This is a genomic window from Lactobacillus iners DSM 13335 (genome assembly GCF_000160875.1).
GTDB lineage: Bacteria > Bacillota > Bacilli > Lactobacillales > Lactobacillaceae > Lactobacillus > Lactobacillus iners.
Window position 1 is genome coordinate 1 of record NZ_GG700801.1, and the last position, 57,671, is coordinate 57,671.

Sequence of the window (57,671 nt, forward strand, 5' to 3'; positions counted from 1 at the left end):
TTATTAGCAAAATACACTAATATCATGTTAAAGTTGATATTATAGTAATAACAAAGAAAGGAAAATGATAATGGAATACTATGATTTAGCGATTGTTGGTGCTGGACCTGTAGGACTTTTTGCTACCAAATTTGCTAATTTACACGGATTGAAAACGATAACTTTTGAAGCACTGGCTGATTGTGGAGGTCAAATCAACAGACTTTTTCCTAATAAAAAAATCAAAGATATTCCTGGTTATAATTCTATAATCGGCCATCAATTAGTAGATAAATTAAAAGAAGGCATCAATTCAAAAATAATCACTAATTATAAGGTTCAAGAAATAATCCAAAAAGACGGTAAAATTATTATCGATAACAATTATCAAGTAAAAACGCTATTGATTACTTCAGGAATGGGGGCTTTTACTCCAAAAAAATTGCCGCTACCTATTGATAGCTCTTGCGAAAAACATATACATTACTTTGTTAAAAACGCTGATCATTTTCAAGACAAGAATGTAGCTATTTTCGGTGGAGGTGACTCCGCACTGGATTGGGCAATGCAAATGGCTGATAAATGCAAAATTGTCATCATTCATCGTCGTGATCAATTTCGTGGTATGGAATCAACCTTAAAATTCTTACATCAACACAATAATGTACGTTTTTTGACACCTTATCTGCCTCAAAAAATAATATGGCAAAATAATCAACTGAATATTTTACTTAAAAAAATGGGGACCAAGGAAAGGCAAGAAATCAAATGTGATGAAGCAGTGATAGCATTTGGTTTCAAATCTGACAATCTCTTATTAAAAAAATGGGGATTAAATCTCGAAACAGGACATGTAAAAGTCAATAGTCAAATGCAAAGCAATATCGAAAATATATATGCTGCTGGTGATGCCTGTATTTACGATGGTAGAGTACCTATGATGGCATTGGGGTTTGGTGAAGCACAAATTGCTATCATGAGCATAATGAATCATCTATTTCCTGAAAAAAAATTAACTATCCATTTATCAAGTCATTAATAAATGATTTAGAAGAAAGGAAACAAAATGAATTTACTAGATTTTATTCTAAATATAGACAAACATTTAATAACTATTGTTAATAGTTGCGGAGATTGGACATACTTAATCTTATTTTTAATCGTATTCGTGGAAACCGGATTAGTAGTTTTCCCTTTTTTACCAGGAGACTCATTAATTTTTGCAACTATTGCTATGGCCGCTTCTCCTAAATATCACTTAGACCTTATCATATGCTATATTATCTTTATCATAGCAGCAATTTGTGGTGATAGTATCAACTACGAATTAGGTAAATGGTCGGAACTACAGAGTAACAAATTTAAGTGGTTCAATAAGTTAATTAATCCACAAAAGAAAAAAGCAGCTGAGGATTTTTTTGAAAAACATGGCGGGATTACCATTGTAATTGGTCGTTTTATTCCAATTATCCGAACATTCGTTCCCTTTGTATCAGGAGCCAGCAAAATGCACTATCGAACTTTCGTTATATACAACATTGTTGGAGCCTTTTTGTGGGTATCATTATTTTCAATCTGTGGCTTTTTATTCGGTAATATTCCTGCTGTACAGCATCATTTTTCCTTGCTGATCATTGCTATCATTGCTATTTCAATTTTGCCTATCATCATATTATCTATCAAAAATAAATTAACTAAAAATTCTAAATAAAAAATTTCAAATCACAAAAAAAGCACTGATTTCGATATGTATTCTATAACACGCATACATATTAAAATTAGTGCTTTTATTTTTCATGATAACAATACTCGATAAAAATAGAGAGTACTTGGCAAAAATTATTTTACCCCATAAAATTTTTTCTCTTCTTCTGTCAAAGGGGCTTGACCATGTTCCTTCAAACTATCATTAATTTTTTCAACTGTAACTTGATCGTTAAAATATTTGGCAGCTACTATAGTAAAATTGATAATCGCTTTGCGATCATCATCACAACTAGCCAACCCCATAAGCTCTCTTCCCATTATATATGTTACCTTTCTTCTTTTAATTATAAAAAAATAACTTTATTATCCACAGTATGTACGGAAAGTACAATATTAAGAAAAAAGCAAGCCAAAACTAAAAACAACATGCTTACTCCTAAATTAAACATATTATGATATATTGCCTAAATTTTGTAAAGAAAAATATGGAAGTGTTTTTAAATCGTCACCCGCATGTGTGGGAAATACGAAGACAGCTTATTGATTCTATACTACCTACCCTTCTTAATTAACAATCTCACAAAATATAATTCATAGATAAGCAAAAAAGTAGCAGAACATGCAGCAAAGAATTCTTCAGTCAATATCAAAATAATTGGATCAGTATCAGGATTAAATAGCCAATTGTTATTGGTAAAAATTGCTCTATGAAATAGAATAAATAAATTAGTAAAATTACCCATCGAAAACGGTACTACTATCAATGGTAAAAGTAATAAGCAAATAGTATAGCTATGTGGTAATGATACTATTTTTTTCTTTTTCCAAATTTCAAAATACAAAAAAATGAACAGCCAGATGCAGCCCAACATCAAAGCTATACTAAAAAGATTTTTACAATCTTTAAAATGGATCAATCCATTTAATGATGATTGTAAATCAGACATCTGTAATTTATCAGACACTGGATTAATCAGATATGACATCAATTGACTGTAATTCTTTAAAGCACCAAAGAGGCTTAAATGGATTAATTTATTCGTTCTTTGAGCAATCATCATTACTAGCAAAATAGGCCAGCTCAGCAATATCGTCCCCCACAAGCTGAGTAAAATTGCAGCTACAAAGTTATAAATTACAATACTAAGTTTATTTTTCATTATAGCTGCCACTCATCCAAGTTATTTAAAACATATGTAGGTTGTATCTTTTCTTCTGCTAATTGCTTTTTGGTAGTTACACCAGTTAGTGTTAATAGCGAATCCATCCGGCAATTGATGCCAGCCATAATATCAGTTTCATAATTGTCACCGACAATCAAGCTCTCTTCGATGTTCTTTTTTATTTTTTTCAAAGCATAATTAACAATTACAGCTGAAGGTTTGCCAATGAAAAAGGGCTTTTGATCACTAGCTACTGCAATCATTGCACATTGAGAACCATTACCAGGTAATAACTTATCACCTGAAGGCAGAACATGATCAGAATTAGTACCAATAAATTCTGCTCCTTTTCTAATGGCATTAGTAGCTATACAAATTTTTTTATAAGTTAAATCAGTATCCATACCAACAATGACATATTTTGGATTGTTATTATCTAAAACAATGCGGTCCTCAGCTAGCAAGCCTTTCCACAAACCAATTTGACCAATAATATAAACAGGAATTGCGTCCGTTCCTGGATTGTGCTCTAGTAAATATGATACTGTTGCCATAATCGGCGTATAAACATGATCTACATCAGTTATAACTCCGTGACTAGCTAGCTTAGCTACAATCATTTCTGGCGTTCTAGTAGTATTATTAGTTAAAAATAAATATGGTATTTTTTTCTCATTAAGGCGGTTAACAAAATCCACCCCACTTTGAATGGTTTTTTCTCCACGATAGATTGTTCCATCTAAATCTATTAAGTAGCAACCGTACTGTTTATTCACAATTAGCCCTTCCTTTTTCTAATAACAAATTTCTTTTGGCGATTATGCTTATAACTGATTTTGACACTATAGTTTTTATGTGACTTAAACTTAATTTTTTTGACTTTTTTCTCTTTAAAGTAATTATTTTGATTACCAAAATATTTATAATAGTGCTTATATTTACGACCCAGTACAATTTCCTTGATAGTATTATCGCCCATTAATTGCAGAATAAAATATGGGCTGTTGGGATTACAATATTCCTCAAGATAATCTACTATGGTAGATGCTCTTTTATCAATAGACACTCTTTCATCATCACTATAAAAGCCCTTTAGTCTTAAATGTTCGCTGGAAATATCACCAACGATAAAATCATATTGATCTAAAAAAGGATCATATTTTTTCTGCATTAAATCGAGATCTAAGGCATTTTTTTCATTAGCAATAATCTGATAAGTTCGTCCATTAATCAATAATTGTTTATCTTTCAAACGTACATCTGCTTTGGCGTGATAAGTTTTTGCAGGTACATTATTACAACTATTTGTATAGTCCATCATCATCTAACCTACTTTGTTTGCTTTTAAAATTGCTAAATATGCATCTTTTATTTTACCATCTGGTTTTTCCCATTCAATCCACTTCGGATTACGCCAATCTGATTCTAGTAGTAAAGTTTGTAAATCATATGTTTCATTGATATATTTTTCGTAAATTTGTAACTGTTTAGTTCTTGCTATATTTAATTTTAAAATTCTAACTTCTTTTATCTTACCATTATCAGCAGCCATCTCTGCAATACCATTTTGATTGATATTGGAAATTTCATAATATTTGCTACCATCATTTCTAGTAACTTCTTCAATTAAATTAAATTGTTGATATTTAGCCGACATATCATTTTCCTTGCCTTTATTTTTTTCTCCATAATACTTATAATATACTAAACTTAGAGTAAATATTGTAAATTAATCTCACAGAAAGAACCGGAGGTATCTAGTTAATGAGCAAATGCAAACATCTATATTTTACCATTGTCTTTTTGGGTATCTTTTTGCTCGAATCCGGGTTTTTAGTCATAGGCCACCGCGGAAACCCTAACAAATTTCCCGAAGAAACCATCCAAAGCGACAATTCTGCCTTTAATGACGGGGCTGATTTTGTCGAATTAGATTTGCATCTATCAAAAGATAATATTTTAGTTATCTCGCATGATAGAAATTTGTCACGGATAACTGGTTCCTCGGTTATTGTATCACAAAATAATTTTTCTTATTTGCACACCTTAAAATGCAAAAATGGCGAGCCTATAATGTCACTCAACGAATTGTTTGAATATTATCAGCATAAGCCTCGGACAAAATTTTTGATTGAAACTAAAAAAACTAGTCATAATACACCTAAGAACATGGAACAAATTTTAGCTAATGTTATTAAAAAATATCATATGGAAAATAGAGTTATGTTCCATTCATTTTCTGCTCCAAGTCTAGAAACTCTAAGCAAATTGTTACCAAAAATTCCACGTATTTTTATTGTCGGTTCACTTAAAAGAATTAATTTTGAAGTGCTCAGCTATGTCAATGGGATAAATATCTCTGCTGATTTAATTACACAAAATCCTGATTTAATTCAACAATTGCACAAGCTCCATAAAAAAGTCTATGTTTGGGCCGAAATGGATGAATCTCCTAAACTTTGGAATTGGTTAATTAATAACGATATTGACGCTGTAGTAACTAATTTCCCAGCAACGGCTTATCGCTATAATATGGCTAAAAAAAAGACTCATAAATTTAGTATTAACAAAGATGCAATTTTTTATAGTCGGGCTTCAGAAAGAGTTTTTGAAAATCCATATTTTAAGACTAAAACTAATAAAAAAATACATTTTTCACAAAATATTCACGTCAGCAATGCCGTTGAAACCAGTTCGGGAACTTATTATCAAATCGGAGCAAAACAATTTATTGATGCCGACTTTGTTAATTTTAATTTACCAGTAAATTGTATATATCCTTATTGGAATTTGCCAATAATTACCAAATACAATCAAATGACTACTACATATGTACATCCCAAATACACAGCCAATGTGGTAAAATTTTTAAAACCAAATACCAAATATAAAATTTATGGTATCAGCCAAAATCAAAAGTGGCTATTAACCACCTCAGGCTGGGTACCTGCTAAAGAAATCCTCTATTATGGTATTTTTCCTAATACTGCAGAATTTAATTATTACCGAAAACTACCACACAATTATCAACAAATCAATCTTGCTTTAGTTCCTGATGTAGCGTTCAATAGGCAATATGTGGTAAACTTTTGGAAACAATGTAAAATATTAAATAATATTAAAGATTTTTAAAGGAGACAGTAATTATGGATTTAGATTATAAAAAACTGGCTTTAGAAAAGAAAGATGCAATTTTAGCTGATTTAAAAGAATTAATAGCAATTGATTCATCCGAAGATTTAACCAATACATCTGAAGAATATCCTGTAGGACCTGGTCCTGTAACTGCATTGAAAAAGTTTTTATCATTTGCACAAAGAGATGGCTTTGATACACAAAATTTTGCCAATTATGCAGGTCGTATTAATTATGGAAATGGTGATAGCCGTGTAGGCATCATTGGTCATATGGATGTTGTTCCTGCCGGCGATGGTTGGAAAACTAATCCTTTCGAAATGGTTATCAAAGATGGAAAAATCTTTGGCCGTGGTAGTGCTGATGATAAGGGACCTTCTTTAGCATGTTATTATGGTTTACTAATTTTAAAAGAACATGGATTTGTACCATCAAAAAAAATTGATTTTGTTTTAGGCACTAATGAAGAAACAAACTGGGTAGGTATTGACTACTATTTAAAGCATGAACCAAAGCCAGATATGGTATTTTCACCTGATGCTGAATTTCCAATTATCAATGGCGAACAAGGAATTGTTACTTTAAAATTAACTTTCAAAGAAGAAAATAGAAAAGGTACCAACTTCTTAATTAGTTTCGAATCAGGTATTGCTGCTAATGTTATTCCTCAAACAGCAAAAGCTACAATTAAAGATAATAGTTCTATTGATTTTGAGACTGAGTATCAGCAATTCTTAACAGAAAACGAATTAACTGGTGAAATTGAACATCAAAATGGTGTGATTAATTTCACATTAACTGGTCACGGAGCTCATGCTTCAGCTCCTGAAACTGGACGTAATGCTGCAACCTACTTAGCTAAATTTTTAGTAAAATATGATTTTGCTGGTAAAGCAGATAACTATTTAAGTTTCTTAGCTTCTGTAGAACATAATGATTTTCATGGAGAAAAATTAGGTATCTATCACCAAGACGATTTGATGGGTGAATTAGCAAGCTCTCCAAGTATTTTCAAATATAATGAAAATGAAGCATACTTATTAAACAATGTTCGATACCCACAAGGTACCAATCCAGAGATAATGGTTAATAATATTAATGAACGTTATGGCAACTTTATCTCTACTACAGTAAAGGGCAAGGCTGAAGAACCACATTATGTTCCAGGAGACGATCCAATTGTTCAAACTTTATTGAAAGTCTATGAAAAGCAAACTGGCTTAAAGGGACATGAAGTTGTAATTGGTGGCGGAACGTACGGCCGTTTATTTGAGCATGGTGTAGCCTTTGGAGCACAACCTGAAGGAGCTCCATTAGTTATGCACCAACCAAATGAATATATGAAAGTTGAAGATTTAATCAACTCAATTGCTATCTACGCTGAAGCTATTTATGAACTATGTAAATAATTAAGTTATCACCCACAGATGACTTAATATTGAATATAATCAAAAAATAAAAGGTCTGAGAAATTTCTCAGGCCTTTTGTCATTTATTCAAAGTAGTATTATGTTTCAAAATCTGATATGGTAATACGATATTCTTTTCAGCCACATCTTCATTTTTCATCAACTTAGTTAACATTCTCATAGCAACTGCACCTATGTCATATAGTGGCTGCTGAATTGATGTTAACTGAGGTCGAACAATTTTAGCAATATTAGTTGAAGTAGCAGATATAATCTCAAATTGTTCTGGAATAGATACTTGACTATCTAATGCTGCATTAACAATTCCTGCCGCTGTAATATCTTTGGTAGTAACTACTGCATCTATGCCATCACTATACAACTTAGCAAATAAATTATATCCATCTTCAAAAGTCAAAATATTATCATAAATATATTCCGACTTAATTCCATGATCAGCTAAAAATTGACGATATGATTTAATTCTAAATCCTCTATTTATATAAGCTTCTTTATCATCAACTATTAAGGCAATATTTTTTTTGCCATCTTTCCATAATAATTCTAAGGCTTTGCGATCCGCTTCTTTATAATCAATTGCTACACTGCCAAAATGGTCATTATCAATGATTGTACCTGCTAAAACAACTGGAATATTAGCTCGGCTAAAAGCCTCAGTTGCTTTAGGTGACATAGTATTACACATATAAATAACACCATCTACTTGTTTATTTAAGATGCTCTGGATAACATTACCATTATCAATTACATTGTTTTCAATGCTAGTTAAAATAATATTGTATTTATACATTGTCGCAATATCATCAATTCCTTTAGCTAATTCTGCAAAATGAAGATTAGTTAATCCAGGAACAACTACGCCAACAGTAGTAGTTTTTTTCGAGGCCAATCCTTGTGCTACAGCATTAGGCTGATAATGTAAACGATCTATTACTGCTAAAACCTTATCTCTGGTTTCTTTACGAACATTAGTATTGCCATTAACAACTCTAGAAACTGTTGCCATCGAAACATTCGCTTCTCTAGCAACATCATATATAGTTACATCTTGTTTCTGCATTTTAAAAACCTCAATTCCTAAATTAAAGTTAGCAAGAAAACAATATATTTGCAAGTGATTATTAATATTTTGCATTAAATCAAGTAAAAATATGCTATACTCACATTATCTATGTTTAAATACAAATTTAAAACTAAGGAGATTTAAAATGAATTTAGATAAATTAAATGAATGGTTAATTAAAAACAATTGTGATGTAGCATACATTTCTGATCCATTGAGCATTAACTACTTTACTGGATTTAATATGGATCCTAACGAAAGAATATTTGCCTTAGTTGCATTCAAAGACAAGCCTGCTTTCATTTTTGCACCAGAATTAAATGTAGAAGAAGCAAAACACTCAGCTTGGAATGGTGATGTTTATGGCTATCTTGATGAACAAAATCCATGGCAAAAGATTGCCAATTTAGTATCAGAAAGAATTGGACGTCCTCAAAAGATAGCTATTGAAAAGAGTTTTGTATCAATCGCTCGTTTGGAAGCACTCAAGTCTGTATTTACTGATGCAGATTTTAGTACTGATGTGTCAAAATTAATTGGTGAGTTAAGAATTATTAAAACAGAAGAAGAAGTTAAGCAATTGCAAGCTGCAGGAGCTGAAGCTGATTACGCATTCGAAGTTGGATTTAATGCCTTAAGAAATGGTGTCACAGAACGCTATGTTGCAGGTCAAATTGAATATCGCCTTAAATTAGACAAAGGCGTAATGCATACGAGTTTTGAAACTATTTGTCAAGCTGGAACCAATGCAGCAAATCCCCACCTAGGTCCAACTTTGAATACAATCAAACCTAATCAATTAGTTCTCTTTGATTTGGGTACTATGCACAATGGATATGCTTCAGATTCAAGTAGAACTGTCGCATATGGTGAACCTTCTGCCAAAGAAAAAGAAATTTACGAAATTGATCGTGAAGCACAACAAGCAGCAATCGATGCAGCTCGTCCTGGAATGACAGCTGGTGAATTAGATGCTGTTGCTAGAGACATTATTACCAAAGCTGGCTATGGTGAATACTTCATCCACCGTTTAGGTCATGGTATTGGTATGAGTGTACATGAATTACCACAAATAATGTCAGGCAATGACTTTATTTTACAAGAAGGTATGTGTTTCTCTATTGAACCAGGTATCTATATTCCTAACGTTGGTGGTGTACGTATTGAAGACTGCGGTGTTTTGACTAATGAAGGTTTCAAGACATTCACTAAGACCGATAAACAATTAAAATATATTCCAGTTAAAGAATAAGTAATTTCAAACTAAAAAGAACAGTTACAGCAACACTGCAACCGTTCTTTTTTTATTCCTCATTTTTTAAATCTAAAATATCGTCTGATATATGTTGATTATCATCAACTTTTTCAGAAGAAGACTGTGTATTATCAATAATAATATCATCAAAATCTTTTAATTCAGAATCGTCATTAATATTACTAGGAATCTCCGTCATCTGCTCTTTCAAATCTTCAGTACGTTGATCATATTTTTCTTTCAATGTCTTAAACATATCATTATCAGTAATTTTGCCCTTGATATTAGAACTAACATCATCAGGTAAAAAGGCACTAGCCAAAATTCCTAAGCCAAATCCTAAAATACCACCAACTAAAAAACTACCTTTCTTTCCCATTTTACAGCCCCCCTTTAAAAATGTTTCTTATTATTCTTCTCATGCTTTTTTACAATTATATGACTTAAGATTGATGATACAATACCTAAGCCGACTTTTTTAGCACTGAATTTAGAAATATTACTCATCGCTTTTTTGGATGAATTATTAATATCAGATATACTTTCACTAACATCATCAATTGCTTGAACCAATGGATCAAGTCGCTTAACTTTATCATTGATATCTGCCATTAATTCATTGCTTGTTTTTAACAAATCTTCTGTTTGATTTAATAACAGGGATGTTTTACTATTTAAATCTGAAATAGTGGTATTGAGATTGTCACTAACTTGTATTAGACTTTTCATAAGCTTATACAACTTAACTAAGCATGGAATCATAAATACAACCAGAACTATAATCGCTACCGCAATAAGCAAAATAGCAATTTCGCTATAAGACATAACCATAATATATCCTCCGTCTTTCTTTACCGCTTATAAAAAGTCTAGCATTAAATTAATAGTCAATCAATGAATGAAAGTATGGTTTTTGTTATACTACAATTGGAATAATAAATAGGAGCATACTACTATGTACATACTTAACAACTTATTAACACCTTTTAAAATTCAACCAACACAAGCACATTTACTAGATTGGTCCCAACTAGCACACGAAAGTGTGGGCAAATTTCTAACAATTGCTTTTACTTCTCTTATCTACCTTGCTATTTGGACCATAGGTAAAAAATTTATCAATAAATATTTAATTCAAAATCCTCATTTTCAACAAAAAGTTTCTAGCCGAAAAAAAACTTTTTCACAACTACTTGTGAATATTTTCCAATATACGCTATTATTTTTCTACATTTATGGCATCCTCAATATCCTTGGCCTACCTGTAGGTACTTTGATTGCCAGTGCTGGTGTAGTTTCCCTAGCCTTAGGTATGGGAGCTCAGGGCTTTGTCAGTGATTTAGTAAATGGAATCACTATCCTTAGTGAATCACAATATGACGTAGGTGATTTAGTAAAAATAAGCGGTTTTACAGGAACTGTTATTTCACTTGGAATCAGAATTACTAAATTAAGAGCGTCAGACGGAACCATTATCTACATCCCCAACCGCAGTATTTCTATTGTGGAAAATTTAACCCGAGGTGGTATCGGAGTTGATATATCCTTGCATCTGGATGCTAATAATGACTTTGCAATTATAACTAAATCTATTAATGATGCCAATGAGATATTACGTCCCAAATTTTCTCGCAAATTAAAAAAAGATCCTTCGATTTTGGGTATTGTAAGTCAATATAAAAATGGTTTTACATACAATATCCACTTTCAAGTTGTACCAGGATATCAAGTAGAAATTAAAAATGCCTATTTTTCAGAATATATTAAGCAATTACAAGCTAACAAGGTCATCTTCAATTAAAAACTTGGCTTTAAGTCTAGCTATATTACTTAGACATTTTTTTCCACCACATTGGCAATTCAGCTAATAATTTGCGTAATGCGATTCCTCGATGGGATATTGTATTTTTTTCCTCAACTGTCATTTCTGCGAAAGTTTTGCCTTTTTCTGCTACATAAAATAGAGGGTCGTAACCAAAATTGCCTTCACCTTTAGGCATTGTTAAAATGCGACCCAAAATTTCGCCTTGACTTACTAAATCACAGTCATATCTGTCAGGCCATGACAGCACCATGGTAGTATGAAAAACGGCTGTTCGTTGTTGCTCAGGTACGCCACCTAGTTCAGCCAATAATTTAGCATTATTGCGGGCATCATTGTGATCTTCTCCTGAATACCTAGCTGAATAAACACCAGGAGCTCCATTTAATTTATCAACCATCAACCCTGAATCATCCGCTAAAGTAGGCAATTGACTAAACTGAGCTAACTTATGAGCCTTTAAAGTAGCATTTTGTAAAAAAGTAGTACCTGTTTCTATAACTTCAGGAACATTTTCTAAATCCCGATTAGTTATAACTTTTAGTGGAAAATTAGCTAATTTTAGAGCTTTTTCTACCTCTTTGGCCTTATTTAAATTAGTAGTTGCAAATAATAATGTATCCAAAATTTATACTTCCTTTTTTATTCTACATGCTGTGCTTTTAATGTTGGATCATGCATCCATTTTTGAGCAATTTTCATAAATTTAATTGGATCGCCTGTCGTATAATATTCATGCTTTCCACCTTTTGCTGCTAATAAATTATCTCGTTTAAGGACATTAAAAGTGTATTGTGCGACTTGATCAGCGGGATCAACAATTTTTTTGTCTTTGCCAATAAATTCAGCTATTTCTTTAATTAATAAGGGATAATGTGTACATCCTAAAATCAATGTATCATATTGCACATGCTTTAATGGTGCTAGACACTGGGCAACAACGGCCTTTTTTATTTTGTCAGAAGGATTAGCCTCTACTAGTGGTGCTAATTTAGGTTCACCTAATTCGGTAACTTGTATTTGTGCATTTCTAAAAGCTATTTCTTTAACATAAGAATGGCTATTTACAGTAGCATTAGTAGCAATAACAGCTACTTGATTGGTTTGCGTAATTTTGGACGCAGCTAAAGCACCAGATTGAATCACACCAATAATTTGCATTGGAATCTCCTGCTGAATAACCGACATAGCTGCCGCTGTGGCCGTATTACAACCAAAAATAATTACTTTGACATTTTTGGTTAGTAAAAATTTTACACTAGCCCTTGTTAAATTAATAATATCTTCTACTGTGCGATCACCATATGGCATATGAGCTTGATCGCCAATAAAAATAGTAGATTCATTAGGTAATCTTTGAATAACTTTTTTTAAAACGGTTAGACCACCTAATCCTGAATCCAATATTCCAATAGGACGATTATCCATTAAATAATTTTCCTCCAATTTTTTAAAAATTACTTTTTACATTCTACCCCTTTTTAGTTTACAATAATTTAAGATAAAAAAGGAAATGAAAAAATATGCAAGATAATTCGGAACAACTTTATTTTATAAATAGTTTATATAGAGATTGTATTCTAAGTGAAATTTTAGGCAAAGATGCCAGCGATATCCTTTATTGGGCAGGTAAACGAGTATCTCGTCGATATGACCTTTCTGATATCGATGATCTACCAGAATTTTTCAGAATAGCTCAATTTGGTCAATTAAAATTAATCAGTAATCGCAGAAAAACAGTAGTTTTTGAGTTATCTGGTCAAAATGTGACTGATCGAATAGAAAGTAGCATCACTGAATTTACCATTGAAAGTGGTATTATCGCTGAATGCATTGCTCGAGAAAATAAAACTAACGCAGAAGCAGTCGCCAATATTGATTCCAAAAGAAAAGTAGTGGAAATCGTTGTTCAATACGACTAATTCAAAATTATTCCACACTATAATTATTAGCTTAGGCTTGTTCATATAAAAATAAGAGGCAACCTCTAGATTTTAGAAGTAACCTCTTATTTTTTTGCTCAGAGCATCAAATTTTATATTGGTACTTTAATCAATATATTCTTCAATAGCAGCTTTTAACTTTTCTTTCGGGGTAAAGCCTGTAAAGCGGTTAACTAATTTTCCATCTTTTTTAATTAAAATAGTTGGAATAGCCATTATTCCTAATGCTTTAGGTGTATCAGGATTTTGATCAATATCAACTTTAGCAAATTTAACATCTTGCATTTCTTCTGACAATTCATCAATTACAGGCGATTGCATCCTACATGGTCCACACCAAGGAGCCCAAAAATCAATTACAACTAAGCCTTCACTAGTTTCTACTTCATACGTCTTATCCGTCAGTTCTTCAAACATCTTTTTTCCTCTTTCTCTATCAAGCTTTGATCTATGATTTAATTAGCTAGTTTTCAATATATACAATCATGTATCTTTTTGCAAATATTTAATTTATTATTTCAAATGAACAATCGTAGCACCCGTTCCACCTTCATTAGCGGGAGCATAGGCAAATGACTGCACATGTTTACTTTGACGAAGATACTTTCCTACACCTAATCTAATAGCACCAGTTCCTACTCCATGAATTATTGTCACTACTGTCAACCCATTTAAGAGAGCTGAATCAATATATCTATCCAATTCAACCATTGCATCTTCGTATCTTTTGCCTCGCAAATCCAACTCTGCTTTGGCTTGAGTAGTTCTGATACCTCGACCAGATCTAACTACCATTTCTTTAGTTTTTGCCTTTTTGCTAACTATTTTATCTAAATCAGTTCCACTTACTTTTACTTTGATAATTCCAATTTGTACTTCAAATTGATTATCGGAGATTTTTTTGGTTACTACACCTGTTTGACCATAAGAACTAACTTTAACTGCATCGCCAGGTTGGATATCATGTTTTTTCTTAGCCTTTTTTAAAATCTTGTTATGAGCTAGTTGCTGAGTTTCATTTTCAATCGCATTAAAGGCATTTTTAGCTTCAATAACCTTATTTATTTTAAATTGACCATTATCATGTTGTTGCTGCTTCAACTGCTTAATTATTTTTTCAGCCTCATTGCGTTTATCACTAACAATTTTATCGACTTTTGCCATCGTTAATTGCATTTGATGATCAACTTGCTGATTATACCAGTCTAACCCAGCCTGTAATTTATTTTTCAAAGCTATACATAATTTTAATTTTTTATGCACCTGATTAGTTAGTTCTTCTGCGTCTTTAGTTTGCTGATTAAGCCTTAAAATCATCTTGTTAATATCGTTATTTTGCTCTGACATTAATGACCGTCCAGCTATAATGACTGTATTATCCATCCCTAACTGTTCAGCAATAGCAAATGCATTACTCTGCCCAGGTATACCTATTCTTAATTTATAAGTTGGATGCATCTTTTTAACATCAAACTCCATTGACGCATTACTAGTTCTAAGGCGATTATAGCCATATAATTTCAATTCAGGGTAATGAGTAGTAATCATTATTTTAGGCAATCTAGCTTGCATATAATCCAAAATTGCAATAGCTAAGCATGCGCCTTCTTCTGGATCAGTTCCAGCTCCCAGCTCATCAAGTAAAACTAAATCATCTTGATTAACATTAGCCATAATTTTGATGATTTGATCCATGTGTGATGAAAAAGTACTCAAAGATTGATCGATTGATTGTTCATCACCAATATCGGCATAAATCTCACGGAATATTCCAACTTTACTACCTTCATGAGCTGTAATATATAAACCTGACTGAGCCATTAATTGTAAAATTCCAACTGTTTTTAATATGATTGTCTTACCACCAGTATTAGGCCCAGTAATAAGCATCGTATCAAAATTTTTTCCTAATTCAATATCATTAGTCACCACTTTGTTAGGATCTAGCAATGGATGACGAGCACCATGTAAATCCACTTCATTATTTTCAGTAAAAATTGGTTCAGTAGCTTTTAACTTCTTAGCTAATAAACTTTTAGCACTCAAAAAATCAAGCGAAATTAACGTATGAGCATCTGCTGCAATTTCATCAATATATTCTTGAGCCATAAGCGACAATTGCTTCAAAATTTTATGTATTTCACGTTTTTCTTCATAAACAAGCTGTTGTTGGCGATTATTAATTGATAAAACTGCTTCAGGCTCAATAAACATCGTTTGCCCACTAGCACTTTGGTCATGAACAACACCACCAAATTTATTTTTATAAGTTTGCTTTACTGGAATAACATAACGTCCATCTCGAATCGTAATAATCGATTCCGTAAGATATTCAGATGAATTCTTAAGATATGCTTCCATTTTAGTTTTGATATCGAGCTCATTAGCCTTTAAATTGTGTCTGATGCGATTTAATTCGGCAGATGCTGTATCTAAAACAGTTCCATCACTCTCCAATGAGCGATTTAAAGCATTAAATAAATCATCTAATGGCAATAATGAATCGATTAAATCATCGATAGCATGCAAATCGAGTTCACGATCTTGTATTGCTGACAAAAAATTTTTACAATCTCGCACTATAGATAAAATCAATAAAATATTACCTAATTCTTGTGCATTTAAATCTGCATTAATATGTAAGCGTTTAATGCTAGCATTAACATCAACAAAATCCGTCAAAGGTAAGGGACCCTTAACTCGCTGTATATTTACTAAGGCTGTAGTTTGAGCCATATTATTAAGTACAGTTTTGTAATCTGAAACTGGTAATAATTCTTGAGCTAATTTTTTAGCAGGTTCAGTTACAGCTAAATCACTCAGCATTTGAGTAATTCGTTTAAATTCCAATTTTTCAATAATTTTTGAGTTCATAAATAATTAATTCTCCATAAAAATAATCCCTAAATAGGGACTATCTTAAAATGAAAGCCATGCTATCACCAATGAAAAAAGACCAGCATTACTGATCCTTTTCCCGTTTATTCACCACTTAATCGTTCATCTGAAAGAAAGGTGTTTAAAACTCCTTGTACCATATCCCATTCTTCATCGCTAGTAATTTCATGCAAGTTAGAACCAAGAACAGCACCGTCCTCATCAGCATCATATGAAAATGCCTGAACTTCTACTTCTTCATCTTCACCTACAGCAGCAGGATAAAGTAATACATATGATTTATTATAATCATCAGAAGTAAATGTAAATAAAATCTCGAATAATTCTTCATTACCCTTATCATCAATTAATGTTATTTGATTTTCAGTATTTTTGTTACTAATCTTTTCGCCCATGGTTATCTAGTTATCCTTTCGCTTAGCTTCAAGAAAATTCTGTAAAATTAAAACTGCTGCCATCTGATCAATAATCTTTTTACGAGCAACACGATCACTAATTCCAGCTTCTTCAACTAAAATCCTTTTAGCCTGAATGGTAGTAAGTCGCTCATCACTATAATAAACGGGTATTTTAAATTTGGCTTTTAAACGTTCTCCATAATCAAGGCACCTTTGAGCTGACTCACCACAAGTTCCATCCATATTCTTAGGTAAGCCCACCACAAAGCCTGATACTTCGTACTCACGCACTAATTGCTTGACACGTCTCATACCAAAATTATATTTACTCTCATCAATCGGTATTGTTTCAACCTCTTGTGCAGTAATTCCCAAAGCATCGCTAACTGCAACACCTACAGTTTTACTACCTACATCCAATCCTAATAGCCGCATTATTTATCCTTGCCTAAATATGACTTGACTAATTCTTCAATTATCTCATCACGTTCATGTTTTAAAATAAGATTACGTGCATCATTATGTCGAGGAATATATGCCGGATCGCCTGAAAGAAGATAACCAACTATTTGATTAATCGGACTATATCCCTTTTCCTCTAAAGCAACATAAACATCTTGTAATGTATCATAAACATTTTTTCCTTTATTTTGATTAAAGTCAAAATGCATAGTTTTATCTAGCGAACTCATATTAATTCCTCCCATCAATTTAATTTTACTTAAAAATAACCTATAACTCAATCATATTATCAAAAATATTAACACAAAATTAAAGTTCATTCAAAACAGTTTCTAATGCTTTGGCTAATCCAGCTGGGTTCTTTCCACCTGCTTGTGCCATATTAGGGCGACCACCACCGCCACCTCCAAAAATAGGTGCAGCAATTTTAATCAAATCTCCAGCCTTATGTCCGGCTTTAATAGCTTTATCATTTAAACTAATTAGCATGTTAGCTTTGCCAGCAACAGTAGTACCTAAAATTAAGACATCTGACAGATTTTGAGTTTTCCAATTATCAGACAATTCACGTAAATCATTCATACCGTCTACATCAACAATTTTCGCAATAACTTTCAAGCCATTAATATCTTTAATATCATCAGTTAAATCACTAGCTTTTGCTTGATTAATTTGTGATTTTAATTGTTCTACAGTCTTTTGTTCTTCACGTAAAGCATCTTCTAAAGCAACAACTTTATTTTGAATATCATCAACTTTTGTAGCCTTAACTTCATCTTGAATTTCTTTTAGAATCTCATCGTGCTTAACTGCATATTCATATGCCTGTTGACCAGTTACAGCCACAATTCTACGCATTCCAGCACCAATAGCTGATTCAGAAACAATCTTTAACATACCTATTTGATCTGTATTCTCACAGTGTGTACCACCACAAAATTCAATAGAAAAATCGTTAATTTGAACCACACGAACTTTTTCGTGATATTTTTCGCCAAATAATGCTAAAGCACCCATCTTAAGTCCTGTTTCTTGATCAGTAATGGTTGTTTTTACAGGAATTTCAGCCCAAATTTTTTCATTAACTAATCTTTCTACAGTAGCAATTTCTCGCTTAGTCATTGGCTCTAAACTAGTAAAGTCAAATCTCAAATAATCAGGCTCGACCAATGATCCAGCTTGATGAGTATGCGTACCTAAAACTTGACGTAAAGCAGCATGTAACAAATGAGTAGCAGTATGATTATGTTTTAAGCCACGGCGGCGTTGTTCATCAACTTTTAGAACGTATTCTTCACCCTTTTGCATTGGCAAAACCAACTCAACAAAGTGCAAATTCTGATCATTAGGTGCATGTTGTACATCAATCACATGAGCTACTAATTCTCCAGCTTGGTTAAAAATTTCTCCATGGTCTGCTACTTGACCACCACGTTCAGCATAAAATGGTGTCTTATCAAAAATTAATGTTGCTTGTTCACCATTAACTTGATCAACTAATTTATCGTCAACTACAATATCAAGTAATTTTGCATGATCTTCTTGTAATTGGTGATACTCAAAGACACTTTCGTCCTTAATGTTCATCAAAGTTATATCTTGTGAACCCATTGATTGTAAATTACCACGTGCTTTTCTTGCACGTTCTTTTTGAGCCCTCATTTCAGCATCAAATTCTTCTTTATCAACAGCTAGGCCAGCATCTTGAGCAGCTTCAAAAGTTAATTCATATGGAAAACCATATGTATCAAACAATTTGAAAGCATCTTTACCTGATAATTTTGTAGCTTTAGCACTTTTAGCGTCAGAAATTAAACTATCTAATAAATTTAATCCTGATGATAATGTCTCTTGGAAACGGTCTTCCTCATTCTTAATAACTTTTTCAACAAAAGCTTGCTGATCAACTACTTCAGGGTAATGAGACTTCATAATCTCACCAACAACACCTACTAATTTATACAGGAAAGCACCTTTTATTCCTAAACGCTTACCATTTAAGTCAGCACGTCTAATCAAACGACGCAAAACATAACCACGTCCTGAATTAGATGGCAATGCTCCATCAGCAATAGCAAAAGAAACAGCACGAACATGATCAGCAATAATCTTAAATGCCACATCATCTTCAGCAACCTTATTATATTGTTTACCATCACTTAATTTTTCAGTTTGCTTAATAATTGGCATGAACAAGTCAGTTTCAAAGTTAGTTGGAGCATCCTGAATAACCGAAACCACACGTTCCAAACCCATACCAGTATCGATATTTTTATGCGGTTGATCAACATATTTACCATTTGCTAAATGATTATATTGTGAAAATACGATATTCCAAATCTCCAAATAACGAGCATTTTCACCACCAGGGAAATTCTCAGGATCATCTTCAGCTACATCGTTATTTTCTTGACCACGATCATAGAATATTTCTGAGTCAGGACCACATGGACCTTCACCGATATCCCAAAAGTTATCTTCCAATTGAACAATATGGCTTTCAGGCAATCCTACGACTTCATGCCATAATCTATAAGCATCAGTATCTTTAGGATAAACAGTTACATATAATTTGTCAGGATCTAAGCCTAACCATTTATCACTAGTTAAAAATTCCCATGCCCATGGAATAACTTCTTCTTTGAAATAATCACCAACTGAGAAATTACCAAGCATTTCAAAAAAAGTTTGGTGTCTAGCAGTTTTTCCGACATTTTCAATATCATTAGTTCTGATTGATTTTTGTGATGAAGTAATACGATGATTTTTTGGAACTACAGAACCATCAAAATATTTCTTCATAGTTGCTACACCAGAGTTAATCCATAATAATGTAGGATCATCTTGTGGTATTAATGATGCACTTTTAAGCACCATATGACCATGCTCTTTAAAAAAGTCTAAGAACATTTGACGAACTTGTGAACTGGTCAATTTTTTCATACTTTTTCCTCCAAAAAAAATACTATTGCAGATATGAGGACGCTCAGTGCGCGGTACCACCTCGATTGCAACAGTATTTGTTACCACTTTATTTGCTTATAAAAAATAATACTAGGGAGCATTAATAGCCAAATATTAGATCTTTCTCACCATTTGATCTTCTCTGTGAAATATCAAACTAAAAACATATCCTAAACCTACTATATCTTACTACAATTTTTTTACTTTTCCAAGTCTTCACGTAATCTATCTCGCTCGCGTTTACGCTGACGTTTTTGCTTTCTGGCTTTGATTCGTTCTTCGATTTTTTTCTTTTGCTGTCTATCAGCTTGAATTGCTACTTTTATTTTTTTCTTATAACCTGGTTTTTTCTTGACTTTGGCTTTTTTAACCATACCAACTAGTCGATTATCTAATTTTTGTGCTCTAGTCCGGCGATTATCTCTTCGATGATAATGAGTTCTTTCAACTAATTCATTATTCTTGAGATCCTTAAATTCAAAATGAATACCTAATTTTTCCAATTGTGCTATCTGCTGCATTTCTTCCTCGTGGATAAGTGTAATTGCATGCCCATATAGGTTATTACGTCCTGTACGCCCAATACGATGAATTACAAACTCCAAATCAGTCGGTATTTCATAATTAATGACTAAACTAATTCCTGGTATATCTATCCCACGGGCTGCCAAATCACTAGCGATCACATATTGATATTGACCTTCTCTAACCTGCCTGATAGTTCTTTTACGTTCACGTTCAGTTATCCCACCATGAATTTTGGCCACTTTCAATCCCTTTTGATCTAAATATGTTGCTAATTCATCAACTGTTTTTTTAGTATTAGCAAAAACAAAAGCAAGGTAAGGTTGTCCCATAGTTAAAAGCGTATAAAGAATATCTTTTTTATTCTTAGAACCTACATCAATTAAATCATTAGCAACAGTTGGGGAAATAACACTTGGATTATCGATGACTACGAATTCTGGATGCTCCATATATTTATTTAAAAATTGCTCTAATTTAACAGGAATCGTTGCAGAAAAAGCACCTATTGTTACATTAGTTCCCAATCGCACCATAATGTCATCCATTTGATTTAAAAAGCCCATATCTAAAGTCATATCAGCTTCATCAATAATAAAAGTACTTACCTGATCTAATTTGATGATTTTTTTGATAGCAAAATCATGCAATCTTCCCGGTGTAGCAATAATCAATTGAGGAGCACTATTTGATGCTTTTTCTAATTGGCGAGTACGATCATTACCTCCGCCTAAATATTCAATCGATATATTTAATTCTGCAGCATCCCTCAATTGACGAGCAACTTTATAAAGTTGACTAGCTAATTCTCGACTAGGAGCAGTAATGACTGCTTGAGTACATAAAAGTTCAGGATCTAGGTCATTAATAATTGGAATTAAATATGCATGCGTTTTGCCAGACCCTGTCACCGCCTGCACTACAACATTTTGATGAGCCAACAATAATGGCAATACCTGTTGTTGCACAGGTGTTGGCTTTAAAAAATTAATTTTTTCCAAGCCTTTTTTGATATTTGGTTTTAACTGATCAGTTTGAAAAATATTATTCATTTGCATTTTCATTATATTTCTTTGTTACTTCAACAACTTCCGCAAAAATTTGCTCAACTTCTTTCATATCAACTGCATTAGCTCCACTAGCAAGTGCATGTCCACCACCATTGTGTTGTTCTGCTAATTGATTAATGATTGGCCCTTTGGAACGATAATGAACACGATACGTCCCATCAGCTTTTTCGACAAAAATATTCCAAGCAATAATCCCCTTAATACGACCAGGGGTACCAATAGTAGCTGAAGCTTGATCTTCATTAATCCCCAACTTATGCAATTGTTGTTGAGTAACTACAGCATAAGCAGCTCCACAAGGATCGACATGCAATAAATCTATTACTGAATTTTGCAATTTGGCTTGTTCTAATGTAACTGTTGAAATATTCATAGCAATTTCGGTAATGTCAATTCCTGTAGCAGCTAATTCATAGGCGGCTTTTAATGTTGCAGGAGTAGTTTCTGCATACATAAAACGACCAGTATCTCCTACCATACCAGCGTAAATTGGATAAGCAACTTCCTTAGTTAAAGGTAATTTTTCTGCTTTAATAAAATCAAAGATGATTTCAGCAGCCGCAGGCTTTTCTGGTTCTACATAACGTAAATCACCATAAGGATCCACATCAGGGTGATGATCCATTTTGATTAAAAAGTCGCCCATCCTAAAACGATCATCTGAGATTCTCGGAGTATTAGCCGTATCGACAGTAATAACTAATGCACCTTGATAATCTTCATCTTTAACCTCATCCATTTTATTAATCCATACCAAATCACCTTCTGGTCCACCAGCACAGAGAATCTTTTTTTCAGGAAAGGCCAACTTAAGGCTACGTGCTAATCCAGCTTGTGATCCTAAAGCATCTGGATCTGGATGCTGATGCCGATGAATTATTATAGTTGAATAATCATTTATTTTTTTGAAAATTTCGTCAAATGTATTCATAAAAAAACTCCTTCATTAATATCTTATATTGTACATTAATCTCTTATACATTGGTGTTAAAACAAATCTAAACTCAAGGTTTCATAACTCTTCTGTTCAAAATCTGTAGCAGATAATCCTAATAACCGCACACCACCACTAACACAATCAATTTCATCTTCTAAAGAAGATTTAGCATGTTGATAAATGGTCATCGCATCAGTAGTTGCTACAGCTAACGCTGAGCGTCTGGTTATCGTTATAAAATCAGCAGTGCGTAATTTAATAACGACTGTCCTAGTCTGTAAATTTAAAGTACGTAATTTTTGAGCTAATTCACAGCTATAATTACGTAGCCATGTAAGTAACTTATCATAATCATATATATTAACATCAAATGTATGTTCTAACCCCAATGATTTTCGGGGTCTTTTGCTAATAACTGGTCGCAAATCAATTCCTTTGGCTTGTTGAGCAATGATGTAACCCGCTTTATTAAAACGATCCAGCAAGAACTTAATATTTTGTTTCTGCAAATCAGCTCCAGTATAAATCTGTAATTCATGCAATTGCTCTTGCATCTTAACACCGATCCCCGGGAACTTCTCAATTTTTTGACTAGCAATAAATTCTAGAGCATCATCTGGTAAAATGACTGTTCTGCCAAAGGGTTTAGCATATTCTGAACCCATTTTAGCTAAATATTTATTATATGAAACGCCAAAAGAAGAAGTCAGACCCGTTTCCCGATATATATTTTTTTGCAAATTAGTCGCCAACTCCAATGCAGAAAAATTCCCCATTTTATTGGTAGTTACATCCATATAAGCCTCATCTAGTGCGACCGACTCTATAGCATCTGTAATTTCATACATCAATTGATGAATTTTATCAGATACACGTCGATACTTTTCAAAATTTGGCTTAATAAAAACCAATTTTTCAGCTGGAACTAATCTTAATGCTTGCATCGTTGTCATAGCAGAACGAACTCCATATTTGCGAGCTAGATAATTAGCTGTTGCAACTACTCCATGTCCATTACTTTGTCGAGGATCTTGTCCAATAATCACAGCTTTATTTGCTATAGTTGGGTCATCATGGATTTCTACTGAAGCATAAAAAGCGTCCATATCTAAATGGATTATTTTACGATTAAAATTATTGCAAGGTAATAACTCATCCATTTAACGATATATCCAATATGAATCCGCATTTTCAAAAATGTTATCTGCTGCATTTGGACCAAAGGCATTAGGTAAATATTGATCTGGTTTAATTGCCATTGAATTTTGTTTACGCCAAGCTGCCTCAATTGCATCAATATACCGCCAATATTGGGCTAATTCCATCCAATGAGTAAAATTAGTTCGATCAGCCATAAACACATCATTCAAAAGTCTTTCATAGCCATCAGGAACTTGATGCATTTCTTCAGCATTAAATGCATATGATAAATCTTCAATACGTAATCCTGTACCCACAATTTCCTTGCCATTTAAGCGTAAAACAATTTTGCTTACTGGATCAATCTCAATAGTTATTACATTTTCATTGGCTTTTTCATATAAATCACTGCCTGCTTTTAACACAATATCTATCCGTGATTTCTTTTCTAGCATCTTTTTACCTGTTCTAAAGTAAATAGGAACGCCAGCCAATGGTCCAGTGGTAAATTTAACTTTACCAGCAACATAGGTTTCAGTGCATGAATCGGGAGCAACTTGATCAACATTAATATAAGCAGGTTCATGTTCAGAAGCTAAATATTGACCTCTAACTACACTTTTACTTACTTCATCGTAAGAAGGAATTTGCAAACCTTGCAACAATCTTTGTTTAGCTTCATGGATAGCGTCTGATGTTAAATTTTTGGGTGCTGGCATAGCTAAAAGCGTAATAATTTGGAAAATATGATTTTGGACCATATCCCGTAACGCACCAGAATTATCATAATATCCGCCACGCGTACCTACACCAATTTTTTCTGCTAAGGTAACTTGAATATTTTTAATATATTCAGCATTCCAGATATTTTTTAATAATGGATTAGCAAAACGTAAAGGGAGAATATTCTGAATCATTTCTTTACCCAAATAATGATCGATCCGATAAACGGATTTTTCGTCAAAACTTGCTCCAATCTCTTGGTTCAACTTTTCAGCAGTCTCATAATCACGTCCAAAAGGCTTTTCAACAATAAGGCGATTAAAACCAGTACCCAGCAATTTTTGATCATTAATATGCGTAGCAATTGTACCAAAAAAGCTGGGAGCCATTGCCATATAAAAAATTCTATTGCCATGACAGTCATATTTTTCATCTAGCTTCTGAGCTAATTGCTTCAAGGCAATATAATGATCAACATGTGTTACATCATGTGATTGATAATAAAAATGAGTAGCGAATCGATCTAAATCAGCTGCATCAATTTGTTCACATGTTTCATTAACTGCATTTTTTACTTGACCACGCAAGAAATCATGCGACCATGGCCTACGAGCTGTAGCAATAACTGCAAAATTATCTGCAATTAGACCTTTACGATATAAATTAAACAAGGCAGGATAAAGCTTACGATGAGCCAAATCACCTGAACCACCAAAAATTATCATTACATTAGGGATATTTTTCATCCACGTAGCTCCCTTTCATCAACTTCAATTTCTATTTTATAATATATTCAAAGCAAACCAAAATAAAAAACGCCGTCCTGGCGTTTTTTTAGTAAAAACAGATGTTATTTTTCTTCATCCTTAGTTTCTACATTTTCATTTGTAGCGACTGGCTTATTAGCTTCTACATCATCTGGCAAAATTTGACGAATAGCACTACGACTAAAAGTCAAAAATATTCCGTCAGCATCAACTACAATTGTGTCATCACCATTAATAGTATCAATCTTACAATGCATCCCATCAAGCAAAATAACTTTATCGCCCTTTTTTAATTCAGAAAGCATCTTCATCCGCACTTGTTGTTGCTTTTTTTGTGGACGGATCATTGCAAAATACATAAATCCGAACATAATAACAACCATAAAGATAGTAACCAACATACTATTGCTTGAATTAGCAGCTAAAAAGAATGTATTCAAAGTATTCACCTCATAAACTCAATTTATTTATACACTTAATTATACAGAAAATATGTTAATTCATCTAGTATCTAACGATATTCCTAATTGCACATATGCTTTAGCATTCGCTACACGACCACGGGGAGTTCTAGAAATAAAACCTTTTTGTAATAAATAAGGTTCATAAACTTCGCTAATAGTCTCTACATCTTCACCTATATTAGCAGCCAAAGTTTTAATTCCAACAGGTCCTCCATGATAACAATTAATCATTATCTTTAAAATTTTTCGATCTATTTGATCTAATCCTTCATCATCAACTTCAAGTTTAGCTAAGGCATGCTTAGTCGTTAATAAAGATATCGATGTCTCACCATTAACTTCAGCAAAATCACGAATTCTTTTTAATAATCTATTGGCAACACGAGGTGTACCTCTAGATCGCCGTGCTAATTCATGAGCAGCTTCAATATTAATTCCTGTCTCTAATACTCGACTAGAACGTTCTATAATTTGTTGTAATTCATCTTCAGAATAATATTGCATATGTTCAACAATACCAAAACGATCCCGCAACGGAGCAGACAACTGCCCTGCTCGTGTAGTAGCACCAATTAAGGTAAATGGCGATAATGGAACATGAACGGCATGAGCAGCAGAACCTTCTCCAACCATAATATCAACATAAAAATCTTCCATAGCCGAGTATAAGATTTCTTCCACAGTTTTGGCTAAGCGATGAATTTCGTCAATAAATAACACATCGCCTGGCTTTAATTCAGATAATAAGGCCACCAAATCGCCCGCTTTATCAATTGCTGGTCCTGAGGTACTTTTTAAAGTTACCCCCAATTCGTTAGCAATTACAAAGGCCATAGTGGTTTTTCCTAATCCTGGTGGTCCATATAAGAGCACATGATCTAATGATTCGTCTCTTTGTTTAGCAGCTTTAATATAAATTGCCATTTCCGATTTTACTTTTTCTTGACCAATATATTGACTTAAATTGCTAGGTCTTAATGATAATTCAGTTGCTTGTTCCATAGGCGTAGATTCACTGCTAAACAAGTTATCTTTCGTCAAATTGATATCCTCCTCACTATTGCTTTAAAAGTAATTTCAGTGCTTCTTTAATATAAAGATCAGCACTCTGATTTGGAAGTTTTTCCAATTTAGGTTTTATTTTTTCGACTTCTTTATTGCTATATCCTAATGCTGATAAAGCTAGAATTGCATCTTTTAACGCTGGGTTATCCTGATCTAATATTAATTCTAGCTGTGGTTGATCACTAACATCTAATTTACCTTTTAAATCGAGAATAATTTGTGATGCAACTTTTTTACCAACGCCAGGAAATTTAGTCAAATATTTAATTTCACCTTGCTCAATTGCTGCCATCAAAGACTGACTATTTTCAGCAGCCATAATAGCTAAAGCTGATTTAGGTCCAATCCCTGAAACAGAAATCAACTTCAAAAATAACTGCTTATCTTCATTGGTAGCAAAGCCATACAGAGTAATAGCATTTTCACGTACTACCTGTTCTACAAAAATACAATATTGTTTATTTTCAATAAATTGGTATGGATTAGGAGTATATAATTTATATCCTACACCTACAACATCTAAAACTATATAAGCTGGATTGACAATAGTCACTTTGCCTTGTAAATATTCAAACATAGATTTTTTCCTTACATTGAGTTATTTTTGAAATAATTTCCGTAAATCATTTTCACTGATTTTAGCAATAATAATTTTACCAAATGGATCATGATAAGGATTAGAACTATTGGATAAACTAGTTAACATTTCTACCATTTCTAGCGAATTAAGCGACTTACGTCTAATATGTTTAGTAGCTACAATTTTTTTAGCAAGTTCTATTCTGATTTTATCAAGTGGTGCATTAATATGAGCCAAAATCAAATCTATCACTGCTTTTATTTGTATTTGATCACAATTTTCTAACCAAAGAGGATATTCCTGCAATACAAAACTTCGGCCACCAAATTCTTCTAAATTAAGTCCTAACTTTTTAAAATCAGCTAATTTATCTTGCACTTTCAAAAAATCAATCATTGAAAAGTCCAAAATAATATTATCTAATAAAGTTTGCTCATAATTATTTTCGGCTTGCATTTGCAATAGCAACTTATCAAAAGCAAGGCGATTATCAGCTGCCACTTGATCAACAATATATAAATCATTATCGGCTGTTGCTAATAGATATTCATGCATCTGCCCTAAACATTGCAACTGTGGCAATTTATTGACTAAAATTTGTTCACTACTTGTTGTAACTTCACTAGACAATGACGAAGCACTAAATGGTGACAAGGCTGTTTGGGCTTGAACATTTGCATCCCATGTTGTTGTTACTAAATAATGTTCATCTTGTCGTGGGTGCTTCAAGCTAACAAAAGTTGTGTCATCTTCTTTAACTTTTGAACTATCATCTGTTAAATCATTTGGTATCGAAAATTCGACTGGAATTCGGCTTGTATCTACAACCGCCTCATTTAAATTGAATTCTAACTGATCTAACTTAGTTTGCTTACTTTCATTTGCATCATCAAAACTAGCTATTTCATGTTCAGTTGCACCTAACGCCTGATCAATTGTTCTGACAATTAAGCGAGCTAATTCTGATTCTTTAGATAAGCGAACTTCTTGCTTAGTCGGATGTACATTAACATCAACTAATAATGGATCCAAATCTATTTTAACAATTGCAAATGGATAACGTCCTTTGAGAAGTCTAGTACCATATCCATCAACAATTGCTTGTACTAAACGATAATTTTTAACATAACGAGTATTCAATAACAATGTAATAAAATTGCGAGTAGAACGAGTATCATCTGCACGTGATATTAAACCAGCGATTTTGAAATCTGGACTTTGAGCATAGATAGCAAGCATCTTTTCGGCAACCTTAATTCCATATATATTAGCAGCAGTTTGTCGCAAGTCATCATGTCCTGTAGTTTTCAATAATTGCTTCTGTTGATTAGTTAATTCAAAAGACACTTGGGGATATCCTAATGCCAATCGATTGACAATATCAACAATTTTCATAATTTCTGTCCGTTCAGATTTTAGATATTTTAATCTTGCTGGTGTATTATAAAATAAATCCTTCACCACAATTTTGGTACCTTGAGGACTAGCTATTGCTTCTTGCTTAACCTTATTACTATCTTCAAAAATTGCATGAATTCCATTAACGTCGCCTGTATTAGTTACAATATCGACTTTAGCAACTGCTGCAATCGAAGCCAAGGCCTCTCCTCTAAATCCTAAAGTTGCTATGTTAAACAAATCATGATTAGTATTGATTTTACTAGTTGCATGACGCATAAATGCTAAATCAATCTCATCAGCTGCAATACCACTACCATTATCTTGTACTACTATTTGCTTTAATCCAGCATCAATAAAGTCAATCTTAATTCTAGTACTACCAGCATCCAATGCATTTTCACACAATTCTTTAATCACACTTGCTGGACGTTCAATAACCTCTCCAGCAGCGATTTGATTAGTTAATTCGGAAGATAGTTTATGTATTTTGGTCATAATTATTATTCCTTATTTTTCAACTCATCCTGCCAATTAGCTACTAATTGCATAACTTGTAACGGTGTTATTTCATTTAAATAAAGATTCTTTATTTGTGTTAAAACATCTTGTTCTTCATCCGACATTTTGTGCTGATCAGAGCTGCCAAATAAATCTAATTGTTCATCACTAAAAGCTGCCTGATTGTCAGAATGTTTTTCTAACTGTTTTAACATATGCGTAGCTTCTCTTAAAACTTTAGTTGGCAACCCTGCTAATTGAGCAACATGAATTCCATATGATTGGTCTGCTGCACCAGGTAAAATTTTGTGTAAAAAAATTAAATGTCCATTCTCCTGTGTTGCACCAACATGTATATTTTTGAAATGTGCCAATTCTTGATCCAAATCAGTTAATTCATGGTAATGCGTAGCAAATAATGTTTTGGCTCCCACTTTATCGTGTAAATACTTAATAATAGCACCAGCTAGTGCCATTCCATCATACGTAGCAGTCCCTCGACCTATCTCATCAAACAAAATCAATGATCTCTTGGTAGCATTCTTTAAAGCAATATTAGCTTCACTCATTTCCACCATAAAGGTACTTTTGCCAGAAATCAAGTCATCTCCAGCACCAATCCTAGTAAAAATCTTATCAAAAATAGGTAAAACAGCACTATCTGCAGGAATAAAGCAACCCATTTGAGCCATAATGATAATCAAAGCCAACTGCCGCATATATGTAGATTTACCAGACATATTCGGACCAGTAATCAAAAAAATGTTAGTTTGCTCATCCATTTTTACATCATTAGGAATATATTCTTCATCAGACATAACTTTTTCTACTACTGGATGACGTCCATTAACTATATTAATTGCTGATGAATCTTGACTAAATTGCGGGCAAACATAATTATTCTGCTCACTAAGTAAACTAAAAGTAGACAAAACATCTAATGAAGACAATTGCTTAGCTAATTTTTGCAAAGCTGGAATATACTTTTTAATATCTTCTCGCAAATTAGTAAACAATTCATATTCCAAATCAGTTGAATAATCCTGGGCTTCTAAAATTAATGCCTCATGTTCCTTTAGTTCGACTGTAATATATCGTTCTGCATTAGTTAATGTTTGCTTTCTCATATAACGATCTAATGGAACTTTATCTTTATAAGAATTAGTGACTTCAATATAATATCCAAAAACTTTATTATAACCAACTCGTAAATTGTTGATTCCAGTTTTTTCTCGCTCACTATTAGCCATATCTGCTAGCCATTTTTTACCATTCATCATCGCATCTCGATAACGATCTAATTGACTAGAAACACCCGCTTTAATAATGCCACCTTCCTTAGTTGATAAAGGAGGATTTTCTACAATGGTTTTGACAATTAAATCATGAATACCCTTCAGTGGATCTATTTTTTGAGCAAAATCATTTAAAACTTCATTTTTACTATTGGCTAAAATATTGATAATTTCTGGGACAACAGCTAGTGAATCAGCCAATTGCAAAAGTTCTCGTGCATTAGCGGATCCCAAAGCAACTCTTCCCGTCAATCGTTCCAAATCATAAACACCTTGTAGCTGCTTAATTATTTTTTCACGACTAAAATAATCATCAAAAAGTGCTGTAACAACTAATTGGCGTGACTTGATTTCTGATAAAGAAATTAAAGGGCGTTCAATCCATGATTTAAGTAATCGACCACCCATTGCTGTGGATGTCTTATCTAATAACCAAAATAACGATCCCATTTTCTTGCCAGTTTTAGCAGATTTAATCAACTCCAAATTAGTTTGCACAATATGTGACATTTGCAAATATTGATTAGGCTCATAACTTTGTGTTACTTGCAAATGTGCTAAACTTCTTTTTTGTGTAGCGAGCAAATATGCCAATAATTGCTTAGTTGCCGCAATTTCCAACTGATTATGCAATTGCTGAGTTACATAAGATACTTCGGCATGTTCTTTGGAAAGCTTAACTGGCTGAGATAAAGTAATTCCAGCTTTTTTGAGAAAAATTTGTTTATCAGAAGTTAATGTTTCGCCATAAACTAATTCTCTGGTTTGTAAAGACAACAACTCGTTAACAATCATTTCCCAACTAGTTAAATGAGTTGCATAAGATTCACCAGTAGATAAGTCGCAATAAGTTAATCCCCAACCCTGACTGTTTGAGCAAAGCGATGTTAAATAATTACTTTCTTTAGCCTGATCAGGATTATCATTAATTACCGTACCTGGAGTTACTAGCTGAATAATACCTCGTTTAACCATTCCTTGGGCTTTTTTAGGATCTTCTAGTTGCTCACAAATAGCTACCTTATATCCTTTATCAACTAAAGTATTAATATAACTATCAACTGCTAGATGTGGTACACCGGCCATGGGGATCGGTTTAGCTGATTTATTGGATCTATGTGTTAGCGTTAGTTCAAGTAACTTAGCTCCTTTTACTGCATCGTCTTCGAACAATTCATAAAAATCGCCAACACGATAAAATAAAAAAGCATCTGGATATTGTTGCTTTATTTTATAATATTGTTCCATCATCGGTGTTATCTTCTCAGCCATCTAATTACTTCCTTTATCACTATCATAACTGCTAAATATTATACACTAAAGCAAAAAGAGTGATTCTGAATTAATATCAAAATCACTCTTATTTTTACTTCAATAATAATTTAATCGGGGGGGTTAACTTATTAATTGATTAATTACATTCCCATTCCTGGAACACCTGGATTTGTAGGGCAAGGGCATTGTGCTTTGCTTTCTTCAGGCTCATCAGCAACTACAGCTTCTGTTGTTAATAATAATGCAGCAATAGAAGCAGCATTTTGCAATGCAGAACGAGTAACCTTAGTTGGGTCAATAATTCCAGCAGTAACCATATTCTCCCACTTATCTGTAGCTGCATTGTAACCAATTTCAAGATCTGCATGAAGCAAGTGATCTAAAATAACTGAACCATCTTTACCAGCATTTTCTGCAATTTGACGAACTGGTGCAGACAATGCTGCTAAAACAATCTTAACACCGGTCTTAGCATCATCAGTATCAGCTTTTACATTGTTATCAATTGCTTTCATAACGTCAACCAAAGCAGTACCACCACCAGCAACATAACCTTCCTCAACAGCAGCACGAGTTGAATTCAAGGCATCTTCAATACGATATTTCTTTTCTTTTAATTCTGTTTCTGTAGCAGCACCAACTTTAATGACAGCAACACCACCAGAAAGCTTAGCTAGACGTTCTTGTAATTTTTCACGATCAAAGTCAGAAGTGGTATCAGCAATTTGTTTCTTAATTTGTTCAGTACGTTCACTGATTGCCTCTTTAGAACCCGCACCTTCTACAATTGTAGTGGAGTCTTTAGTAATTGTAATTCTGCCAGCAGTACCTAATTGCTCAATCTTAGTATCCTTTAGTTCTAATCCTAAATCAGATGAAATTACAGTACCACCTGTTAAAATAGCAATATCTTCAAGCATTGCTTTTCGACGATCACCAAAACCTGGAGCTTTAACAGCTACAACATTGAATGTGCCACGAATCTTGTTCAAAACAAGAGTTGGTAAAGCTTCACCATCAACGTCATCAGCAATGATTAATAAAGACTTACCTTGCTGTACAATTTCTTGTAATAATGGCAAAATATCTTGAATATTAGAAATCTTCTTATCAGTAATTAAGATATATGGATTTTCTAAATCGGCTTCCATCTTGTCGTTGTCAGTAACCATGTATTGAGATAAATAACCACGATCAAATTGCATACCTTCTACAACTGATAATTCGGTATCGATACCTTTAGATTCTTCAATTGTAATTACACCATCGTGTCCTACTCGTTCCATTGCATCAGCAATCAATTCACCAACTTCTGTTGATGCTGAAGAAACAGAAGCAACTTGTGCTATTTCAGCTTTAGAACTTACTTCATGACTAATTTTATGCAATTCTGCTACTGCAGCCTTAGTAGCTATTTCAATACCACGGCGAATACCAACTGGGTTAGCTCCAGCAGTAACATTCTTCATACCTTCACGAACAATTGCTTGTGCTAAAACAGTTGCAGTAGTCGTTCCGTCACCAGCAATATCATTGGTCTTTTGTGCCACTTCAGCTACTAATTTAGCACCCAAATTTTCGAAATGATCTTTCAATTCAATATTTTTAGCGATAGTCACACCATCATTAGTAATATCAGGAGCACCATAGCTTTTCTCTAAAACTACATTTCTACCTTTAGGTCCCAATGTTGTTTTAACAGTATTAGCTAATTTATCTACACCCCTCAACAAGGAGCTTCTTGCATCTTCAGAGAACTTTATATCTTTTGCCATTTAATCTAACCACCTTTTTACTAAATTATTTTATATATGCTAAAATATCTTTTTCATGCAAAACAAGATATTCTTGACCTTCGTATTTTAAATTAGTGCCTGAATATTTATCAAAAAATACTTCTGTACCTTTGGCTACAGTCATCGGTATTAAATTGCCATTTGCATCACGAGCTCCTTGGCCAACAGCAACAACTTCACCTGTTTGAGGCTTTTCCTTTGCGTTAGAAGCTAAGACAATGCCTCCAACATTTTTTTCTTCTTCATCCTTAACTTTAACGATCACGCGATCACCCATTGGTTGTAACACGTTATATACCTCCCATAATGATTTTTAGCACTCTTAAATATTAAGTGCTAACTTACATCTATGATGATACATTGATTTTGAAATTTATGCAAGTTTTTAACACAAAAAAATGAGATTATTACATCTCATTTTCGTGAATTCAAAAAATAATTCAAAGTTTGCAACTCTGTAGCCAAATCAACATTCTGCACACGAACACCGTGAGGCACGATTAATCTAATCGGGGTAAAATTCATAATGCCTTTTATACCTGCTGTTATCATTTCATCAGCCGTTTTTTGAGCTACATCTTGAGGCACACATAAAATAGCGATATTAATCTGTTGATCTTGCAATTGTTGATGCATTTCATTAATATCGTAAACTGGAACACCACAAAGGATGCGACCCGTAATTTTCTTATTGATATCAAAAGCCGCTGAAATCCTAATATTATTCGTTCTTTTAAAATTATAATTTAATAAAGCGTGTCCCATATGACCTACACCAACTAAGGCTACATTAGTCAGAATATCTTGATTCAAAATCTTTTTCAAAAAAGATAACAATCCTTTTACTTCATAGCCATAGCCAGGTTTACCTAAGGCACCAAAATATGAAAAATCTCTTCTAATAGAGACACTATCAACTTGTACTGCTTCGGCTAATTCCGCCGATGATACGCGTTTTTTACCTGCATCATCCAAAAAAATCAAATAACGGTAATATAAAGGTAGCCTTTTAGCTGTAGCTCCAGGAATATTACTTTCATCCATTAAAAAAATGCCTCTTTCTTTTAAAATTCGCAACTAAACTAGCAAATTTTAATATAACTACAACTATCATAATTATAATTGCTAGATAAAATCAAGCAATATTACATATTAATTTATTTTGATATCATAGATTTTATAATTATAGATAATAATTAGCTATGTTACAATAACCTAAGGTGAAAAGATATGATAATAGCACAAGCAAAAAATTTAGAACAACATTTTGGGATAAATCAAATCTTTAACGATGTTGATTTTTCTATCTCAGACAATGCCAGAATTGGATTAGTTGGCCCTAATGGTGCGGGAAAAACTACACTATTAAAGATCATGACAGGACAACAAGAACCATCTGGCGGCAATTTTACAATCAACAAGGATATAATAGTAGGATACATTGCTCAGGAAAATGGATTGAATGAAAACAATAGCATTTGGGAAGAAATGTTAACTGTTTTTGCATCTTTAGTTGACAAAAGTCATAAAATTGAACAATTGCAAATTGATATTTCAAATGACCCCGAAAATCAAGATTTACTAAAACAATATGATCAATTATCCTATTCCTTTGAACAAGCAGGTGGTTTTACGTATCCCGCAGAAATCAAATCTGTTTTAAATGGCTTTAAATTTTTCAAAGATAGCTGGCATAAAAAAATCAGCACTTTATCTGGTGGTGAAAAAACAAGATTAGCTTTCGTTAAGTTACTACTCAAAAAACCACCCCTCCTCTTATTGGATGAACCAACTAACCACTTGGATCTTGACACATTGGAATGGTTAGAAGGCTTTTTAAAAAATTACAAAGGAGCAATTTTAACAGTATCTCACGACCAATATTTTTTAGATAATCTGACAAATGAGATCTTTGAATTGAATTTTGGTAAATTAACGACATTTAAAGGAAATTATACTCAATATGTTCAAGAGCGTGAACTAATCAATCGTCAGCAAGAAGCAGCTTTTGAAAAGCAACAAGAACAAATTAAACGTGATGAAGAATTTATCCAAAAGAATATTGTTAGAGCAAGTACTACTAAGCGAGCCCAAAGTCGCCAAAAACGTTTAGACAAAATCGAAAGAATTACACTACCACAACACAAGCAAAAAGTTCGTATTAACTTTAATGCCGAACGTCAATCAGGTAAAGAAGTATTGATTCTAAAAGATGTCACAATTGGTTATCCTGATAAAATAATGGTTAAAAATATCAATTTTCAAGTGAATAAAGGTGACCGGATAGCAATTATCGGGCCAAATGGAATTGGTAAATCGACCTTATTGAAAACCTTAATGCATAAATTAGAACCAAAAACAGGTACCATCAAGTATGGTGCTGGCTTAGACATTGGTTACTATGATCAAGAATTACAATCTCTTGATTTTAAACAGACTGTGTTAGATACCATCTGGAATAGGCACAAAACAATGCCTGAAAGTGAAGTTCGATCAATCCTTGCAAGTTTCTTATTCAACGCCAAAGACATTGAAAAAACTGTTGCTCAATTATCTGGTGGTCAGCGTGCACGTTTAACGCTTACAGTTTTATCCATGGAAAAAGATAACTTCCTTTTGATGGACGAACCAACCAACCACTTGGATATTGAAGCAAAGGAAGTATTAGAACAAGCTCTTGATAATTACGATGGTACTTTACTTTTTGTTTCCCACGACCGTTACTTTATCAACGAATTAGCTAACAAAATTATTGTTATTAACAATGGTACAGCTAAGTTATACAACGGTAACTACCACTATTATTTAGATGAATTAACTAAGCAAAATGCAATAGAAACATCCAAGCAAGAAGAAATTATTGCTAATGAAGATAACAGTGGCAAGCTATCATATGCTGAACAAAAAGAACGCAATTCTCAAAAAAGAAAACTTGAGAGGGATGTACAAAATGCCGAAAAGAAAATTGCTGAATTAGAAGAAAAGGAAAAAGATATTCAATTAAAAATGGCAGATCCTATTATTTCAGCTTCTTTTGAAAAATTAGGGCCATTGCAAGAAGAGTTATCACGAATTCAAAGTGAATTAGAAAAAGCAAATGAGACATGGGAAGAAGCTATGTTGAATTTGGATGAATTTGAATAGAAAAAGAAGGTTTAAATCGTAATGATTCAGACCTTCTTTTTATCTGGCAATTATTTTACAAATCGTGTTTAATAACGTTTGCTAAAAATAAATAACTAAAATATGTATTTCCATACTTCCATATTGGATATATATCATCAGAAATCGTATTTCGTAGTGGATTTATGATTCCCACAGATCCATCAAAATCAGTATTCAATATTAAAAACTGGATAAATTGTGTCAATAATTTGGATATTCCATACTTTTCCAATAAAACATAAGCTACAATCGTTGCCAATTTTATTTCATAACGTTTTCCTAAAAAAAGCAAATATCCTTCTAATACAAATTGGTTGATACCTTCTACATTATCTTTAAGAGCAACTATATAACTAACTTTATCTTCATCTGATAAACTATTATCAATAATAATATCTTCTAACTTTCGGTGATTTAACTTATATCCTAAATTATCTTGAAATTCACTAAAGCTTGTCTTATTCAAAATATTTAGTATTTGTAAATCTTCCTTATCAAGTACATTTTCATGTTTATTAAGCCAATTTTTTATATGTACTACTTCCACAGTTACATCTTTATTTTTGTTCATTTAATAACCAAACCCCTAAAATTTGCTCTATATTACAATCTTTTAAATTAATTTTTTGTTTTAACTTACACTTTAAAGATAAAGACAAATATAATACATTGGACCAATCTGATATGCAGTAATAGTAATACAATAAAATTTTTTTATCACTATCACTGAGCTTTAAATTATGAATATTATAATTACCTTCATACAATAAAGGTCCAAAATTTATCAACGATATATCTTTTTTAGAAATAGTTATTCTATTTTCATCATTTGTACTTATACAATTTTCCTTAACTTTTTCCAAAAAATCATCTGATAATTCAAATTCAGATATAAAATTCTGCTTTTTTAATGCCTGTACCTCTTTATAAAAAATCTGACTAAAATCTTGATCATGAAAAAAAGTAACTAAAAAATTAGCCCACATAATAAATTTGTCTAATTTAAACGGATTAGTATTTATTACAGCCCTGATATTATCCTGCCCTCCGACTATTGAATAAATGATATTAAATATCAATTTTTCAATACTGGAATTTGCGACCTTACTTACAAAATAAAAATCGATCATATTAGTAATAGAATTGAGTAACTCTTCATCTATTTCAGATTCATTTAACTTCTTGATTATTATATGTTCATACCTATTCATATAAATACAACGCTCCTAAAGACACCATTGTAGTATGATAATTTAATCTAAATATTCGTTCTCTAGTATCTCTTTTCGATAAACTAACTCCTGGTCCCAACATAAGACCATCTTGTTTTTGATGTTTTTTCAAAACCGCAACTGCTTCATCAAGTATAAATTTTATATTTTCTTTTGATAGATCATAGTGTAAAAACTTTATACAAATTAGCAATTCCGATAATATATCCATATTGTCTTCTAATATATACAATTGAATTAATCGAAGTAAAAGATTTAAATTATCTAAAGTAGAGATTTCAGGCGTAGCTTTTCTGCCCATATCTGTCATATAAAAAATAGTATGAGTAATAGAGTACACATCTATATCTGCGTAATAAAAATTATTACCGTTCTTGCCTAACGTAGTTAATGGATAAATAGCGTTTAATGAATCAAATTTATTCTTTAACCCTGCTTTTTTAAATGAATATGCTAAATCCAATCTTCTAAATGCAGTTTTTTTAATTGATAAGCCATGACTATATTCAATTAATTGTTCAATTTTTTCAATATTATAAACCTGTTGGTTTTGATTAAGTAAAAATTCAATTATCGTAGGTAACACCGATATCATGTCTGGATCTCTAACAGCATAATTATAAAAAGACATATTATTTATTAGATTAATAATAAAATTATTAATAATATGTTGCTCGCTACTAGAAAATAGTTTTTGTGGATAAAACATATTTTGTACAAATAAAAGTTCCATAAAAGCCTTGATCTTATACTTATTATCAGCTATTTTGCTCTCATTTCTGGGGTCAAAATATTCTAGATTATCAAATAACCATTTTGCACTTTTTTTATATAACTTTATACTTTCCATTTTTTCTTTCCTGTAGTATGATAATAACATGAAAACATTCATATTGATGGTATTTTATTTTTTATTATAACACGGAGGATTATTATGAATGATATTTTAAAGAACAACATTAATGTTTTATCATGTCTTGATGATTCTAAATACATATTCATCTGGGAAAACTTCATTTTTACACAACCTATAGATCCTATAGATAATGGACATAGCCTAAAAAAGAAAAAGTTTTCTTTTAAACAGATTATTTAACATTTTTTATTATTAATGAATTTGAATAGAAAAAGAAGGTTTAAATCGTAATGATTCAGACCTTCTTTTTATCTGGCAATATTTTTATAAATCATGTTTTATAGCTTTTGAGCTACATAAATTATGACAAAGGTTTTGTTGTCAAAGTATCGTTAGAGATAGCTAGCAAAATGGCATCGACTGTATCTAAAGCTGTTATCAAACTAATATTTTGTGAAATAGCCATTTGTCTTAACTTAAAGCCGAAGGATTCTGGTTCACTATCCCGTGACATGTTATTGATTACTAAGTTAAACTTCTTCTCCTTTAGCATTTGCATCAAGGTTGCTTCAGATTCGACTAAATTGAAACGTACACCTATGTCTTGCAATATCTCAGCTACTTCTGGTAAGACAAACACTCTGGCTCCAGTTTGATTAAATTTCTTAGCAATCGCTACTATCCGATCTTTTTCTTTTAAATCAGTAGCTAGCAAAATACTCATATTAGCAGTCAGATTAATTTTTGCACCAGCAAATGCTTTATATAATGCTTTAGCATAAGTATAATCGCTACCCATAACTTCACCAGTAGATTTCATTTCTGGTCCTAAGTATGGGTCAACACCTGGTAGTTTGTTGAAAGAGAAGACTGGTGCTTTAACATTAATCATTTGACTAGCAGGAGCTAAGCCTGGCTTGTATCCTTGTTCTGCTAAACTTTTGCCCATAATAATCTTAGTAGCTACTTGCACCATTTCAATGCCCGTAATCTTACTTAAAAATGGTACTGTCCTGCTAGCACGAGGATTAACTTCAATGACGTAAACATCATTATCTCTGACAATAAATTGGATATTCATAATTCCTTGACATTTTAAGGCGATGGCTAATTTGCGAGTAACTTCACAAATCTTTTGTTGAATATCATCTAAAAAGCTTTGTGGTGGGTAAACAGCCATTGAGTCTCCAGAATGTACGCCAGCATGCTCTACATGCTCCATAATACCCGGAATCAAAATATCAACGCCATCACTAATGGCATCCACATCACATTCTTTACCATCTAGATAATCATCTACTAAAATTGGGTGATCATTAGTAATGTAGGCATTATTATCCAAGTATTCTTCTAATTCTGCTTCATTATAGACAATTTCCATGGCCTTACCACCTAAAACATAAGATGGTCGTACTAATACTGGATAACCAATCTTAATTGCAGCATCAATTACTCCCTGTCTGGTGGTTGCAGTCAAGCCTTTTGGTTGTTTTAAGCCTAAGTTTTTAATAACTTGATCAAATTCTTCTCTATCTTCTGCCCGATTAATATCTTCAACATCAGTTCCTAGAATTTTGACACCATGTTCTTTCAAACCGGCTGCTAAATTGATGGCAGTTTGAGCACCAAATTGAATGATCACTCCTTCTGGCTTTTCAATATCTACAATATTTAATACATCTTCTAAAGTAATTGGTTCAAAATATAACTTGTCTGAAATTGAGAAGTCAGTTGAAACTGTTTCAGGATTAGAATTAATTACTATTGCCTTATATCCTAGTTTTTGTAACGCTTTAACACAATGTACAGTAGCGTAGTCAAATTCGACACCCTGACCTATTCTAATTGGACCAGACCCCAAAACAATTACTGATTTACTATCAAAGTCAGTGCTCTCATTTTCTTCATCATAAGTACTATAAAAATATGGTGTTTGCGACTCAAATTCAGCAGCACATGTATCCACCATTTTATAAACAGGGATGATATGATTTTGTTTTCTAAATTGGCGAACTTCATTTTCAGTTATATTCCACAAATGAGCAATCGTCAGGTCACTAAAACCATACTTTTTAGCTTCACGCAAAGTAGCAATATCCTGAGGATGGTCTTGAATTGTTTTTTCCATTTCCACCAGATGAGCCACAATATCCAAAAAGTAATAATTAATTTTGGTTAATTCGTGAATATCTTTCATGCTATAGTTACGACGAATAGCTTCTGCTAGATAGAATAAACGATCATCTTGTGCATAAGCCAATTTCTTTTCTAGCAAATTATCATCTGCATTATGAGCCTCTGGCGAAAACAAATCTAATTCGTCAATATCTAAAGAACGAATTGCTTTATGCAAAGCCTCTTCTGCAGTTCTACCTATGGCCATCACTTCACCAGTAGCTTTCATTTGCGTACCTAATTTACGATCTGCTTGGGCAAACTTGTCAAAAGGCCAGCGAGGTATCTTGCAAACGACATAGTCTAGTGCTGGTTCAAATTCTGCATAAGTCGTACCAGTAACAGGATTGATAATTTCATCTAAAGTCATCCCTACAGCAATTTTGGCAGCCATTTTAGCAATTGGATAGCCAGTAGCTTTGGAGGCAAGAGCTGAGGAACGTGAGACACGCGGATTAACTTCAATCACATCATAATCAAAGCTATTTGTATTCAAAGCTAATTGCACATTACATCCACCTTCTATCTTTAAAGCTCGAATTAAATTCAATGAGCAATCACGTAACATCTGATATTCTTTATCAGATAAAGTTTGTGAAGGCGAAAATACAATCGAATCACCTGTATGAATACCTACAGGATCAAAATTCTCCATGCAACAAACAATCATACAATTATCTGTACAATCACGCATAACTTCAAATTCAATTTCTTTGTAACCAGCGATTGATTTTTCAATTAGACATTCAGTTACTGGTGATAAATCTAATCCTCTAGCCACAACTGTTGCTAATTCTTTACGATTGTTGCAAATACCACCACCAGTACCACCCATTGTAAAAGCAGGACGAACAATAATTGGATATCCAATTTTTTCAGCAAAAGCCAAAGCATCTTCAGCATTATGTACAGTTAATGATGGTGGCACTGGTTCTCCCAATTGCTTACATAATTTCTTAAATTCTTCACGGTCTTCAGCTTGTTCAATAGATTTTAATTTTGTGCCTAAAAGTTCAATATTTAATTTATCCAAAATTCCCGTTTTAGATAACGCTAACGCCATATTCAAACCATTTTGACCGCCTAAAGTTGGCAAAATAGCATCAGGATATTCTTGATAAATGATTCTAGTTAATGCTTCTACAGTTAATGGTTCCAAATAAACCTTATCCGCTATTTCTGTATCAGTCATAATCGTTGCTGGATTGGAATTAACTAAAATAACTTCATAACCTTCTTCTCGCAGTGCTAAACATGCCTGAGTTCCTGAATAATCAAATTCTGCAGCCTGCCCAATAATAATTGGGCCAGATCCGATTACCATTATCTTATGAATATCTTTTCTTTTAGGCATTATTTCTTTCCTTTCTTTGATCAATTAATTGAATAAAATCATCAAATAGACTAACTGCATCATGTGGACCAGGTGTTGCATCTGGATGAAATTGTACAGAAAAGGCGTCATATTTTTTATGTCTTAATCCTTCAACTGTACCGTCATTGATTTCAACATGAGTAACAAACAAATTTTCTTTATCCACTGACTCAGGATCTACTGCATAACCATGATTTTGCGAAGTAAAAGCAATATTGCCTGTGGCAATTTCTTTAACTGGATGGTTAAATCCACGATGTCCGAATTTCATTTTATATGTTTTAGCACCATTAGCTAAAGCAAAAATCTGATGTCCCATACAAATTCCCATCAATGGATAGTGTTTTTCAATTTCTCTAACCATCTTAGCTGCATCTGTCATCTCTTCTGGATCACCAGGGCCATTAGATAATAAAACACCGTCCGGATTAAGGTTCATAATTTCTGCTGCACTAACGTTATAAGGTTTAACAATACAGTTGCATCCCCTTTTAGTTAGTTCTTTCAAAATACTATGCTTAATACCAAAATCAACAACAACGATATTTCGTTTGGAACCAGGAATTGGGTAAGAATTTTTAGTAGAAACTTGGCTAATAATGTTAGCAGTAACATTGCTATTCTTTAATTTTTCCACAACTTCATCCAAATGATCAATGCTATCACAGATAGCTCCCCTTAAAGTACCATGCATTCTAATCTTCTTAACTAATTGCCTAGTGTCAATACCGCTAATAGCAGGTACATTAATATGTTTTAAGAAATTAGGTAACGTATCTTGCATTCGCCAATTATCTGGCTTTCTTGCTAGCTGATGACAAATAACGCCCTTAATTTGCGGTGCTAAAGATTCATAATCTGATAAAGTAATACCATAATTGCCAATTAATGGATTAGTAAAAACTAATATTTGATTAGCATAAGATTGATCGCTGATTGCTTCTTGATAACCAGTCATACCAGTAGTAAAAACAACCTCACCAATTGTTTCGATGTTTGCACCAAAGCCTTCTCCTGCATAAAAAGTTCCATCTTCTAAGATTAAATAACGCATCAAGCTACCTCTTTTCTTTGATACACAATGTTTCCATCAACAATTGTATAAGCAGTAGTGCCATATACTATATTGCCTGTAAATGGTGTATTTTTACCTTTAGATTGATATTCTGATATTTGCAATTGGTGGGGCTGATTTAAATCAAATATTGCAATATCAGCCGGTTCTCCTACTACTAAACGTCCACAGTGTTTTAAATTAAATAAATCAGCTGGTCTAACTGTCAACCAGGTCAATAATTGTTCCAAGCTAACAATTCCTGTTTTAACTAATTTGGTATAAAGCATACTAAAACATGTTTCACTACCCGTGATACCAAAGGCTGCATTTAACATGCTGCCCTCTTTTTCATAAGCTGCATGCGGTGCATGGTCAGTCGCAATAAAATCAACTGTGCCATCTAATAATCCTTCAATTAATGCCATTTGATCATCCTTAGAACGTAGAGGTGGATTCATTTTGTAATATGGATCATCCGTTAAAATATCATCTTGCGATAAAAGAATATGATGTGGTGCAACCTCACAAGTTACATTAATTCCCCTTTTCTTTGCTATGCGAATTAAATCTAAACTTGTTTTTGTAGACACATGACACACATGATAATGAACACCTGTTTTGGCAGCTAAGAGTAAGTCACGAGCTATTTGCGTCGTCTCAGCTAATTCACTGATTGCTGGCAAATTAAATTTCTCTGCTTTATCCACTTCATTAATGACGCCTTTATTAAATAAGCTATCATCTTGTGCGTGGGCGGCAACGATTAAGTTATTCACTGCAGCTTTTTGCATAGCTTTATACATTGTTTCAGCATTTTGAACACCAAAGCCGTCATTACTTAAAGCAAATGCTCCAGCTTCTTTTAATGCTTGATAGTCTAAAATTTCATCACTATTTTCATCTTTGGTTAAAGGTGCATACTGTAGAATATGAACTACACCTTTTTTATGATTTTCCACAACCATCTTGCTTAACAATGCTGCAGTATTAGGAACTGGCTTGACATTAGGCATCGCTCCTACAGTTGTAAAACCACCGTGAGCTGCAGCTTTAGAACCAGTAGTAACAGTTTCTTTATAAGTTAAACCGGGGTCTCGATAATGAACATGTAAATCAACTAATCCTGGTGTAACCAATAAACCGGTAGCATCAATTTCATGATCAGCAGTTAAGTTATGCCCAATTGCAGCAATTTTTCCTTCTGATATTAAAATATCTGTTAGAGATAAAATATCATTATAGAATACTAAACCTCCCTTGATTAACCAGGACATTATGCTAATCCTCCTAATTTACGACCATACATTACAGCTTCAATCATTGCCATCCGCATAAATACACCATTTTGCATTTGTCTGAAGAAATAACATTTAGTCGCTTCAACCAAATTGCCTGCTAATTCCACATCATGATTAATGGGACCGGGATGCATAATCATCGCATTTTCTTTCAAGCACTCATATCTTTTTTGATCAATACCATATTTTTGATGATAATCTGTAGCACTAAAATCTTTATCTTCTTCCATATGTCGCTCATGTTGAACACGCAGTAACATGACAACATCCATTTTTTCAAGCAAACTATCTAAAGGCAGATACTTACCATATTGATCAAATTGATGATCATACCAGCAACTTGGACCAGAAAAGTAAATTTCCGCTCCCAATTTTTTCAAAATTTCCATATCACTACGTGCAACACGAGAATTAACAATATCACCTACAATGACTACTTTTAAATTATCAAAGTGCTTAAAATGTTCATAAATAGTCATCATATCTAACATACATTGTGAGGGATGTTGACCACTGCCATCACCTGCATTAATAATGCCCATATCCAAATGCTGATGCTCGGATAAATTAATTAATGAATCATAATATCGATTTTTAGAATGACGAATCACTTCTAAATCAATCCCAATAGCATTCATAATTAGTGATGTATCATATAAAGTTTCGCCTTTTTTTACTGAACTATGTGCTGGATCAAATGGAATAACTGTTAAGCCTAATTTTCTTTCTGCCATTTCAAAACTAGTATGTGTTCTAGATGAATTTTCAAAAAACATATTAGTGACATAGACAGGTTTTGTTAATGGAGTCGGTTTTGCTCCATTTTTAAATTCTTCGGCACGCTTAATTAAATTAAAAACCTGTTCAGTTGTTAAATCTTCTACAGTAGTAAAATGTGATAATTTGACTGGTTGCATGAAAATAATCTCCTTTAACAAAACAAAAACCTGAAGCCATCGCTCCAGGTTCAGTAAAAAGTTCTAAGATCACCTTATGAAAAAGGTGGTCAACCTTTTCGACCCTCACCGGAGCCAATTAAATGGTTGATACTTATATTATGATTCTAATTTTTCTAATTCTATACTATCTTTGTTATCGATTTCTTCAACATTAACCGAAACTTTTTCATTTAATGCAGTAGGAATATTTTTACCAACATAGTCTGCACGAATAGGTAATTCTCGATGTCCTCGATCCACTAATACCGCTAATGAGATACTATTTGGACGTCCCATATGAATCAATGCATCCATCGCAGCTCTAATAGTTCTACCAGTATATAAAACATCATCAATTAAAATGACATTTTTTTTATTAACATCTGTATTACATTCTGTTGAATTAACTACAGCTTCATTAGATAGTGAAACATCTTGACGATCATCTCGGTATAAAGTAATATCAAGCACACCAACAGGAATTTTGACACCTTCTAATTCTTCTATTCGCTTGGCAATTCGCTTAGCTAAATAAACACCACGGGTCTTAATCCCAAATAACACTAAATTTTCAGTTCCCTTATTTTTTTCAATAATTTCATATGAAATTCGCGTCAAAGCTCGCTTAATTGCAATCTTATCGAATAATTCCTTAATCATCTAATATCCCCTTACAATCTATAATGTACCTAATATATTATAAAATTAAAATTTATATTGTCCAATCAATTCATTTATATCGTCTACTTTAAGCTCATTTAACAAAGTTTCCAAATCAGCCACTAAATGAGGAATAGCTAATCCATCTTTAAAATGTGCTGTTCCCACTGCAACAGCACTGGCACCAGCTAACATAAACTCAACGATATCTTCTGCAGTTTCGATCCCGCCCATACCAATGATTGGTAATTTAACTGCTTGATGCACTTGAGCTACCATTCTCACAGCCACTGGTTTAATTGCCGATCCAGACCAGCCACCAAAGCCATTACCTAAAGTTGCCTTATGAGTTTTAATATCAATACCCAATCCTAATAAAGTATTAATCATCGAAAGACCATCGGCTCCTCCACGTTCAGCAGCTTGAGCTATTTCAACAATATTGGTAACATTTGGCGTTAACTTAATATAAACTGGAATATTAACTACTTTTTTTATTTCTGAAGTTAGTTTTTCAACAACAACAGGATCAGTTCCCAAATGCATGCCTCCAGCAGCAACATTTGGACAAGAAACATTAATTTCCAATGCATTTAGCAAACCAGAATCACTTAATTTTTTAGCAATAGTTATATAATCACTAATCTGTGATCCACCTACACTAGCAATCAATGGCAATTGTGGATATTGTTCTTTAAAAGGAGCAATTTTATCACTAATAACTTTATCAACACCTGGATTGGTTAATCCTACTGAATTAAGAACCCCATTTTTCATGACCGCAATTTGCGGCTGTGGATTACCAATTCTAGCATGCAAAGTTGTTGTTTTAAAAACCATAGCTCCCATTTCATTTAAATCATACTTTTTTGCTTGAGGTACATCCCCAAAACCAAAAGTTCCACTAGCTGGCATAATTGGATTTTTCAAATTCAAACCTGGTAATTTAACATTTAGTTTACTCATATCTCTTACGCCTTCTTTACTTTCTTCAAACCTAACTCTTTTAAACCTGGCAAGCTAATCATAATGATAAAGCTTAAAAGATATAATGCTGATAAAAAGCCCATCACAACCATTAAATTATAATAGTCCATTAAAATTCCAATCACCACTGATGAAAAGCCACCAATTGCACGACCAACATTAACAATAATATTATTAGCGGTAGAACGAATTTCTGTTGGATACAAGCAACTAATTACGGCTCCATATCCACCAAACATACCATTAGAAAAGAATCCCACTATCGCTCCAATAATAATCAAGGCAAACATATTATGTGCCAGAATAAGCATATAGACCATCACACCTGAACCTAATAAGAAGATCGTAAATGCACGACGTGGTCCAAAATAATCAAAGATAGCACCAAAAGTCATCATTCCAATACTCATACCAATGATCGTTGAAACCATCCACAAGCTAGAACCTGATACACTCAAATGCATTTGTTTCTGCACAATTGTCGGCAACCAATTCATTAATCCAAAATATCCTGAAATTTGAACAATCATCATGATAGTAAGACCAATCGATTGCCACATTAACCTTGGTGTCGAAAACATTTTCTTGATTACTTCAAAAAAGAAAGATCCCTTAGCATGCTTTTTTGCTTCGATGAATTGCTTGCTTTCATGTAAATGTTTTCTAATAAAATAAGTTAAAATTACAGGAAGTACACCGACTAAAAATAATTTGTGCCAGCCCAAAGTTGGAATAATCACTGCTGCCACAACTGCTGCCATCACTGCCCCAATTTGACCACCAATAGCAGCAATAGAAGTCATTTTTCCAATACGATCATGACTAAAGTTTTCTGCAATTAAGGCAATACCTACACCATATTCTCCGCCAGCTCCAATCCCAGCTAAAAATCTCAGCATATAAATGTGATTAATATCATTAGTAAAAGCCATTAGTCCAGTAGCAATAGCAAAAATAACTACTGTATGACTAAATGTCTTAACACGCCCGATCTTATCACCTAAAATTCCAAAAATGATACCACCTAATAGCATACCCAAAGTAGTAATTGATGAAATTAACCCAGCAGCTCCACCAGAAAGATGTAAATCTTTAATCATAGAACTCATTGCAAATGATAAAAAAAGTACATCCATGTTTTCCAATGCGAAACCTGAAGCTGTTGATGATATTACAAGCTTCTGATCCCTAGTTAGTTCCTGGGTGTACTTCGATATATTATTCATATTTAACCTCCAAAAATGAATGCTCACAGTCATCCTTTTATTTTCGAGTTTATTGTTACATTTTTTCAGCAAAAAAACAAGTATTTTTTTTATTTGCTTTTTTAGCTAGATCATGTTAAACTCACATCGATGACTTTAAACGGTACAGAGAGACCGCAAGTTTCCTCATTGATGTAAACTAAATCTGGAGTCTATATCTGGTTGCTCTCTGCACGGATATAGACCCTTTTTGTTTAAGGAGATAATTATGAATAAACCTGTAATTGTAGCTCTAGATGTAGAAGATAAGCCAAGTTTGGACCGACTATTGAGTAAACTAGGTGATCCAAAAGATATTACCGTAAAAATTGGCATGGAGCTTTTTTATCAATTCGGTACAGAACCAGTAAAAGAACTAGTAGCTAAAGGATATAGTATTTTTTTAGATTTAAAATTACACGACATTCCTAACACTGTATACAATGGTATGAAACAAATTGCCAAATTAGGAATTCAATACACAACTATCCATGCATTAGGTGGTAGTGAAATGATTAAAAAAGCCCATGAAGGATTAATTGCAGGTACTCCTAAAGGAAAAAGTCTTCCTAAATTACTAGCAGTTACAGAACTAACTTCTATTTCTGATGATTCTTTAGCTAATGAACAAAATTGCAAGTTAACAATGAAAGATCAAGTCATTAGTCTAGCAAAAATGGCTAAAAAATATGGAGCTGATGGTGTAATTTGCTCCCCCTTAGAAGTAGAAAAACTAAGAGCTGAAGTAGGCGAAGACTTTTTATATGTCACACCAGGTATAAGACCAGCAACAGATCAAAAATTTGATCAATCTCGCATTGCTACACCAGCTCAAGCTAAAGCATTTGGTTCGAGTGCAATTGTAGTGGGTCGACCAATTACTCTAGCTAAAGATCCCCAAGCAGCATATCAAAAAATTGTAAAGGAGTTCAATTAATATGTATACTAAAGAAATTATTCAAAGTTTAATTCAAAATAAAATTGTTACTATTTCACCTGATAAGCCTTTCACTTATGCTAGTGGGATGCTTTCTCCAATCTATACGGATTTTCGTTTAACTATTTCCTATCCAAAATTATGGAATATGATTTGTGATGATTTAGCAACATTAATTAAAGAAAAATATCCTCAAGTTACAGTAATTGGTGGTGTAGCTACAGCTGGTATTCCTCATGCTGCTATTGTTGCCCAAAAATTAGGTTTACCAATGATTTATGTAAGACCAAAGCCAAAAGATCACGGAAAAGGGCGTCAAATTGAAGGGTTATTTACAGCTCAAGATAAAATTGTTTTAATTGATGATTTAATTACAACTGGTGGTTCAGTAATTAATGCAGTCAAAGCAGCTCAAAAGAGTGGAGCTGACGTTATTGGTGTCAGTTCAATTTTTACATACTATCTACCAGACGCAAAAGAGAATTTTGCTAAAATAAATATTCCATTTGCCCCACTACTATCTTATCCAGAATTATTAAAACAAGAAAAAGAAACAGGTCATGTCACCGATAAAGAATATATGCTATTAAAAAACTGGCACGATGATCCATGGGCTTGGGGTAAACAATTCAATTAAAAGCATATATTTCACCAGTTGCATAATTGCGTATGTTTTTTTATCTAATATTTGGTATAAAATTAACATAGTAACTATTTTTAGGAGGCAATTATGAAAACAATTTATCTTGTTCGCCATGGTCAAACTTTTATTAACCGATATGATAAAATGCAAGGTTGGTGTGACACACCTCTAACTAATCAAGGAATTAAAGAAGCTGAAAATACTGGTGTAGTTTTAAAAGATATCCCCTTTGATATAGCATTCTCCAGCGACTTAAAACGTGCTTATGACACTTGTGATTATATCATCAGCGAAAATTGTAATCGTCATGAATTACAACATATCTCATCTCCATTCTTTAGAGAACAGTTTTATGGCTATTTCGAAGGAATGAATTCTGATGAAGCCTACCGAATGATTGGTGGTCCACATGGTTACCCAACTCGCGAAAAACTACTATCCGCAATAGATTTAGATACTGTCAAGGATTATATGAAAGAAGCTGATCCATATCACGATGCAGAAAGTGCTAGTGAATATTGGCAACGTCTAAATCAAGGATTCTCTTTGTTAAATCAACTAGATGATGTTAAAAACATATTATTAGTTACTCACGGCTTCACCATTAGAAGTATCGTCAATCGATTTGCAAAAGGAAAATACAATTTGCTACATGGACCTCAAAACGGTTCAATCACTATTATGAAAATTAATGACAAAGAGATAAAAATTACTGATTATAACAAATTAGAATTATAATCGCTAACTATAACACATAAAGCAGGTGATGATTTGATAAATACTATTCCGTCAAAAAGAAAGGTTTTCCTAGCTGGCGTCAATCTCAATAATAGCAACTTTAATTATTATATGGATGAATTAGCAAAATTAGCAGAAGCCAACCAAATGGAAGTAGTAGGTAGATCTTGGCAGAATTTAGAAACAATTGTTACTGGTACCTACTTTGGTCTAGGAAAAATTAATGAAATTAAACATCTAGCCAAGGAATTGCATGCTACAGTCATTATAATTAATGACGAATTAACACCAACACAAATACGCAATTTAGAAAAAATGACGAAATTATCTATTCTGGATCGGACGGAGTTAATTCTGGAAATATTTTCTAATCGTGTACGAACCAAACAAGCAAAATTACAAGTACAACTAGCAAGATTGCAATATGAGCTACCTCGATTACATCCATCAGAAAATCGGCTAGATCAGCAGCGAGGTTCTGGAGGTGGCTTTAACAATCGTGGAGCAGGTGAAACTAAGCTAGAATTAAATAGAAGAACCATCCAACAACAAATAAGCAATATCAAAAAAGATTTGAAAAAGATTAATCAGCAAGAAATAATTAAAGCTACTCAGCGAAACAATTCTTTCTTACCACAAGTTGCCTTAGTAGGATATACAAACTCTGGTAAATCTACTACTTTGAATAACCTCTTAAATGAATATTCTAAGAGTGCTGATAAAAAGCAAGTTTTTACTAAAGACATGCTTTTTGCTACTCTAGACACACATGTTAGAAGAATCGATCTCGAAAACAAACTAAGTTTTATTATATCGGATACTGTTGGTTTTGTTTCTAATCTACCCCATAATTTAATTGAATCATTCAAAGCTACTTTACAAGAAGTAAGAGATGCAGATTTAATTATTAATGTGGTTGATGCTAGTGATCCTAATATCTTGCAAATGATCCAAACCACTACCAAGGTATTAGATGAATTGCAAATTGGTGATGTACCTATTATTACAGCATTTAATAAAGTAGATAAAACTGACCGGTCATATCCTCAAATAGAAGGTAATGGCAACATTCTATATAGTGCTAAAGATCCCGAATCAATTAGATTGTTAGCTAAATTAATTCAAAAGAAAATTTTCTCCAATTTACAAGTTGTAGAATTATTCTTACCGCTCCAAATGGGAGATAAGCTTAACTATTTACATACACACGGGCAAGTAATTGAAGAAAAATATCAAGATAATGGTATTTATATCAAAACAAAAATCTGTAAAAAGATTGCTGACAAATTTGCTAAATATAACTATAAAAGTAAATAATTACATAAAAAATGCTACCCTATAAAAATTAGGATAGCATTTTTTTATACGCTTTAATCATTGGTACAGCTTTTTATTAAATTTATTTAGATTCATCAATAGAATCAATCATTATTTTTAACCTACCAAATCTATATAATTCATCCTTCTGAATTTTATAGATATTAAAATAAAAAGCAAACACAAAATTATAAGACAACCATTTAATAAATAACTAGTATTAATTAATGTGGCAATTTGACGTTTTGTAACACCAAAAAACACGTAAGGCAAAGTATTGATATATATTAAATGCTTTGTTTCGCAAGCATCAGACACTCCCAGAAGAAAATGATTAACTACTTTTTGATTTAATTTCCAAAATATAGAAATTTGACTAATGATGATAATTAGACTACTTATAATAATGCAACCTTCTCCTATCTTAGGACATTGTACATTTTTGAATAATACACACATCGCCATAATCAAAAGATAGAAAGCTATTAAAGATACCAATTTTTCAGGAATATACATACTGATATAAAACTTTTGATTAGATGCCGTAGCTTGGGCATATTGGTAAGTACAGCCATAAATAATAGTACCCAATATGTAAAAGAAGATGTCAATAAACTCTAGTCCTTCTTTGGAATATGGAAAAATTTGCCAAAGCGAATCATGACCCAGATAATAATTTTTAATGATTTGATAAACTGTAACAAATACTATGATGGCTACAGTAGCGACATACCATAGTCCATTATACATTGATATGTTAGCTTTTTCTTTCTTTACCACATTTTCATAAATCAAAATGCCCAATTCAACTACAATTGGAAATAAAAACATCAAACTGATTTTTTTTAATCTAATTAGTAAATATCTGCTCATTGTCCTATCCTTCTAATATATGCATCTTCAAGAGTTTTATCAACTGCTAATATTTCAGCCCTTGAATTATGTGAGAGTATATGTCCATCTTTAATAAAAATCACGTCCTCAAGCATATCACCTAAATCTCGTATTAAATGAGTAACCATTAAAACAGTACTATTCTTTCTACGATAATTTTGAATTATATCCATAAAATATCGTCTTTTAATGGGATCAGTTGCTGACAAAGGTTCATCTAATACATAAAAGTCGGTATTTCTTGAAAAAACCAGTGCCAAATGCACTTGCTCATGCATTCCCTTAGAGCAATCATGAAGCTTTAACTGTGGAGATATAGAAAACTTTTGTAAAATTTTATACATTCTTTGTTCATCAAAATCTGAATATACAGACTTAAATAAGTCAATAGACTCTTTAATAGTCATACTTTCATATAAGAAATATCTATCAGGCATATATGAAAAGCTACCCTCAATTTCACGTTGGCCTTTGAATTTATTTATATTTTTTAAAATAAGATTTACTAATGTTGTCTTACCAGAACCATTATCTCCTAAAATTCCAACTATCTTACCATCATTGCGTAACGTAAGAGAGATATTATCTAAGGCTACTTTTCTCCCATATTTTACAGTTATATTTTTTAATAACATATATACCTCCTTTTAAAACGACTATCAGTCAATAGAAAAATAATATAAAAAGGCTAATATCAACTGATCCTAGCCTTTTAAATTTCATTAAAAATATCCATATCATCAAATAATTACAGTATGCCTAATTTTTTAAAAATATCATCAACATGCTTTAAATGATAATGATAATCAAAAGCATCATCAATATCTGATTTAGAAAGATATTTAGTTATTTCACTTTCATCAACTAATTGTCTAAATTGAATTTGCTCATTCCATGATCTAGCTGTTAACTTTTGAACCATATCATATGCCTTTTCACGTGATAGTCCTGCTTCATCAATCAGCTTTAATAGTAGTCGCTGAGAATAAATTAATCCATATGTTCTATCCATATTTTTCAACATGGTTTCGGGGAAAACATCCAAATTTTCCAAAATTTTATCAAATCTATTCAACATATAATCAATTGCAATAGTTGTATCAGGTAAAATTATTCTTTCAGCTGAAGAATGTGAAATATCACGTTCATGCCATAAAGAAACATTTTCGTATGCTGTTAGCATGTGTCCTCTAATTACACGTGCCATACCACATAAATTTTCTGATCCAATCGGATTCCGCTTATGAGGCATTGCCGAGGAACCCTTTTGTCCTGCTCTAAAATGCTCTTCTACTTCATGTATTTCAGATCTCTGTAAAGACCTAATTTCTGTAGCCCAATTTTCAATACTAGTAGCAATTAAAGCCAACATTGCCAAATATTCTGCATGTAAGTCTCGTGGTAAAACTTGACTAGTAATCGGTTGTTGGTTAAGACCTAATTGATGTAAAACACTTGTTTCTACCTCGGGTGGCACATTAGCAAAAGTACCAACTGCTCCAGAAATTTTACCTGATTCTACTCCAGCTGCTGCATGTTCAAAACGATCAATATCACGTATAATTTCTGCATACCAACGTCCTAATTTTAAGCCAAAAGTGGTTGGCTCTGCATGGACACCATGAGTTCTTCCCATCATGACAGTATCTTTATATTTAAGTGCTTTTTTGGCAATCGTATTTTTAAGATGAGCTAAATCAGAACGCAAAATATCATTTGCTTCTTTAAGTAACACGCCTTGTGCTGTATCTACAACATCTGTGGAAGTAAGTCCAAAATGCACCCATTTTCTCTCTTCACCTAAGCTTTCTGAAACAGCTCTAGTAAAGGCAACTACATCATGATGAGTAATTGCTTCAATTTCAGCTACACGTTCAGCGGTAAAACTAGCTTTTTTAGCAATCTTTTGTGCATCTGCAACTGGAACCTCGCCTAGTTCACTCCATGCATTAGTTGCAGCAATTTCAACTTTTAGCCAAGCAGCATAACGATTTTCATCTGTCCAAATTTTGCCCATTTCTGGGCGAGTGTATCTATCCAGCATTATTTACATTTCCCATGGATTCTTTAAAACAATAGTTTGTTCACGATCAGGACCTACAGAAACAGTCACTAAAGGTACACCAACCAACTCACTGACGCGTGACAAGAAATGACGAGCATTTTCTGGCAAATCTTCTAATTTAGTTACTTTAGTAATATCCTCATCCCAACCAGGTAATTCTTCATAAATTGGTTTACATCTTTCGAGTTCTTTCAAACTAGCAGGATAATAATCTATTTTTTGACCATCTAATTCATAAGCTACTGCTATTTTTACGGTCTTTAAACCAGAAAAGACATCCAATAGGTTTAAGCTTAATGCATCAATACCTGCTACACGTTTAGAATGACGCAATGCAACAGAATCGAACCAACCTACACGACGGGGACGTCCAGTCACTGTGCCATATTCATGACCAGTTTCACGAATATAATTGCCAGTCTCATCTAACAATTCTGTAGGGAAAGGACCTGCACCAACACGAGTAGTGTATGCCTTACAAATACCAATAACAGTATCAACTTTAGAAGGTCCAATACCAATACCAGTAGCTATTCCACCTGTCACTGTATTTGATGATGTAACAAATGGATATGTTCCTTGATCAATATCAAGCATAACACCTTGTGCACCTTCAAATAGCACTTTATCATCATTGTCGATAGCATCATTAACAATAACAGAAGTATCAGTCACATACTTTTTAAGTTCTTGTCCCAATTTCCAATATTTTTCAAAAATATCTTCAAATTTTAGTGCTTCTTTACCATATACATTGACAAACAATGCATTTTTTTCATTCAAATTAAAGCGTAATTTTTCTTCGAATGTATCCTTTTCAAGTAAGTCACACATTCTAATTCCAATTCTGGAAGCTTTGTCCATATATGTAGGTCCAATACCATTTTTAGTAGTACCAACTTTGTTAGCTCCTTTAGCTTCTTCTTGGTAAACATCTTGTAAAATATCATATGGCATAACAATATGTGCACGATTGGAAATTGCTAATTTATCCGTGTTGATACCATTATCTTCAAGATATTTTATTTCATCCAATAAAACTTCTGGATTAATTACTACTCCATTACCAATAACCGTTTCTTTTTTAGCTTCAAAAATACCAGAAGGTATTAAACGCATTTTAAAAGTTTTACCACCAAAAGCAATGGTGTGTCCTGCATTGTTACCACCATTAGAGCGAACTGTCATATCAGCTGATTGACTTAAATAGTCAGTCATCTTACCTTTACCTTCGTCTCCCCATTGACTACCTACAACTGCAACTACTGTCATTTAATTTCACCTCATAAAATATATTAAATCACAAACCAGAATCAAGTGTAACAGTATAAATACCATTAGTCAATTAACTTTAACGAACATTTATCAATATATTTTTCAGCATTGTTCATATAATGGTTGACTTTTTAAGTAAATATACGTATATTAGCTCTTGTGATAAAAAATATAGCGAGGTAATCAGATTGAGTAATTATTTTAGTATGGAAGCTTTTGATTATGATGATATCCAATTAGTTCCTAATAAATGTATCATCAAAAGTAGAAAAGAGGCAGATACCTCTATAAAATTCGGAAAGCGAACTTTTAAACTACCAGTGGTACCAGCCAATATGGAAAGTGTTATTAATGAACCTTTAGCTGTGTGGCTTGCTGAAAATGACTATTACTATGTAATGCATCGTTTCCAACCAGAAAAAAGAGCTGATTTTATCAAAATGATGCATGATAAAGGTCTCTTTGCTTCAATTTCTGTTGGTATTAAAGATGAAGAATATAAATTTATTGATCAACTAGCTAACGAAAAATTAGTTCCAGAATATATCACAATAGACGTAGCACACGGACACTCTGACTATGTGATCAAGATGATTAAATATATCAAAGAAAAATTACCTGAATCTTTCCTAACTGCAGGTAATATTGCTACTCCTGAAGCAGTTCGAGAATTAGAAAATGCAGGTGCTGATGCAACTAAAGTTGGTATTGGACCAGGTCGTGCATGCATTACGAAATTAAAAACCGGCTTTGGCACAGGAGGATGGCAATTAGCAGCATTAAGGATGTGTTCAAAAGCTGCCAGAAAGCCATTAATTGCTGACGGTGGAATTAGACACAATGGTGATATTGCTAAGTCAGTTCGTTTTGGAGCATCAATGGTAATGATTGGTTCCTTATTTGCAGGTCATCTCGAATCACCTGGTAATATTATTACTATTGATAATAAAACATATAAACAATATTGGGGTTCAGCATCTGCAGTACAAAAAGGTGCCTATAACAATGTTGAAGGAAAACAATTACTTGTTCCATATCGTGGTTCAATTAAAGACACTCT

56 protein-coding genes (1 of these 56 running past the window's edge) are annotated in these 57,671 nt (G+C 32.9%); 14 read left to right on the forward strand and 42 right to left on the reverse strand.

Going from position 1 to position 57,671, the window contains the following annotated elements; translation table 11 throughout:
• The first annotated feature begins 70 nt into the window (after window positions 1-70).
• A complete protein-coding gene (locus HMPREF0520_RS00010; protein ID WP_010222263.1) occupies window positions 71-1,018 on the forward strand; it encodes an NAD(P)/FAD-dependent oxidoreductase in 948 nt (315 codons plus the stop codon).
• 27 nt (window positions 1,019-1,045) lie between these two features.
• Window positions 1,046-1,690 (forward strand): VTT domain-containing protein, encoded by a 645-nt coding sequence (locus tag HMPREF0520_RS00015; protein ID WP_006728837.1) that lies wholly within the window; start codon window positions 1,046-1,048, stop codon window positions 1,688-1,690.
• Between the two features lie 128 nt (window positions 1,691-1,818).
• On the opposite strand, the gene HMPREF0520_RS06400 is transcribed toward HMPREF0520_RS00015, so the two are convergent.
• The 5 genes from HMPREF0520_RS06400 to HMPREF0520_RS00035 all read right to left on the reverse strand — a co-directional run bounded on the left by HMPREF0520_RS06400 (window position 1,819) and on the right by HMPREF0520_RS00035 (window position 4,506).
• The gene (locus HMPREF0520_RS06400; RefSeq protein ID WP_006734272.1) at window positions 1,819-1,989 is read right to left on the reverse strand and encodes a hypothetical protein; all 171 of its coding nucleotides are present in this window, start codon (window positions 1,987-1,989) and stop codon (window positions 1,819-1,821) included.
• Window positions 1,990-2,237: 248 nt separating this feature from the next.
• Window positions 2,238-2,846 carry a TIGR01906 family membrane protein gene (locus HMPREF0520_RS00020; RefSeq protein WP_006728839.1) on the reverse strand — a complete coding sequence of 203 codons (609 nt, stop codon included), beginning with the start codon at window positions 2,844-2,846 and terminating at the stop codon, window positions 2,238-2,240.
• The gene (locus tag HMPREF0520_RS00025) at window positions 2,846-3,625 is read right to left on the reverse strand and encodes a TIGR01457 family HAD-type hydrolase (protein WP_006728840.1); all 780 of its coding nucleotides are present in this window, start codon (window positions 3,623-3,625) and stop codon (window positions 2,846-2,848) included. The genes HMPREF0520_RS00020 and HMPREF0520_RS00025 overlap by 1 nt, the downstream gene beginning before the upstream one ends.
• Window positions 3,626-3,627: 2 nt before the next feature.
• The gene (locus tag HMPREF0520_RS00030) at window positions 3,628-4,173 is read right to left on the reverse strand and encodes a YutD family protein (RefSeq protein WP_006728841.1); all 546 of its coding nucleotides are present in this window, start codon (window positions 4,171-4,173) and stop codon (window positions 3,628-3,630) included.
• Complete coding sequence (locus tag HMPREF0520_RS00035; RefSeq protein ID WP_006728842.1) at window positions 4,174-4,506, reverse strand: hypothetical protein; 333 nt, start codon at window positions 4,504-4,506, stop codon at window positions 4,174-4,176. It abuts the gene before it with no gap.
• A gap of 107 nt (window positions 4,507-4,613) precedes the next feature.
• On the opposite strand from HMPREF0520_RS00035, the gene HMPREF0520_RS00040 reads away from it, so the two are divergent.
• Window positions 4,614-5,981, forward strand: a complete 1,368-nt coding sequence (locus HMPREF0520_RS00040) for a glycerophosphodiester phosphodiesterase (RefSeq protein WP_006728843.1) — start codon at window positions 4,614-4,616, stop codon at window positions 5,979-5,981.
• A gap of 14 nt (window positions 5,982-5,995) precedes the next feature.
• On the forward strand, window positions 5,996-7,393 hold the full coding sequence (gene pepV / locus HMPREF0520_RS00045; protein ID WP_006728844.1) for a dipeptidase PepV: 1,398 nt from the start codon (window positions 5,996-5,998) through the stop codon (window positions 7,391-7,393).
• 79 nt (window positions 7,394-7,472) lie between these two features.
• On the opposite strand, the gene HMPREF0520_RS00050 is transcribed toward pepV, so the two are convergent.
• Entirely contained in the window at window positions 7,473-8,474 is a 1,002-nt protein-coding gene (locus HMPREF0520_RS00050; RefSeq protein WP_009310580.1) for a substrate-binding domain-containing protein, read from the reverse strand.
• 148 nt (window positions 8,475-8,622) lie between these two features.
• On the opposite strand from HMPREF0520_RS00050, the gene HMPREF0520_RS00055 reads away from it, so the two are divergent.
• Window positions 8,623-9,729 carry a M24 family metallopeptidase gene (locus HMPREF0520_RS00055; protein ID WP_006728846.1) on the forward strand — a complete coding sequence of 369 codons (1,107 nt, stop codon included), beginning with the start codon at window positions 8,623-8,625 and terminating at the stop codon, window positions 9,727-9,729.
• A 52-nt stretch (window positions 9,730-9,781) separates the two neighbouring features.
• Here HMPREF0520_RS00055 and HMPREF0520_RS00060 read toward each other — a convergent pair whose 3' ends face one another.
• A complete protein-coding gene (locus HMPREF0520_RS00060; RefSeq protein ID WP_006728847.1) occupies window positions 9,782-10,111 on the reverse strand; it encodes a hypothetical protein in 330 nt (109 codons plus the stop codon).
• Between the two features lie 14 nt (window positions 10,112-10,125).
• A complete protein-coding gene (locus tag HMPREF0520_RS00065; protein WP_006728848.1) occupies window positions 10,126-10,563 on the reverse strand; it encodes a DUF948 domain-containing protein in 438 nt (145 codons plus the stop codon).
• Window positions 10,564-10,687: 124 nt separating this feature from the next.
• On the opposite strand from HMPREF0520_RS00065, the gene HMPREF0520_RS00070 reads away from it, so the two are divergent.
• On the forward strand, window positions 10,688-11,533 hold the full coding sequence (locus HMPREF0520_RS00070; RefSeq protein WP_006728849.1) for a mechanosensitive ion channel family protein: 846 nt from the start codon (window positions 10,688-10,690) through the stop codon (window positions 11,531-11,533).
• A 25-nt stretch (window positions 11,534-11,558) separates the two neighbouring features.
• On the opposite strand, the gene HMPREF0520_RS00075 is transcribed toward HMPREF0520_RS00070, so the two are convergent.
• Window positions 11,559-12,179: an XTP/dITP diphosphatase gene (locus HMPREF0520_RS00075; RefSeq protein ID WP_006728850.1), complete on the reverse strand. Its 621-nt coding sequence runs from the start codon at window positions 12,177-12,179 to the stop codon at window positions 11,559-11,561.
• A gap of 17 nt (window positions 12,180-12,196) precedes the next feature.
• The gene (murI, locus tag HMPREF0520_RS00080; RefSeq protein WP_006728851.1) at window positions 12,197-12,982 is read right to left on the reverse strand and encodes a glutamate racemase; all 786 of its coding nucleotides are present in this window, start codon (window positions 12,980-12,982) and stop codon (window positions 12,197-12,199) included.
• A gap of 95 nt (window positions 12,983-13,077) precedes the next feature.
• Between murI and HMPREF0520_RS00085 the strand changes: the two genes are divergently transcribed.
• A complete protein-coding gene (locus tag HMPREF0520_RS00085) occupies window positions 13,078-13,476 on the forward strand; it encodes a YslB family protein (RefSeq protein WP_006728852.1) in 399 nt (132 codons plus the stop codon).
• 126 nt (window positions 13,477-13,602) lie between these two features.
• Here the strand turns inward: HMPREF0520_RS00085 and trxA are convergent, their stop codons facing one another.
• The 18 genes from trxA to HMPREF0520_RS00175 form a co-directional block, all read right to left on the reverse strand.
• A complete protein-coding gene (gene trxA / locus HMPREF0520_RS00090; protein ID WP_006728853.1) occupies window positions 13,603-13,914 on the reverse strand; it encodes a thioredoxin in 312 nt (103 codons plus the stop codon).
• 96 nt (window positions 13,915-14,010) lie between these two features.
• Window positions 14,011-16,371 carry an endonuclease MutS2 gene (locus tag HMPREF0520_RS00095; protein ID WP_006728854.1) on the reverse strand — a complete coding sequence of 787 codons (2,361 nt, stop codon included), beginning with the start codon at window positions 16,369-16,371 and terminating at the stop codon, window positions 14,011-14,013.
• Between the two features lie 107 nt (window positions 16,372-16,478).
• Complete coding sequence (locus HMPREF0520_RS00100) at window positions 16,479-16,790, reverse strand: DUF1292 domain-containing protein (RefSeq protein WP_006728855.1); 312 nt, start codon at window positions 16,788-16,790, stop codon at window positions 16,479-16,481.
• Between the two features lie 6 nt (window positions 16,791-16,796).
• Window positions 16,797-17,228: a Holliday junction resolvase RuvX gene (gene ruvX / locus HMPREF0520_RS00105; RefSeq protein ID WP_006728856.1), complete on the reverse strand. Its 432-nt coding sequence runs from the start codon at window positions 17,226-17,228 to the stop codon at window positions 16,797-16,799.
• Window positions 17,228-17,485 (reverse strand): IreB family regulatory phosphoprotein, encoded by a 258-nt coding sequence (locus tag HMPREF0520_RS00110; RefSeq protein ID WP_006730455.1) that lies wholly within the window; start codon window positions 17,483-17,485, stop codon window positions 17,228-17,230. Before HMPREF0520_RS00110 ends, ruvX begins: the two co-directional genes overlap by 1 nt.
• A 79-nt stretch (window positions 17,486-17,564) precedes the next feature.
• Complete coding sequence (gene alaS / locus HMPREF0520_RS00115; protein WP_010222247.1) at window positions 17,565-20,198, reverse strand: alanine--tRNA ligase; 2,634 nt, start codon at window positions 20,196-20,198, stop codon at window positions 17,565-17,567.
• Between the two features lie 221 nt (window positions 20,199-20,419).
• On the reverse strand, window positions 20,420-21,802 hold the full coding sequence (locus HMPREF0520_RS00120; RefSeq protein WP_420898827.1) for a DEAD/DEAH box helicase: 1,383 nt from the start codon (window positions 21,800-21,802) through the stop codon (window positions 20,420-20,422).
• Window positions 21,789-22,745 carry a DHH family phosphoesterase gene (locus HMPREF0520_RS00125; RefSeq protein WP_006728860.1) on the reverse strand — a complete coding sequence of 319 codons (957 nt, stop codon included), beginning with the start codon at window positions 22,743-22,745 and terminating at the stop codon, window positions 21,789-21,791. The genes HMPREF0520_RS00120 and HMPREF0520_RS00125 overlap by 14 nt, the downstream gene beginning before the upstream one ends.
• A 56-nt stretch (window positions 22,746-22,801) precedes the next feature.
• Window positions 22,802-23,911 carry a DNA polymerase IV gene (gene dinB / locus HMPREF0520_RS00130; protein ID WP_006728861.1) on the reverse strand — a complete coding sequence of 370 codons (1,110 nt, stop codon included), beginning with the start codon at window positions 23,909-23,911 and terminating at the stop codon, window positions 22,802-22,804.
• On the reverse strand, window positions 23,912-25,360 hold the full coding sequence (gene zwf / locus HMPREF0520_RS00135) for a glucose-6-phosphate dehydrogenase (protein ID WP_006728862.1): 1,449 nt from the start codon (window positions 25,358-25,360) through the stop codon (window positions 23,912-23,914). It lies immediately after the preceding gene.
• Window positions 25,361-25,464: 104 nt separating this feature from the next.
• Window positions 25,465-25,821, reverse strand: coding sequence for a preprotein translocase subunit YajC (gene yajC / locus HMPREF0520_RS00140; protein ID WP_006731677.1), 357 nt, complete (start codon window positions 25,819-25,821; stop codon window positions 25,465-25,467).
• Between the two features lie 60 nt (window positions 25,822-25,881).
• Window positions 25,882-26,847: a Holliday junction branch migration DNA helicase RuvB gene (gene ruvB / locus HMPREF0520_RS00145; protein WP_006728864.1), complete on the reverse strand. Its 966-nt coding sequence runs from the start codon at window positions 26,845-26,847 to the stop codon at window positions 25,882-25,884.
• Window positions 26,848-26,902: 55 nt separating this feature from the next.
• Complete coding sequence (gene ruvA, locus HMPREF0520_RS00150) at window positions 26,903-27,487, reverse strand: Holliday junction branch migration protein RuvA (protein WP_006728865.1); 585 nt, start codon at window positions 27,485-27,487, stop codon at window positions 26,903-26,905.
• 21 nt (window positions 27,488-27,508) lie between these two features.
• Window positions 27,509-29,386 carry a DNA mismatch repair endonuclease MutL gene (gene mutL, locus HMPREF0520_RS00155; RefSeq protein ID WP_006728866.1) on the reverse strand — a complete coding sequence of 626 codons (1,878 nt, stop codon included), beginning with the start codon at window positions 29,384-29,386 and terminating at the stop codon, window positions 27,509-27,511.
• Window positions 29,387-29,391: 5 nt separating this feature from the next.
• On the reverse strand, window positions 29,392-31,956 hold the full coding sequence (gene mutS, locus HMPREF0520_RS00160) for a DNA mismatch repair protein MutS (protein WP_006728867.1): 2,565 nt from the start codon (window positions 31,954-31,956) through the stop codon (window positions 29,392-29,394).
• Window positions 31,957-32,099: 143 nt separating this feature from the next.
• A complete protein-coding gene (gene groL, locus HMPREF0520_RS00165) occupies window positions 32,100-33,734 on the reverse strand; it encodes a chaperonin GroEL (protein ID WP_006728868.1) in 1,635 nt (544 codons plus the stop codon).
• A gap of 25 nt (window positions 33,735-33,759) precedes the next feature.
• Window positions 33,760-34,044, reverse strand: coding sequence for a co-chaperone GroES (groES, locus tag HMPREF0520_RS00170; protein WP_006730467.1), 285 nt, complete (start codon window positions 34,042-34,044; stop codon window positions 33,760-33,762).
• 125 nt (window positions 34,045-34,169) lie between these two features.
• Window positions 34,170-34,799 carry a redox-sensing transcriptional repressor Rex gene (locus HMPREF0520_RS00175; protein WP_006728870.1) on the reverse strand — a complete coding sequence of 210 codons (630 nt, stop codon included), beginning with the start codon at window positions 34,797-34,799 and terminating at the stop codon, window positions 34,170-34,172.
• A 186-nt stretch (window positions 34,800-34,985) separates the two neighbouring features.
• Between HMPREF0520_RS00175 and HMPREF0520_RS00180 the strand changes: the two genes are divergently transcribed.
• Complete coding sequence (locus HMPREF0520_RS00180; protein ID WP_006728871.1) at window positions 34,986-36,899, forward strand: ABC-F family ATP-binding cassette domain-containing protein; 1,914 nt, start codon at window positions 34,986-34,988, stop codon at window positions 36,897-36,899.
• 55 nt (window positions 36,900-36,954) lie between these two features.
• On the opposite strand, the gene HMPREF0520_RS00185 is transcribed toward HMPREF0520_RS00180, so the two are convergent.
• The 3 genes from HMPREF0520_RS00185 to HMPREF0520_RS00195 are packed head-to-tail and all read right to left on the reverse strand — an operon-like array spanning window position 36,955 to window position 39,002.
• Window positions 36,955-37,491, reverse strand: a complete 537-nt coding sequence (locus HMPREF0520_RS00185) for a hypothetical protein (RefSeq protein ID WP_006728872.1) — start codon at window positions 37,489-37,491, stop codon at window positions 36,955-36,957.
• Complete coding sequence (locus tag HMPREF0520_RS00190; RefSeq protein WP_006728873.1) at window positions 37,478-38,131, reverse strand: hypothetical protein; 654 nt, start codon at window positions 38,129-38,131, stop codon at window positions 37,478-37,480. The genes HMPREF0520_RS00185 and HMPREF0520_RS00190 overlap by 14 nt, the downstream gene beginning before the upstream one ends.
• A complete protein-coding gene (locus HMPREF0520_RS00195; RefSeq protein ID WP_006730447.1) occupies window positions 38,124-39,002 on the reverse strand; it encodes a DUF6895 family protein in 879 nt (292 codons plus the stop codon). Before HMPREF0520_RS00195 ends, HMPREF0520_RS00190 begins: the two co-directional genes overlap by 8 nt.
• A gap of 84 nt (window positions 39,003-39,086) precedes the next feature.
• Here HMPREF0520_RS00195 and HMPREF0520_RS06450 point away from each other — a divergent pair, with 84 nt between their 5' ends.
• Window positions 39,087-39,248, forward strand: a complete 162-nt coding sequence (locus tag HMPREF0520_RS06450; protein WP_006728875.1) for a hypothetical protein — start codon at window positions 39,087-39,089, stop codon at window positions 39,246-39,248.
• A gap of 121 nt (window positions 39,249-39,369) precedes the next feature.
• On the opposite strand, the gene carB is transcribed toward HMPREF0520_RS06450, so the two are convergent.
• The 7 genes from carB to HMPREF0520_RS00230 all read right to left on the reverse strand — a co-directional run bounded on the left by carB (window position 39,370) and on the right by HMPREF0520_RS00230 (window position 48,724).
• Complete coding sequence (gene carB, locus HMPREF0520_RS00200; RefSeq protein ID WP_010222234.1) at window positions 39,370-42,537, reverse strand: carbamoyl-phosphate synthase large subunit; 3,168 nt, start codon at window positions 42,535-42,537, stop codon at window positions 39,370-39,372.
• Window positions 42,530-43,612, reverse strand: a complete 1,083-nt coding sequence (gene carA, locus HMPREF0520_RS00205) for a glutamine-hydrolyzing carbamoyl-phosphate synthase small subunit (protein ID WP_006728877.1) — start codon at window positions 43,610-43,612, stop codon at window positions 42,530-42,532. Before carA ends, carB begins: the two co-directional genes overlap by 8 nt.
• Entirely contained in the window at window positions 43,612-44,889 is a 1,278-nt protein-coding gene (locus HMPREF0520_RS00210; RefSeq protein WP_006728878.1) for a dihydroorotase, read from the reverse strand. Before HMPREF0520_RS00210 ends, carA begins: the two co-directional genes overlap by 1 nt.
• Window positions 44,889-45,830 carry an aspartate carbamoyltransferase catalytic subunit gene (locus tag HMPREF0520_RS00215; RefSeq protein ID WP_006728879.1) on the reverse strand — a complete coding sequence of 314 codons (942 nt, stop codon included), beginning with the start codon at window positions 45,828-45,830 and terminating at the stop codon, window positions 44,889-44,891. The genes HMPREF0520_RS00210 and HMPREF0520_RS00215 overlap by 1 nt, the downstream gene beginning before the upstream one ends.
• A gap of 138 nt (window positions 45,831-45,968) precedes the next feature.
• A complete protein-coding gene (gene pyrR, locus HMPREF0520_RS00220; RefSeq protein WP_006728880.1) occupies window positions 45,969-46,511 on the reverse strand; it encodes a bifunctional pyr operon transcriptional regulator/uracil phosphoribosyltransferase PyrR in 543 nt (180 codons plus the stop codon).
• Window positions 46,512-46,556: 45 nt separating this feature from the next.
• Complete coding sequence (locus tag HMPREF0520_RS00225; RefSeq protein ID WP_006728881.1) at window positions 46,557-47,477, reverse strand: dihydroorotate dehydrogenase; 921 nt, start codon at window positions 47,475-47,477, stop codon at window positions 46,557-46,559.
• A 5-nt stretch (window positions 47,478-47,482) separates the two neighbouring features.
• Complete coding sequence (locus HMPREF0520_RS00230; protein WP_010222229.1) at window positions 47,483-48,724, reverse strand: MFS transporter; 1,242 nt, start codon at window positions 48,722-48,724, stop codon at window positions 47,483-47,485.
• A 247-nt stretch (window positions 48,725-48,971) separates the two neighbouring features.
• Here HMPREF0520_RS00230 and pyrF point away from each other — a divergent pair, with 247 nt between their 5' ends.
• The 4 genes from pyrF to hflX all read left to right on the forward strand — a co-directional run bounded on the left by pyrF (window position 48,972) and on the right by hflX (window position 52,377).
• Entirely contained in the window at window positions 48,972-49,679 is a 708-nt protein-coding gene (gene pyrF / locus HMPREF0520_RS00235; protein WP_006728883.1) for an orotidine-5'-phosphate decarboxylase, read from the forward strand.
• A gap of 1 nt (window position 49,680) precedes the next feature.
• Window positions 49,681-50,316 carry an orotate phosphoribosyltransferase gene (gene pyrE / locus HMPREF0520_RS00240; protein WP_006728884.1) on the forward strand — a complete coding sequence of 212 codons (636 nt, stop codon included), beginning with the start codon at window positions 49,681-49,683 and terminating at the stop codon, window positions 50,314-50,316.
• A 93-nt stretch (window positions 50,317-50,409) separates the two neighbouring features.
• Complete coding sequence (locus HMPREF0520_RS00245) at window positions 50,410-51,060, forward strand: histidine phosphatase family protein (RefSeq protein WP_006728885.1); 651 nt, start codon at window positions 50,410-50,412, stop codon at window positions 51,058-51,060.
• 33 nt (window positions 51,061-51,093) lie between these two features.
• Complete coding sequence (hflX, locus tag HMPREF0520_RS00250) at window positions 51,094-52,377, forward strand: GTPase HflX (RefSeq protein ID WP_006735513.1); 1,284 nt, start codon at window positions 51,094-51,096, stop codon at window positions 52,375-52,377.
• A gap of 117 nt (window positions 52,378-52,494) precedes the next feature.
• Here the strand turns inward: hflX and HMPREF0520_RS00255 are convergent, their stop codons facing one another.
• The 4 genes from HMPREF0520_RS00255 to HMPREF0520_RS00270 form a co-directional block, all read right to left on the reverse strand.
• On the reverse strand, window positions 52,495-53,250 hold the full coding sequence (locus HMPREF0520_RS00255) for a hypothetical protein (RefSeq protein WP_006728887.1): 756 nt from the start codon (window positions 53,248-53,250) through the stop codon (window positions 52,495-52,497).
• Window positions 53,247-53,906, reverse strand: a complete 660-nt coding sequence (locus HMPREF0520_RS00260; RefSeq protein ID WP_006728888.1) for an ATP-binding cassette domain-containing protein — start codon at window positions 53,904-53,906, stop codon at window positions 53,247-53,249. Before HMPREF0520_RS00260 ends, HMPREF0520_RS00255 begins: the two co-directional genes overlap by 4 nt.
• 113 nt (window positions 53,907-54,019) lie before the next feature.
• Complete coding sequence (gene purB / locus HMPREF0520_RS00265) at window positions 54,020-55,315, reverse strand: adenylosuccinate lyase (RefSeq protein ID WP_006728889.1); 1,296 nt, start codon at window positions 55,313-55,315, stop codon at window positions 54,020-54,022.
• Window positions 55,316-55,318: 3 nt separating this feature from the next.
• The gene (locus tag HMPREF0520_RS00270) at window positions 55,319-56,608 is read right to left on the reverse strand and encodes an adenylosuccinate synthase (protein ID WP_006728890.1); all 1,290 of its coding nucleotides are present in this window, start codon (window positions 56,606-56,608) and stop codon (window positions 55,319-55,321) included.
• Window positions 56,609-56,799: 191 nt separating this feature from the next.
• On the opposite strand from HMPREF0520_RS00270, the gene HMPREF0520_RS00275 reads away from it, so the two are divergent.
• Window positions 56,800-57,671: the 5' portion of a GMP reductase gene (locus tag HMPREF0520_RS00275; RefSeq protein WP_006731873.1), read on the forward strand. 121 nt of this gene lie beyond the right edge of the window; 872 of the gene's 993 nt are visible here — the first part of the coding sequence; its start codon is at window positions 56,800-56,802; the stop codon falls past the right edge of the window.

Bases quoted from the DNA above. Each gene is read 5' to 3' on its own strand.
- HMPREF0520_RS00010 (WP_010222263.1), top strand. From the start codon at position 71: ATGGAATACTATGATTTAGCGATTGTTGGTGCTGGACCTGTAGGACTT.
- HMPREF0520_RS00015 (WP_006728837.1), top strand. From the start codon at position 1,046: ATGAATTTACTAGATTTTATTCTAAATATAGACAAACATTTAATAACT.
- HMPREF0520_RS06400 (WP_006734272.1), bottom strand. From the start codon at position 1,989: ATGGGGTTGGCTAGTTGTGATGATGATCGCAAAGCGATTATCAATTTT.
- HMPREF0520_RS00020 (WP_006728839.1), bottom strand. From the start codon at position 2,846: ATGAAAAATAAACTTAGTATTGTAATTTATAACTTTGTAGCTGCAATT.
- HMPREF0520_RS00030 (WP_006728841.1), bottom strand. From the start codon at position 4,173: ATGATGATGGACTATACAAATAGTTGTAATAATGTACCTGCAAAAACT.
- HMPREF0520_RS00035 (WP_006728842.1), bottom strand. From the start codon at position 4,506: ATGTCGGCTAAATATCAACAATTTAATTTAATTGAAGAAGTTACTAGA.
- HMPREF0520_RS00040 (WP_006728843.1), top strand. From the start codon at position 4,614: ATGAGCAAATGCAAACATCTATATTTTACCATTGTCTTTTTGGGTATC.
- pepV (WP_006728844.1), top strand. From the start codon at position 5,996: ATGGATTTAGATTATAAAAAACTGGCTTTAGAAAAGAAAGATGCAATT.
- HMPREF0520_RS00050 (WP_009310580.1), bottom strand. From the start codon at position 8,474: ATGCAGAAACAAGATGTAACTATATATGATGTTGCTAGAGAAGCGAAT.
- HMPREF0520_RS00055 (WP_006728846.1), top strand. From the start codon at position 8,623: ATGAATTTAGATAAATTAAATGAATGGTTAATTAAAAACAATTGTGAT.
- HMPREF0520_RS00060 (WP_006728847.1), bottom strand. From the start codon at position 10,111: ATGGGAAAGAAAGGTAGTTTTTTAGTTGGTGGTATTTTAGGATTTGGC.
- HMPREF0520_RS00065 (WP_006728848.1), bottom strand. From the start codon at position 10,563: ATGGTTATGTCTTATAGCGAAATTGCTATTTTGCTTATTGCGGTAGCG.
- HMPREF0520_RS00070 (WP_006728849.1), top strand. From the start codon at position 10,688: ATGTACATACTTAACAACTTATTAACACCTTTTAAAATTCAACCAACA.
- murI (WP_006728851.1), bottom strand. From the start codon at position 12,982: ATGGATAATCGTCCTATTGGAATATTGGATTCAGGATTAGGTGGTCTA.
- HMPREF0520_RS00085 (WP_006728852.1), top strand. From the start codon at position 13,078: ATGCAAGATAATTCGGAACAACTTTATTTTATAAATAGTTTATATAGA.
- trxA (WP_006728853.1), bottom strand. From the start codon at position 13,914: ATGTTTGAAGAACTGACGGATAAGACGTATGAAGTAGAAACTAGTGAA.
- HMPREF0520_RS00095 (WP_006728854.1), bottom strand. From the start codon at position 16,371: ATGAACTCAAAAATTATTGAAAAATTGGAATTTAAACGAATTACTCAA.
- HMPREF0520_RS00100 (WP_006728855.1), bottom strand. From the start codon at position 16,790: ATGGGCGAAAAGATTAGTAACAAAAATACTGAAAATCAAATAACATTA.
- ruvX (WP_006728856.1), bottom strand. From the start codon at position 17,228: ATGCGGCTATTAGGATTGGATGTAGGTAGTAAAACTGTAGGTGTTGCA.
- HMPREF0520_RS00110 (WP_006730455.1), bottom strand. From the start codon at position 17,485: ATGAGTTCGCTAGATAAAACTATGCATTTTGACTTTAATCAAAATAAA.
- alaS (WP_010222247.1), bottom strand. From the start codon at position 20,198: ATGAAAAAATTGACCAGTTCACAAGTTCGTCAAATGTTCTTAGACTTT.
- HMPREF0520_RS00120 (WP_420898827.1), bottom strand. From the start codon at position 21,802: ATGCAAATGAATAATATTTTTCAAACTGATCAGTTAAAACCAAATATC.
- HMPREF0520_RS00125 (WP_006728860.1), bottom strand. From the start codon at position 22,745: ATGAATACATTTGACGAAATTTTCAAAAAAATAAATGATTATTCAACT.
- dinB (WP_006728861.1), bottom strand. From the start codon at position 23,911: ATGGATGAGTTATTACCTTGCAATAATTTTAATCGTAAAATAATCCAT.
- zwf (WP_006728862.1), bottom strand. From the start codon at position 25,360: ATGAAAAATATCCCTAATGTAATGATAATTTTTGGTGGTTCAGGTGAT.
- ruvB (WP_006728864.1), bottom strand. From the start codon at position 26,847: ATGGAACAAGCAACTGAATTATCATTAAGACCTAGCAATTTAAGTCAA.
- ruvA (WP_006728865.1), bottom strand. From the start codon at position 27,487: ATGTTTGAATATTTACAAGGCAAAGTGACTATTGTCAATCCAGCTTAT.
- mutL (WP_006728866.1), bottom strand. From the start codon at position 29,386: ATGACCAAAATACATAAACTATCTTCCGAATTAACTAATCAAATCGCT.
- mutS (WP_006728867.1), bottom strand. From the start codon at position 31,956: ATGGCTGAGAAGATAACACCGATGATGGAACAATATTATAAAATAAAG.
- groL (WP_006728868.1), bottom strand. From the start codon at position 33,734: ATGGCAAAAGATATAAAGTTCTCTGAAGATGCAAGAAGCTCCTTGTTG.
- HMPREF0520_RS00175 (WP_006728870.1), bottom strand. From the start codon at position 34,799: ATGGATGAAAGTAATATTCCTGGAGCTACAGCTAAAAGGCTACCTTTA.
- HMPREF0520_RS00180 (WP_006728871.1), top strand. From the start codon at position 34,986: ATGATAATAGCACAAGCAAAAAATTTAGAACAACATTTTGGGATAAAT.
- HMPREF0520_RS00185 (WP_006728872.1), bottom strand. From the start codon at position 37,491: ATGAACAAAAATAAAGATGTAACTGTGGAAGTAGTACATATAAAAAAT.
- HMPREF0520_RS00190 (WP_006728873.1), bottom strand. From the start codon at position 38,131: ATGAATAGGTATGAACATATAATAATCAAGAAGTTAAATGAATCTGAA.
- HMPREF0520_RS00195 (WP_006730447.1), bottom strand. From the start codon at position 39,002: ATGGAAAGTATAAAGTTATATAAAAAAAGTGCAAAATGGTTATTTGAT.
- HMPREF0520_RS06450 (WP_006728875.1), top strand. From the start codon at position 39,087: ATGAATGATATTTTAAAGAACAACATTAATGTTTTATCATGTCTTGAT.
- carB (WP_010222234.1), bottom strand. From the start codon at position 42,537: ATGCCTAAAAGAAAAGATATTCATAAGATAATGGTAATCGGATCTGGC.
- carA (WP_006728877.1), bottom strand. From the start codon at position 43,612: ATGCGTTATTTAATCTTAGAAGATGGAACTTTTTATGCAGGAGAAGGC.
- HMPREF0520_RS00210 (WP_006728878.1), bottom strand. From the start codon at position 44,889: ATGTCCTGGTTAATCAAGGGAGGTTTAGTATTCTATAATGATATTTTA.
- HMPREF0520_RS00215 (WP_006728879.1), bottom strand. From the start codon at position 45,830: ATGCAACCAGTCAAATTATCACATTTTACTACTGTAGAAGATTTAACA.
- pyrR (WP_006728880.1), bottom strand. From the start codon at position 46,511: ATGATTAAGGAATTATTCGATAAGATTGCAATTAAGCGAGCTTTGACG.
- HMPREF0520_RS00225 (WP_006728881.1), bottom strand. From the start codon at position 47,477: ATGAGTAAACTAAATGTTAAATTACCAGGTTTGAATTTGAAAAATCCA.
- HMPREF0520_RS00230 (WP_010222229.1), bottom strand. From the start codon at position 48,724: ATGAATAATATATCGAAGTACACCCAGGAACTAACTAGGGATCAGAAG.
- pyrF (WP_006728883.1), top strand. From the start codon at position 48,972: ATGAATAAACCTGTAATTGTAGCTCTAGATGTAGAAGATAAGCCAAGT.
- pyrE (WP_006728884.1), top strand. From the start codon at position 49,681: ATGTATACTAAAGAAATTATTCAAAGTTTAATTCAAAATAAAATTGTT.
- HMPREF0520_RS00245 (WP_006728885.1), top strand. From the start codon at position 50,410: ATGAAAACAATTTATCTTGTTCGCCATGGTCAAACTTTTATTAACCGA.
- HMPREF0520_RS00255 (WP_006728887.1), bottom strand. From the start codon at position 53,250: ATGAGCAGATATTTACTAATTAGATTAAAAAAAATCAGTTTGATGTTT.
- HMPREF0520_RS00260 (WP_006728888.1), bottom strand. From the start codon at position 53,906: ATGTTATTAAAAAATATAACTGTAAAATATGGGAGAAAAGTAGCCTTA.
- purB (WP_006728889.1), bottom strand. From the start codon at position 55,315: ATGCTGGATAGATACACTCGCCCAGAAATGGGCAAAATTTGGACAGAT.
- HMPREF0520_RS00270 (WP_006728890.1), bottom strand. From the start codon at position 56,608: ATGACAGTAGTTGCAGTTGTAGGTAGTCAATGGGGAGACGAAGGTAAA.